The organism is Aeromonas sp. ZOR0002, from assembly GCF_963866995.1.
In the GTDB taxonomy this organism is placed as follows: domain Bacteria; phylum Pseudomonadota; class Gammaproteobacteria; order Enterobacterales; family Aeromonadaceae; genus Aeromonas; species Aeromonas caviae.
Map to the genome: position 1 here is coordinate 1 of NZ_CAWMFQ010000146.1, position 40,407 is coordinate 40,407.

54 protein-coding genes and 1 pseudogene are annotated in these 40,407 nt (G+C 62.1%); 28 read left to right on the forward strand and 27 right to left on the reverse strand.

Features of this window, described 5'->3' with window-relative positions; genetic code table 11:
* Positions 1-251: 251 nt before the first annotated feature.
* From AACR77_RS08685 to AACR77_RS08785, 21 genes are all read left to right on the forward strand, one after another.
* Positions 252-443, forward strand: a complete 192-nt coding sequence (locus AACR77_RS08685) for a PA3496 family putative envelope integrity protein (RefSeq protein WP_042880852.1) — start codon at positions 252-254, stop codon at positions 441-443.
* Between the two features lie 2 nt (positions 444-445).
* On the forward strand, positions 446-811 hold the full coding sequence (locus AACR77_RS08690) for a hypothetical protein (protein ID WP_042880854.1): 366 nt from the start codon (positions 446-448) through the stop codon (positions 809-811).
* Positions 808-1,650: a PD-(D/E)XK nuclease-like domain-containing protein gene (locus tag AACR77_RS08695; protein ID WP_052224793.1), complete on the forward strand. Its 843-nt coding sequence runs from the start codon at positions 808-810 to the stop codon at positions 1,648-1,650. The genes AACR77_RS08690 and AACR77_RS08695 overlap by 4 nt, the downstream gene beginning before the upstream one ends.
* Positions 1,647-2,615: a RecT family recombinase gene (locus AACR77_RS08700; RefSeq protein ID WP_423231407.1), complete on the forward strand. Its 969-nt coding sequence runs from the start codon at positions 1,647-1,649 to the stop codon at positions 2,613-2,615. Before AACR77_RS08695 ends, AACR77_RS08700 begins: the two co-directional genes overlap by 4 nt.
* Positions 2,616-2,684: 69 nt before the next feature.
* On the forward strand, positions 2,685-3,791 hold the full coding sequence (locus AACR77_RS08705) for a hypothetical protein (RefSeq protein WP_042880856.1): 1,107 nt from the start codon (positions 2,685-2,687) through the stop codon (positions 3,789-3,791).
* A 7-nt stretch (positions 3,792-3,798) separates the two neighbouring features.
* A complete protein-coding gene (locus tag AACR77_RS08710) occupies positions 3,799-3,975 on the forward strand; it encodes a hypothetical protein (RefSeq protein WP_154109894.1) in 177 nt (58 codons plus the stop codon).
* Positions 3,976-3,989: 14 nt separating this feature from the next.
* Positions 3,990-5,213, forward strand: coding sequence for a hypothetical protein (locus AACR77_RS08715; RefSeq protein ID WP_042880857.1), 1,224 nt, complete (start codon positions 3,990-3,992; stop codon positions 5,211-5,213).
* On the forward strand, positions 5,210-5,542 hold the full coding sequence (locus AACR77_RS08720) for a hypothetical protein (RefSeq protein WP_042880859.1): 333 nt from the start codon (positions 5,210-5,212) through the stop codon (positions 5,540-5,542). Before AACR77_RS08715 ends, AACR77_RS08720 begins: the two co-directional genes overlap by 4 nt.
* Complete coding sequence (locus AACR77_RS08725; protein WP_042880860.1) at positions 5,526-6,128, forward strand: DNA N-6-adenine-methyltransferase; 603 nt, start codon at positions 5,526-5,528, stop codon at positions 6,126-6,128. The genes AACR77_RS08720 and AACR77_RS08725 overlap by 17 nt, the downstream gene beginning before the upstream one ends.
* Before the next feature lie 58 nt (positions 6,129-6,186).
* The gene (locus tag AACR77_RS08730; protein ID WP_042880862.1) at positions 6,187-6,366 is read left to right on the forward strand and encodes a hypothetical protein; all 180 of its coding nucleotides are present in this window, start codon (positions 6,187-6,189) and stop codon (positions 6,364-6,366) included.
* A gap of 24 nt (positions 6,367-6,390) precedes the next feature.
* Positions 6,391-7,329: a recombination-associated protein RdgC gene (gene rdgC / locus AACR77_RS08735; RefSeq protein ID WP_042880863.1), complete on the forward strand. Its 939-nt coding sequence runs from the start codon at positions 6,391-6,393 to the stop codon at positions 7,327-7,329.
* Positions 7,326-7,670 (forward strand): hypothetical protein, encoded by a 345-nt coding sequence (locus AACR77_RS08740; protein ID WP_042880865.1) that lies wholly within the window; start codon positions 7,326-7,328, stop codon positions 7,668-7,670. Before rdgC ends, AACR77_RS08740 begins: the two co-directional genes overlap by 4 nt.
* The gene (locus AACR77_RS08745) at positions 7,667-8,323 is read left to right on the forward strand and encodes a hypothetical protein (RefSeq protein ID WP_052224794.1); all 657 of its coding nucleotides are present in this window, start codon (positions 7,667-7,669) and stop codon (positions 8,321-8,323) included. Before AACR77_RS08740 ends, AACR77_RS08745 begins: the two co-directional genes overlap by 4 nt.
* Positions 8,287-8,505 (forward strand): hypothetical protein, encoded by a 219-nt coding sequence (locus tag AACR77_RS08750; RefSeq protein ID WP_081999420.1) that lies wholly within the window; start codon positions 8,287-8,289, stop codon positions 8,503-8,505. Before AACR77_RS08745 ends, AACR77_RS08750 begins: the two co-directional genes overlap by 37 nt.
* Complete coding sequence (locus AACR77_RS08755) at positions 8,499-8,705, forward strand: hypothetical protein (protein WP_042880869.1); 207 nt, start codon at positions 8,499-8,501, stop codon at positions 8,703-8,705. Before AACR77_RS08750 ends, AACR77_RS08755 begins: the two co-directional genes overlap by 7 nt.
* Complete coding sequence (locus tag AACR77_RS08760; RefSeq protein WP_042880870.1) at positions 8,702-9,340, forward strand: hypothetical protein; 639 nt, start codon at positions 8,702-8,704, stop codon at positions 9,338-9,340. The genes AACR77_RS08755 and AACR77_RS08760 overlap by 4 nt, the downstream gene beginning before the upstream one ends.
* Complete coding sequence (locus tag AACR77_RS08765) at positions 9,337-9,954, forward strand: hypothetical protein (protein WP_042880872.1); 618 nt, start codon at positions 9,337-9,339, stop codon at positions 9,952-9,954. The genes AACR77_RS08760 and AACR77_RS08765 overlap by 4 nt, the downstream gene beginning before the upstream one ends.
* A gap of 100 nt (positions 9,955-10,054) precedes the next feature.
* Positions 10,055-10,972: a hypothetical protein gene (locus tag AACR77_RS08770; RefSeq protein ID WP_042880874.1), complete on the forward strand. Its 918-nt coding sequence runs from the start codon at positions 10,055-10,057 to the stop codon at positions 10,970-10,972.
* 56 nt (positions 10,973-11,028) lie between these two features.
* Entirely contained in the window at positions 11,029-11,463 is a 435-nt protein-coding gene (locus AACR77_RS08775) for a hypothetical protein (protein ID WP_042880876.1), read from the forward strand.
* Positions 11,456-11,653: a hypothetical protein gene (locus tag AACR77_RS08780; RefSeq protein ID WP_017411491.1), complete on the forward strand. Its 198-nt coding sequence runs from the start codon at positions 11,456-11,458 to the stop codon at positions 11,651-11,653. Before AACR77_RS08775 ends, AACR77_RS08780 begins: the two co-directional genes overlap by 8 nt.
* A complete protein-coding gene (locus tag AACR77_RS08785; RefSeq protein WP_042880878.1) occupies positions 11,620-12,795 on the forward strand; it encodes a site-specific integrase in 1,176 nt (391 codons plus the stop codon). Before AACR77_RS08780 ends, AACR77_RS08785 begins: the two co-directional genes overlap by 34 nt.
* A gap of 348 nt (positions 12,796-13,143) precedes the next feature.
* Here the strand turns inward: AACR77_RS08785 and AACR77_RS23125 are convergent, their stop codons facing one another.
* Together AACR77_RS23125 and AACR77_RS23130 are read right to left on the reverse strand one after the other, a co-directional pair.
* A complete protein-coding gene (locus AACR77_RS23125) occupies positions 13,144-13,314 on the reverse strand; it encodes a hypothetical protein (protein WP_010673970.1) in 171 nt (56 codons plus the stop codon).
* A 6-nt stretch (positions 13,315-13,320) separates the two neighbouring features.
* A pseudogene (locus AACR77_RS23130) lies at positions 13,321-13,431 on the reverse strand (GntR family transcriptional regulator); the annotation flags it as partial.
* Positions 13,432-13,481: 50 nt separating this feature from the next.
* Here AACR77_RS23130 and eda point away from each other — a divergent pair.
* Positions 13,482-14,099 carry a bifunctional 4-hydroxy-2-oxoglutarate aldolase/2-dehydro-3-deoxy-phosphogluconate aldolase gene (gene eda, locus AACR77_RS08795; protein ID WP_042880880.1) on the forward strand — a complete coding sequence of 206 codons (618 nt, stop codon included), beginning with the start codon at positions 13,482-13,484 and terminating at the stop codon, positions 14,097-14,099.
* Between the two features lie 132 nt (positions 14,100-14,231).
* Here eda and AACR77_RS08800 read toward each other — a convergent pair whose 3' ends face one another.
* Positions 14,232-14,672 carry a GNAT family N-acetyltransferase gene (locus tag AACR77_RS08800; protein WP_042880882.1) on the reverse strand — a complete coding sequence of 147 codons (441 nt, stop codon included), beginning with the start codon at positions 14,670-14,672 and terminating at the stop codon, positions 14,232-14,234.
* A gap of 182 nt (positions 14,673-14,854) precedes the next feature.
* On the opposite strand from AACR77_RS08800, the gene AACR77_RS08805 reads away from it, so the two are divergent.
* Positions 14,855-15,355 (forward strand): SRPBCC family protein, encoded by a 501-nt coding sequence (locus AACR77_RS08805; RefSeq protein ID WP_010673967.1) that lies wholly within the window; start codon positions 14,855-14,857, stop codon positions 15,353-15,355.
* A gap of 72 nt (positions 15,356-15,427) precedes the next feature.
* Here AACR77_RS08805 and AACR77_RS08810 read toward each other — a convergent pair whose 3' ends face one another.
* Both AACR77_RS08810 and AACR77_RS08815 read right to left on the reverse strand, forming a co-directional pair.
* Positions 15,428-15,934 carry a GNAT family N-acetyltransferase gene (locus AACR77_RS08810; protein WP_010673966.1) on the reverse strand — a complete coding sequence of 169 codons (507 nt, stop codon included), beginning with the start codon at positions 15,932-15,934 and terminating at the stop codon, positions 15,428-15,430.
* A gap of 152 nt (positions 15,935-16,086) precedes the next feature.
* Positions 16,087-17,277: a GNAT family N-acetyltransferase gene (locus AACR77_RS08815; RefSeq protein WP_042880883.1), complete on the reverse strand. Its 1,191-nt coding sequence runs from the start codon at positions 17,275-17,277 to the stop codon at positions 16,087-16,089.
* A gap of 261 nt (positions 17,278-17,538) precedes the next feature.
* On the opposite strand from AACR77_RS08815, the gene AACR77_RS08820 reads away from it, so the two are divergent.
* The 3 genes from AACR77_RS08820 to AACR77_RS08830 are packed head-to-tail and all read left to right on the forward strand — an operon-like array spanning position 17,539 to position 19,984.
* Complete coding sequence (locus AACR77_RS08820) at positions 17,539-18,357, forward strand: DUF3100 domain-containing protein (protein ID WP_010673963.1); 819 nt, start codon at positions 17,539-17,541, stop codon at positions 18,355-18,357.
* Positions 18,354-18,803, forward strand: coding sequence for a hypothetical protein (locus tag AACR77_RS08825; protein ID WP_010673962.1), 450 nt, complete (start codon positions 18,354-18,356; stop codon positions 18,801-18,803). The genes AACR77_RS08820 and AACR77_RS08825 overlap by 4 nt, the downstream gene beginning before the upstream one ends.
* The gene (locus AACR77_RS08830; RefSeq protein WP_042880886.1) at positions 18,803-19,984 is read left to right on the forward strand and encodes a M20 metallopeptidase family protein; all 1,182 of its coding nucleotides are present in this window, start codon (positions 18,803-18,805) and stop codon (positions 19,982-19,984) included. Before AACR77_RS08825 ends, AACR77_RS08830 begins: the two co-directional genes overlap by 1 nt.
* 328 nt (positions 19,985-20,312) lie before the next feature.
* Here the strand turns inward: AACR77_RS08830 and AACR77_RS08835 are convergent, their stop codons facing one another.
* From AACR77_RS08835 to AACR77_RS08850, 4 genes are all read right to left on the reverse strand, one after another.
* Positions 20,313-21,272, reverse strand: a complete 960-nt coding sequence (locus AACR77_RS08835; RefSeq protein WP_010673960.1) for a LysR substrate-binding domain-containing protein — start codon at positions 21,270-21,272, stop codon at positions 20,313-20,315.
* Entirely contained in the window at positions 21,272-21,910 is a 639-nt protein-coding gene (gene pdxH, locus AACR77_RS08840) for a pyridoxamine 5'-phosphate oxidase (RefSeq protein ID WP_042880888.1), read from the reverse strand. Before pdxH ends, AACR77_RS08835 begins: the two co-directional genes overlap by 1 nt.
* A gap of 157 nt (positions 21,911-22,067) precedes the next feature.
* Positions 22,068-22,391: a hypothetical protein gene (locus AACR77_RS08845; RefSeq protein ID WP_039039894.1), complete on the reverse strand. Its 324-nt coding sequence runs from the start codon at positions 22,389-22,391 to the stop codon at positions 22,068-22,070.
* Positions 22,388-24,355, reverse strand: coding sequence for a reprolysin-like metallopeptidase (locus tag AACR77_RS08850; protein WP_042880891.1), 1,968 nt, complete (start codon positions 24,353-24,355; stop codon positions 22,388-22,390). Before AACR77_RS08850 ends, AACR77_RS08845 begins: the two co-directional genes overlap by 4 nt.
* Positions 24,356-24,566: 211 nt before the next feature.
* Between AACR77_RS08850 and AACR77_RS08855 the strand changes: the two genes are divergently transcribed.
* Positions 24,567-25,778, forward strand: coding sequence for an RsmB/NOP family class I SAM-dependent RNA methyltransferase (locus tag AACR77_RS08855; protein WP_010673956.1), 1,212 nt, complete (start codon positions 24,567-24,569; stop codon positions 25,776-25,778).
* Positions 25,779-25,850: 72 nt separating this feature from the next.
* Here the strand turns inward: AACR77_RS08855 and AACR77_RS08860 are convergent, their stop codons facing one another.
* On the reverse strand, positions 25,851-26,195 hold the full coding sequence (locus AACR77_RS08860; RefSeq protein WP_010673955.1) for a Grx4 family monothiol glutaredoxin: 345 nt from the start codon (positions 26,193-26,195) through the stop codon (positions 25,851-25,853).
* A gap of 287 nt (positions 26,196-26,482) precedes the next feature.
* On the opposite strand from AACR77_RS08860, the gene sodB reads away from it, so the two are divergent.
* Positions 26,483-27,067 carry a superoxide dismutase [Fe] gene (gene sodB / locus AACR77_RS08865; RefSeq protein WP_010673954.1) on the forward strand — a complete coding sequence of 195 codons (585 nt, stop codon included), beginning with the start codon at positions 26,483-26,485 and terminating at the stop codon, positions 27,065-27,067.
* A 110-nt stretch (positions 27,068-27,177) separates the two neighbouring features.
* On the opposite strand, the gene AACR77_RS08870 is transcribed toward sodB, so the two are convergent.
* From AACR77_RS08870 to cheB, 17 genes are all read right to left on the reverse strand, one after another.
* Positions 27,178-27,990 (reverse strand): MlaA family lipoprotein, encoded by an 813-nt coding sequence (locus AACR77_RS08870; protein ID WP_029314176.1) that lies wholly within the window; start codon positions 27,988-27,990, stop codon positions 27,178-27,180.
* Between the two features lie 78 nt (positions 27,991-28,068).
* Positions 28,069-29,331: a c-type cytochrome biogenesis protein CcmI gene (gene ccmI / locus AACR77_RS08875; RefSeq protein WP_042880892.1), complete on the reverse strand. Its 1,263-nt coding sequence runs from the start codon at positions 29,329-29,331 to the stop codon at positions 28,069-28,071.
* Positions 29,328-29,810 (reverse strand): cytochrome c-type biogenesis protein, encoded by a 483-nt coding sequence (locus tag AACR77_RS08880; RefSeq protein ID WP_010673951.1) that lies wholly within the window; start codon positions 29,808-29,810, stop codon positions 29,328-29,330. The genes ccmI and AACR77_RS08880 overlap by 4 nt, the downstream gene beginning before the upstream one ends.
* Positions 29,811-29,820: 10 nt before the next feature.
* A complete protein-coding gene (locus AACR77_RS08885; protein WP_010673950.1) occupies positions 29,821-30,351 on the reverse strand; it encodes a DsbE family thiol:disulfide interchange protein in 531 nt (176 codons plus the stop codon).
* Positions 30,348-32,303 carry a heme lyase CcmF/NrfE family subunit gene (locus AACR77_RS08890; RefSeq protein WP_042880895.1) on the reverse strand — a complete coding sequence of 652 codons (1,956 nt, stop codon included), beginning with the start codon at positions 32,301-32,303 and terminating at the stop codon, positions 30,348-30,350. Before AACR77_RS08890 ends, AACR77_RS08885 begins: the two co-directional genes overlap by 4 nt.
* 79 nt (positions 32,304-32,382) lie before the next feature.
* On the reverse strand, positions 32,383-32,874 hold the full coding sequence (gene ccmE, locus AACR77_RS08895) for a cytochrome c maturation protein CcmE (protein ID WP_010673948.1): 492 nt from the start codon (positions 32,872-32,874) through the stop codon (positions 32,383-32,385).
* Positions 32,871-33,077 carry a heme exporter protein CcmD gene (gene ccmD, locus AACR77_RS08900; RefSeq protein WP_039039901.1) on the reverse strand — a complete coding sequence of 69 codons (207 nt, stop codon included), beginning with the start codon at positions 33,075-33,077 and terminating at the stop codon, positions 32,871-32,873. The genes ccmE and ccmD overlap by 4 nt, the downstream gene beginning before the upstream one ends.
* Positions 33,078-33,079: 2 nt before the next feature.
* On the reverse strand, positions 33,080-33,820 hold the full coding sequence (locus AACR77_RS08905) for a heme ABC transporter permease (protein ID WP_010673946.1): 741 nt from the start codon (positions 33,818-33,820) through the stop codon (positions 33,080-33,082).
* 166 nt (positions 33,821-33,986) lie between these two features.
* Positions 33,987-34,655, reverse strand: coding sequence for a heme exporter protein CcmB (ccmB, locus tag AACR77_RS08910; RefSeq protein ID WP_042880897.1), 669 nt, complete (start codon positions 34,653-34,655; stop codon positions 33,987-33,989).
* Between the two features lie 3 nt (positions 34,656-34,658).
* Positions 34,659-35,294 (reverse strand): cytochrome c biogenesis heme-transporting ATPase CcmA, encoded by a 636-nt coding sequence (gene ccmA / locus AACR77_RS08915; protein ID WP_039039903.1) that lies wholly within the window; start codon positions 35,292-35,294, stop codon positions 34,659-34,661.
* Positions 35,295-35,513: 219 nt separating this feature from the next.
* On the reverse strand, positions 35,514-35,900 hold the full coding sequence (locus AACR77_RS08920; protein WP_010673943.1) for a DUF2802 domain-containing protein: 387 nt from the start codon (positions 35,898-35,900) through the stop codon (positions 35,514-35,516).
* A 71-nt stretch (positions 35,901-35,971) separates the two neighbouring features.
* The gene (locus AACR77_RS08925) at positions 35,972-36,460 is read right to left on the reverse strand and encodes a chemotaxis protein CheW (RefSeq protein ID WP_010673942.1); all 489 of its coding nucleotides are present in this window, start codon (positions 36,458-36,460) and stop codon (positions 35,972-35,974) included.
* 69 nt (positions 36,461-36,529) lie between these two features.
* The gene (locus AACR77_RS08930) at positions 36,530-37,396 is read right to left on the reverse strand and encodes a chemotaxis protein CheW (RefSeq protein ID WP_042880898.1); all 867 of its coding nucleotides are present in this window, start codon (positions 37,394-37,396) and stop codon (positions 36,530-36,532) included.
* The gene (locus tag AACR77_RS08935; protein WP_010673940.1) at positions 37,393-38,187 is read right to left on the reverse strand and encodes a ParA family protein; all 795 of its coding nucleotides are present in this window, start codon (positions 38,185-38,187) and stop codon (positions 37,393-37,395) included. The genes AACR77_RS08930 and AACR77_RS08935 overlap by 4 nt, the downstream gene beginning before the upstream one ends.
* Before the next feature lie 4 nt (positions 38,188-38,191).
* Positions 38,192-39,100 (reverse strand): OmpA family protein, encoded by a 909-nt coding sequence (locus AACR77_RS08940; protein WP_042880901.1) that lies wholly within the window; start codon positions 39,098-39,100, stop codon positions 38,192-38,194.
* 2 nt (positions 39,101-39,102) lie between these two features.
* On the reverse strand, positions 39,103-39,840 hold the full coding sequence (locus tag AACR77_RS08945; RefSeq protein ID WP_041212636.1) for a flagellar motor protein: 738 nt from the start codon (positions 39,838-39,840) through the stop codon (positions 39,103-39,105).
* 2 nt (positions 39,841-39,842) lie between these two features.
* On the reverse strand, positions 39,843-40,407 hold a 565-nt coding region (gene cheB, locus AACR77_RS08950; protein WP_042880903.1), incomplete at its 5' end, for a chemotaxis-specific protein-glutamate methyltransferase CheB.

Here is a 40,407-nt window from a genome sequence, read left to right on the forward strand (position 1 = left end):
GGGATAGCCTCACCCTCTGGCCGGTGGCCGAACGCGCCTGCGTCATCGACCCCACCGACCCGCGCGACATGCAGCGCATGCTCGACCTGATGAGCAATGACGACCTGGCCGACCTGATGAAGCTGACCCTGGCTTCCGTCACCCGGCGCACCAAATCGCTGATGCAGCCACGCTAACCAGCGCCAGTTTCAACCAACAACCCCAGCCCTCGTGCTGGGGTTTTTGTTTTTAACCACCACAGGACCCAGACCATGAAAAATCTGACCGAAGCCCAGCTGATGGGCTTTCGCGGCGCGATGGTGCCACCCACCCGCCGCAAGTACCACGTAGACGCAGCCCCATCCGCCGAACAGGCGCGTATGGCCCGCAACAAAGCCTCTGCCCGCCGCGCCATCGAGGAATATCACGAAGCGCGAGCCCTTCGGCGTGAAATGGAGCTCTAGCCATGACCAATGAAACCACCCTGCTCGCCCTGCTGGAGAGCCGCGAAGCCGAGGCAAACGCCAAAGCCGAGTGGATCGCCGAGTGGGTAGCCACCAACCGACCACTACTGATGGCAGGCATGCTGAGCACCGACCCAGCAACCCTGCTTTGTGAGCTCAACCCCGACCAGCATCGCCAGTACAACCAAGCCATCTGGCTGCTGATGAACGATGGCGACCACTCCCATCTGGTGCAGTTCGTCCAGCAGGTGGTAGATGCCGGCCTTTCCGACCTTGCCAATGAGGCATGGGGGTATCACCTAGCCGATCTGCACGACGCCATGAGCGACGAGCAGTTTGAGCAGTATCAGCACAGGAGCGCAGCATGAACGCCGCCGTCGATACCAGCCTGTCCCTGCCGCAAGGGCTGGTGCTGGGCCTCTCTAATGAGGAGTACCACTCCGGCCCAGGCATCAGCAAATCCCAGCTCGACGACATCGCCGAGAGCCCAGCCACCTACATCTGGCGCAAAAGCGCGCCGGTCGATGAGGAAAAGCTCAAGGCGCTGGATATGGGGACCGCCCTGCACTGCCTGCTGCTGGAGCCGGAAGAGTTCAGGGATCGCTTCATCATCGCGCCTGAGTTCAACCGCCGCACCAACGCTGGCAAGGATGAAGAAAAGGAGTTTTTGGCCAACTGCGCCGAGCTGGGCAAGACCATCATGACTGCAGAGGATGGGAGAAAGCTGCAGCTGATGCGCGAAAGCGTGTTCGCTCACCCTGACGCCAGATGGTTTCTGGAGCAAGACGGGATCTGCGAGGGTTCGCTCTACTGGACTGACCGCGAGACAGGGGAGCTCTGCCGTTGCCGGCCAGACAAGAAGCTCAACAACTACCCAATTATGGCGGACGTGAAGAAGGTAGACGACATGTCCCGCTTCGAGCGCCACGTCGAGGAGTTCCGCTACCACGTTCAGGACGCAATGTACTCTGACGGATTTCGCGAGATTTACGACGAGATCCCGGAATTCATCTTTATCGCGGTCAGCTCATCCATTGAGTGCGGCCGCTACCCAGTGCGGGTTCGCCCGCTGGAGCAGGAGTGGAAAGAGGCTGGTAAAGACCTCTACCGCCGCGACCTGAGCAAATTCCACGAGTGCCGCGTCAATAACGACTGGCACGACCTGATACCACTTACCCGCCCGGCATGGGCAAGGAGAGCAGCGTGAACAACACCCAGATTGCCGAATACGGTAACCAGCAAACCGCAGTGGCCCCGCAGGGCATGGGGCAAAACCTCACCCTCGACGTGGCCAGCATGAACTCCATGGTGAGCCTCGCCAACATCATGGCCACCGGCAAGGCAACCATCCCGCAGGAATACCGCAACAGCCCTGGCGACTGCTTGGCAGTAGTGATGCAGGCGGTACAGTGGGGGATGAACCCGTTTGCAGTAGCCCAAAAGACCCACTTCGTATCTGGAAAAATTGGCTACGAGGCGCAACTGGTCAACGCCGTGATTACCGCCCTCGCCCCCACCAAAGACCGCCTCCACTTCGAGTGGTTCGGGGATTGGAGCAAGGTGATCGGCAAGTTCGATATCAGAAAGGGGGATAAAGGTGAATATCGCGTCCCCAGCTGGACACTGAAAGATGAAGAGGGCCTTGGCATCAAGGTCTGGGCCACCATCAAGGGTGAGGATGAGCCGCGGATGCTGGAGCTGTTCTTGGCTCAAGCGCGCACCCGCAACTCCACGCTCTGGGCTGATGACCCGCGCCAGCAGTTGGCGTATCTGGCCACCAAGCGCTGGGCGCGCCTCTACTGCCCGGATGTCATCATGGGCGTCTACACGCCGGACGAGTTCGAAGGTGAGCGGGTCGAGCGTGATGTGACTCCGCCGTCGTCTGGCAGCCGTGCGCTCGACGCCATGCGCTCACAGCGGACGGTTATTGAGGCAGAACCGCATCAGCCAGAGCCCCAGCAGGTTGTTGATACCGCTGAGCCAGTTGACCACGCCAGCGCATACGCCGACCACTGCGCCGCCATCGAGGGCGCATCCTCCGGCGAGGAGTGGCAAAGAGCCTACACTGCCGCGTGGGAGTGGGCCAACGGCACCGGCGACCCGCAGATAGTCAAAGGCATCAAGCAGATCGCTGGAGAACGCAAGCGCCAACTTGACCAGGCGCAAGCGTAAACAACTTCAACCCATCCAGCCCGCCAGCCAGCGGGCTTTTTTATGGCCGAGCGCCACAAGGACCCCGACATGACCGAACAAGCCAAGACCGACACCGCCCAGACCCAGCTGGTTGTAATCGAACCGACCACCGCCGTTGCCCTGTTTACCGAGGGGCAAGGTGTGACTGAGCTGCTGGCAGATATCCGCCAGAAAGCATCCAGCCTGGTACCTGATGTGACCACCGTAAAAGGGCGTAAAGAGATCGCCAGCATCGCCTATGCCGTCGCCAAGACCAAAACCTATCTGGACGGGATCGGCAAAGAGCTGACCGACCAGTACAAAGAGATCCCCAAACGCATCGACGCCAACCGCAAAGTGCTGCGCGACACGCTGGACGCCCTGAAAGACGAGGTGCGCGCCCCGCTCACCCAGTACGAAGCGGCAGAAGAAGCCCGGGTTGCCGCCCTCAAGGAGCGCATGACCGCCTTCTCCGATGCCAAGCAGGCCACCGCAGAGCTGCCTAGTACCGAGCTGGAGCACTACCTGCAGCAGATTGATGCGATCGCCATCGACGACAGCTGGGAAGAGATGACCGCCCAAGCTGGTGTGGCCAAGGATGCCGCTGTGCTGCACCTGCGCACCGTCATCGAGAAGGCAAAAGAGCGTGAAGCACAAGCCGCCGAGCTGGAGCGCCTGCGCCAAGAGGCTGCCGCCCGCGAGCAGGAAGATCGTGAACGCCGCATCGCAGAGCAGGCTGCCGCCGCCGAGGCCCAGCGCCAAGAGCAGGCCCGCCTCGATGCCGAGCGCCGCGAGCGCGAAGCAAAAGAGCGCGAGCAGCAAGCCATCCGCGACGCCGAAGCAGCAGAGAAGGCCCTCCAGGAGGCAGAAGCCCGCCGCATTGCCGAAGCAGAGCAGGCAGAGCAGCGCCGTTTGCAGGCCGAAGAAGATGCCCGCCGCCAAGCCGAAGAGGCCGCAGCCCGCGCCGCAGAGCAAGAGCGTCAGCGCATCGCACAGGAGCAGGCTCGCCAGCAGGAGGAAGAACGGCGCCGCGCTGCTGATGTGGAGCACCGCCGCACCATCAACAACGCCATCCTGATGGATCTGATGGGGCTTGGCATCGAGGAGGATAAGGCCATCCACCTCATCAAGCAGATCGCCGGCAACAAGATCGAGCACCTATCCATCAACTACTGAGGTTTACATGAAATTTGCCCAAGCCTACCTCACCACCGTGGAGCGCGATAAGGCGATCGATGCGTACCGCAAGCGCGGCGCCACCGTAAAACCGGACGGCCAGCGCGCACTGATCGTGCTAGCCACTCGCTGGGTTGACAGCGAAAACCTGCATGCCCGCTACCAGAAACCGCGCCATCATTAACAGGACCCCGAACCATGACCACCGAACTGAACCCCAGCGAGGCGACCAGCCTTGCGCTAACCACCCTCACTACCCAGATCCGCAACATCCTGCTGATGCCTGACGGCCCGGCCAAGGCAGCCATCGGCAGCTTTGAAACCCTGCTCACCGCCAACCTGACCATGATCAGCGAGGCTGCCAACGCCCATATCGACGAGTTCAACGGGCTCATCGACCAGCTGGAAGCCCGGGATGGCGAGCTCAATGACCAGATCGCACTGGTCAGCCAGCTGCGCCAGCAGGTAGCCGAAGCCGAGCAGCGCACTGCAGACGCTCAAGAAGAGGCCAGCGCCAAAGCTGAACAGGCTGAAAATGCCGTCTACGCAGCAAACCGCAAGGCTGACGGAGCTCAGGCAGACCTCAACGCTGCCAACGTCCAGATCCGCGAGCTGGAACGCACCATCAAAGCCTATAAGGCGATGGATCCGGAAGGCTTGAAGCGCAAGGTGGCGGAGCAGCGCAAGAAGCTGGAAGAGCGCCTGAACGCCATCAACGCCAGCAAGAACGAAATCAGCGGGTACCGCCGCGACAACACCCGACTTTCCCGCAGCGTGACCGAGCTGACCGCCATCATCAACCAGCAGCAGGCCGATCTGGACGAGCGACAGCAGGTCATCAACGACATGGCCCAATTCAAGGAGATCAGCCTGTTGTGGGGCAAGCACCTGCGCAATCACTACCCTGACGGCAATGGCATCCGCTGGAATGTCTACCTGGTAGAGGGCGGCATCCAGTCTGACAAGAGCTACCTGCTGAACGATCTGGATTGGAAGCTCCACGCCATGCGCTCAGACGCCACCGGTTGCACCGTGATGCTGAGCGAGTGGATGAGTCCGATATTTCCGAGCGCCATCGCCAGAGACATCCCGATGGAGGCGATCCGCGACATCCACGCCTTCATGCTCGATGCACTGGCCATCACCCACCCTCACCTGCAACCCCGCGCCGAGTGGGCGCAGACAGTCCACATCAGTGAAATTGGCCTCAACGCCAAGGTGCAGGGGCTGCTGGAGGGCGCTGGCATCACCGACCTGTGGAAGCTGATGGTTAACCAGAGCGACAAGCTGCTGGCAATCAAGGGCATTGGCGCCAAGCTGGCCGATCAGATCATCAGCGCCGGTCAAGCCGCGGTTCGCCAGTGGGAGAAAGAGCAGGCCGAGGCCAGCCAGCAACAGGAACAGCACAAGGAGGCGGCATGAAACAGGAGATCCTGCTTTACCTGCTGGAGACTATCGCCAGCACTGAGGCTGATGACATTGATGGCGACGGCTTCGATATGGTGTGGGAAGACGACCTTGGCCGCGAGGGGTGGAGCACCGAATCCATCACCGAAACAGCTGAGCGCGCTGCGGTTGCCATCAAGAACCTTTCCAGCGCCTACGAGTTCCTTGCAACAGAGTTCGGCAAGGTGATGTATCAGGCCGGATTCAGTGAAAGCGCCGAGGCAGCCAAGCAAGATGCCATGAGTTGGCTAAACCAGCGCCCTGCAGTTGACGAGGAGGAGGTCGCCGATGGCAATACTGATTGATAGCGGCACACCGGCCAGCGATAAGAACTTCTGGGCCACCACCTGGGAGTGTTTCGCCGATGCGCAGGCGCTCTATGGTCGCAACTTCGAGTGCGATGTTGCCGCCGAGCCGCTTACCGCCAAGTGCGGCCGCTACTTCACCAGTCATCTGCTGCTGGATAAGCTGCTGGACTACCGCACCAGTGACGATGTTCGCGCCCAGATGCGCGAGGCTGAGCTGGCTGGCACTGTCTGCGTGGGTATTGACAGTCTCAACCTTGACTGGCCGGAGCACTGGTGGTGCAACCCGCCGTTCGACCTAAAACCCGAGTTCATCACGCAGGCCCGCCAGCAGCAAGTCAATGGCAGGCCAGGGATGATGCTGCTCCCATACGAGCCGCTAACCATCTGGTGGCGCAGCTTGCTGGCAGAGGATGTGATCATCTACGAGCCGGATGGCCGCTACCAGTTCTACGAGCGCGACGGCGTGACCAAAAAGAACGGGGCCAACTTCGGTTGTGCCCTGATTGCCTTCCCCACCATGAAGGTTGGCGCATCACCACGCATCCCCTTTGTACGCGGCATCGGCGCCAGAAAGGCAGCCTGATACCCACCAGTTACTAACTGCCTCCATCACAGATTCTGTTGATAAGTCGAGGAACCCCATGAAAGACACAGATAACCCCTACTGCGGCGCGGTAGTCATCGGGTTGGGCGTCGTCATGCCCCACCCCAAGCTGCGCGGCAAGTTTGTACTGCCTGGCGGAACCATCTGCAACCGGTCACAAGCCGAAGCAGCCGCCAAGAAACTCCACGACCTGCAGGCCAAGAAAGCCCGCAAATAACCGACCAACAACAGGACCCAGACCATGAACCATTCCGTTATCAAATCTGCCAGCGTCTACAGCGCCAAACTCCCAGCCATCGCAGCCATGCGCGAGCACCTGGCCGAGCTCTCCTTCACCCTGCTCACTGAAAATCAGCTCAGCTGCGCCGGGTTCGAGCGCAATCAGGTAACCGGTGAGCTTGTCACCGACCTGCCTGGCGTTGGCTTCTCATTCGTCGTGCGCCAAGACAACAAGCTCATCCCGACCAAGATCGTCAACCGCAAGCTCAAAGAGCGTGTTGATGCGCTGGTCACCTCCGGTCTGCGTGAGAAGGTTACCCGCAAAGAAAAGCTGGCCATGAAGGAGCAGCTGATTGTTGAGATGGCAGCCACAGCCGAATATGAAACCACGCTCACCCATGCCCTGTATGACCAGATCAACGAGCTGCTGTACCTCAACACCACCACCAAGCGCCCGCTCAAGGTGGTCATGCACCTGCTGGTGAAGTGCATGGGCTCCCTCAAGACCCAGACCATCCACATCGACGACATCAAGATGGGGATAAGCAACCGCCTGAAAGACTACCTGACCGATAGCGCAGAGCGTCCGGAAGCGCTCGGCCCCTTCTCCCCGCTCCAGTTCGTCAAGCTCAAGTCTGCCGACACCGAGCAAGAGATGGTGACTTTCAAGGGCATGGATCTCAACGGGGAACGCGCATCCGATGTGGTTTCCCTGCTGGAAGCTGGCTATCAGGTTGAGGAGCTCGAGCTGTGGCACGAACCCATCAGCTTCAAGCTGAACAGCGATTTCAGCCTGCGCGCCATCGCCATGCCGGATTACGACTCGGACGATGACGCCGATGACTACGCCCACCACTGGCGCCAGTGCAACGCATCCAACCTCATCCTGCTGTCGAAGGCCATCACCGACCTCTGCACCATGATGGACTACCAAGCCCCGGCAGAGGAGAAGGCGGCATGACCGACATCTCCATTACCGACACCAAAGAGGTCTGGGTGGTTTACACCAACTCCGACCTCACCGAGGGGCGTGGGCATCAGTACCCGATCCACGTCTGCGGATCACCCGCAGCAGCCGCACGCATGGCGATACGCAAGGGCGTCCAGGGGAGTGACGCTCACGTCAGCAAGGAGATCGCCGTGAAGGTGCGAGGCAGTTGGCTGGCGCCGGTGAGCATCATCGAGCCCAACGACGCAGATCGCCGCGCTGACGCGCTCAACGCCGAGCGCCTGCGAGTGATGGATAAGGCCCGGGCTGCCGGCCTGACGGACGACGAAATCAGTATGCTGGGGGATGCATGAGCGAACACACCAAGGGCCTTCTGGCCACCTTCGAAGTCGGCGACACCGGCAATCTGGCGCTAGGGGGTGAGGATAAAACCTCACTTCTCACCATCGTGGACGAGGACGGCATCGACTTCGCAGCTCTCTATCACGCCGCTGACGCCAAGCGTCTGGCCGCCTGCTGGAACCTGCTGGATGGCTACGACACCAGGGAGTTTGAGGGCGTGAGCCTGGCCGAGTTTGTGGCCAAGCAGGCTTATCTCAACGAGATGACCACCAATGACGGGCTAAACATCTCCATGTCAGGCATGGCGCTGCAGATGGTGGCGGCGTCGTTTGCCGGTCAGTTCAAGGCCAATGGCGCCACCAACTACCTGGAGCTGAGCGGCAACCACCCTGAAACCGGCCCCTTTACCATCACCATGCAGCGTACCCATGGTCTCACCCCGGCGCAGAAGCTTGCCGCCATGACCAAGCAGCGGGATGTGCTGCTTGAGGCGCTGAATGGCGTACAGGGCGTGATGAACAACAGCCAAGGGGTAGCAGGCTGGCACAAGAATGGCGATATCGCCAGCTGGGACGAGCTGCTGCCGGAAGTGGCCGACGCCCTCGAATTTGTGGAAGGAGAGCAATCGTGCGATTCAGAGCCCCGATCATCCAGCCCGGCCTGACCCGGGAAGAAGCCGCCGACGCCAGGGAGCGATACCTCCGCATCAACCCCGGCGCCAAAGTCACCATCGACAGCCAGCCAGATAACCCCCAGCTCAAGACCCTGATAGCCCACCTCCCCGTCATGCCGTTCGGCAAGGTCTGCGAGCCCGGCTTTATGGTTTATAGGGGGTGGCGATGCTGACTGACCCCAACAAGCAGGCTGCTCTCGAGCGCGCCCTGCACCAGATAGCCCAACTACAGGCCAGCCAACCAGCTGGCCTTTCTATTTCCACCGAGTCCCGCTTTCGCTGCAAGAGCATCGAGCGCGAGCACGGCCGCGATGTGTACCGCGCCCAGTGCCCATACGTCGGGATCTCGATCAGCATGAAGGATGTGAAATGAACATTGACTTGGAAAAGCTGCTGGAACTGGCTGGCAAGGCCACTCCTGCAACATGGAGCACGGACGGGCACACCAGCGTTAACGGTGATCATGGTCTGCTGGCTGATACCTGTTTTGCGCACGATGCGGCATTCATCTGTGCCGCCAACCCCGCCACGGTCACCGAGTTGGTGAATATGGTCAAAGGCTCCACCCTGGCCTGCATCGCAGACGTTCAGGCCGAGCCTGAGTTCCCAGGCGACGCGCCGCCCGAGCTGATGAAGTACATCCGCCAGTGCATTGAGGAGAAGGATGAGCAGCACCTACTCCACATGATGCGCATGGCAGTGGCCATCACCAAGAAAGGCATTCAGGAGCGCATCGCCGCCCGCACCGGGATCGCCATTGAAGGCATCTTTGGCCGGGTGGTGAGCGACCAGTGCAGCTGCGGTGAGCCAATCAGCGTAGAGCTGGACTGCCCGCGCCGCACCATCCGCACCGACAAGAAGCGCCCATTCTATCCAGATGAGGGGCTGCAGGAGGGGCTGGATCCGCAGAATTACAGCGAGCACGGCACCAGCGTGTTCCGCTGCCGCAAGTGCGGCGAGCCGGTTGATGAGACTGTTCCGGCAGCAAAGTATGGGGTGATCGCATGAAACCACGCATCGAGAAAAAGCTGAGCAAGAAGCTCCACGCCATCCTGGGAAACCTGATCGGCGAAGTCTGGATTGATAAGGAGCTGGAGCTGCACCAGCCGCACTGGCGCAGTCGGTATGGTCGTGATGACCGCCCGCCGCTCACCGGCAAGCAGAAACGCCAGAACCGGCAGATGCAGGTTTGCGTGAACCACATGCCCAGCATCGGCGGCGGGCTGGACTACTGGGGTGAAGGTGAGGACTGGCACTCAGTCCTGTATGTGGCAAAGGATGTGCTCTTGTGGCACTTCGGAGAGGCTGATGAGGTGGTACCGGGTCAGGATCCTGACACCATAAATCCCTGGCCCAAGCTTAAAGCCAACATGACCGGCCCCTGGGTTATCAAGCGCGCCAAGATCTACGCAATGCAGGAGCAGGCCAAGGCGGCTAAAGAGGCTCACAACAAAGCCCGGATAGCTCAGCTCAAGGATGGCGGGTATATCCAGTTTCAACGTGGCGAAGGTTGGGTTGGCCAGTGCGTCTGCTGCGAACGACTCACCCCAATCTACTGCAACGTTGCCGAGTTCGACCCGAATAGCCACTACTGCTGCGGCCAGCCGAGCTGCAGCCCATAGGAGCTGCAATGACCAAACAAAAGGCGGCCGGGATCGCAATCCTGGCCATTAACATTCTGGCCGTCATCGTGGCGGCCGACCTGTTTGTGAAGGGGTGAGTATGGAAGACGATTTGACGTGGCTGGCGCTGAATGTTCATGAGTGGCCGGCCGGAGATACATTCATCGGCAGAATACTGAAAGATGGCGAGTTCGCTGTTGCATCTGTCGCTGGAATACCTACTTCATTCGTAAACTGGTTCACTATCGACCAATGGATCGACCGTCGATCCAAGATGCAGAATAAGCCAAGCTGGAAGGATGCGCCGGAGTGGGCAAATTGGTTGTGTCAGCGTGACGACGGTATGTGGTTCTGGTGCGTAGAGGAGCCAAGATCAAGTGAGGATGGGTGGGAAACAAAGCACGAAGCGAGGGCTGCATATCCATCAGGAGATCAAATTCCTGAGTATGTCCTCGGCGACTGGCGCGACACGCTGGAACGGCGACCCGTTGACCTCTCCGAGCCAGCTGGCGGCGTGAAAGAGCGCAGTGCTGATGGCGCCGAAGAGCTCAACGCAATGGCCCGGCGCCTGCTGGTTGCACTCAAGAGTGATCCGCGCAGTTTCGATACCGGCGCCCTGGCCGAGATGGTTGAGCTGGCCGACGCCGAGATCGTCAAGCGCGACGCCGCGGTGTGCGGTGGCGAGGGTTATCTCAATAACCACTGGTTCGAGCGCGGGGAGCTGCCGCCTATTGGTGAGTTTGTCGATGTGGAGGGTGAAGATCTTGTCTATGGTAATGGGGAGCTGAGCTGCGAGGTCATTGCTCACGTTGAGGACACCGCAGTAATCAGAATGAGCTACGGCCTCGGGTGTTTTCAAAAGCACGTCCTTTCACCGTCGCGCACCGAGCGAGACAAAGCGATCGATGAAATGAAGCAGCACTGCCCGCATCACGGCAGCTGGGACGCGGTTGGCCGTATCTATGCAGAGGCACTCTACGACGCAGGCTATCGCAAGCAGATCTCGCCAGCCAAATAACGGCCCTTCCTTCAATCCAATTGGCGCCCCATCCTCAAGGACAGGAGGGCCACGCCATGCAACAGCTACAACTCATCGACCAGAGCAGCCAACTGCTGGACGATCTGGTTAATACCGTACTCTCCCCCACCCTTTCCCAATCGGCCAAGCTCGCCGAGATCGGCCGCATCCTGGCGCACTTCGACCTGCCTATCGAAGCGCCGCGGGTAACCGGCCAGCTCTGGAGCGCAACCGACCTGGGAAAGGAGCTGGGGGTGAGCGCCCAAGCCATCGGCAGGCTGGCCAACCAGCACAACCTTAAGCGCCCCGCGTTCGGGGAGTATCGTCTTGACCAGGCGAGCAGTAGCAGAAAACAGGTGGAGTGTTTTCTCTACAACCGAGCGGGGCGTGATGAAATCACCAGACTAACGAGGACCAATCACCATGGGAATAGCAGCAGATCCGGCCGTAAGCCATATTCCGGGCCAGCTCATCATAATGAGAATGCCTGACGCCATCCCACTCAGCACCTACCTGAGCACCATCGAGATCACCGACCGGGATACCATCAACAAGCGGATCCAGCGCGGCATCTGGCAACTGGGTGTTCATATCGTCAACGTGGATGGGGTGAAAGAACGCTGGGTTAACATCGCAGAGGTGACAAAGTGGGCAATGAAAAACAGCTCCCACGCGGCGTGAGCCTGCGCGGTGAGACCATCAATATCACCTTTACCTTCAAGGGGGTTCGCTGCCGTGAGCCCCTGTCAAACCTGCCAAACACCACGGCAAACGTGCGCTACGCCAGTCGCCTTCTCGGCGAGATTCAGGGCAAGATAGAACGCGGCCAGTTCGCCTACGCCGACTACTTCCCGAAATCCAAAAAGCTGCGCATGTTCGGCGGTGCGTCGATCGCCGCCAAGGTATCTGACTATCTTGATGAGTACCTGCACCGCTGCGAAAGCCGCGGGCTGAGCCCGTCAACCATGGTCGGGTACCGCAAATGCCACAAGGCGCTGGCCGATCTGCATGGGATCACTGTATCCGAGCTGACCCCGGCACAGGTGAAGAACTGGCTGGTGAGAAGCAGCACCACCGCCAAGACGGCCCGAAACCGGCTGTCGTTCCTGCGCAGCGCCATTGACGAGGCAGTAACAGATGGGCTGCTGCCATCAAACCCGGTGTCGCTGGTCACCGTGTCCAGATATTTGGACGTGGATTCAGCTCCTGAACAGGGAGCCAAGTCGGTGGACCCGTTCAACCCTGATGAAGTGGCCGCCATCATATCGACTGCTCACGGCATCAATGAGCAGTGGGCAAACCTGTTCGCGTTTGCGTTCGCCACCGGCATGCGCCCATCCGAGATCTGCGCCCTGCGCTGGGGGTCAATCGACTGGATTGGTAACACCATCCAGGTGTCGGCTGCCAAAGTGGTCGGGGTCATCAAGACCACCAAGACCCGGGCAGGCACTCGCACTATCGAGCTGACGAGTGATGCGCTGGCGGCGCTGGCCAGCCAGAAGCGCTTTACCTTTATGCGCGGTGAGTACGTGTTTGAAGATCCGAAGCTCAACGAGCCATGGTCTGGGGCCGAGTCCATCAGAAAGAAAGCCTGGCTCTACACCCTCCGGCGATCCGGTGTTCGCTATCGCCACCTTTACCAAACCCGCCACACCTTCGCCACGGCCAACATCAGCCGCGGCTGCAACCTGTTTTGGCTCGCCACACAGATGGGTCACAAGGGGCCGGAGATGCTATTTCGGCACTACGGATCCTACCTCGCCGAGTACGACGGCCAGACAGCAAAAGCGCCAATCCTGATCCAAAATCCAACCAGAAAATAAAAAATCCTTATAGTTCAATTGGTAAAGCTGCACAGTCCGGGGGTTCAAATCCCCCCAGCTCCACCAAACGTTTGGAAAGGGCCACTTCGCAAGAAGTGGCCCTTTTTGTATCCTTTTTCTCACCTTCAGAGGTTGTATCCGCCCCGCGAGTGCTGTGCATCTCCAGACCTGAGGCCAAAGGCTCTGCGGGGGGTGGCTGCATTTGACATGGGCCAGCTCCAGGTGGCGTCGCCAGCAAAAACCGGCGAGTGGAGCAGCAATTTGCCCGGGAGCTGTGGGCCACGCCATCAGCCCAGCGCCTCCATGGGGTTGAAACAACCTCGAGGGTTCGCCCCCGAGAATCTTCCACTAGCCGTTGGCAGTGGAAGGCTGGGTCAGATGAACGACGGGATTTTCGGAGAAGAGGTAGCGGTCATCCTCCATTTCGTCATCGAAGATGGTGGCCTGGAAGAGCATCTGCTTGGTGTTCTCCAGGTGCTGCCACATGGCCAGCTTGGCCGCCTGCGGATCCTTGCGCATCAGGGCCTTGAGGATCTGGTCGTGATCGTCGCACCAGCTGGAGATGGCCTTGTCGTCGATATGCTCGTGGAGCTTGCGCCAGTAGGGGTTGCGCTCGCAATGCAGCCAGGGAGCCAGGGCTTCGGGGTGGGCGAGATCGTCGTCAAGCGCGGCTCTGAGGTTGCCTGGTGGTCACGGCAACGCAGCGGATCGAAATCGCCGCCCTGCGGTTGTCCGCCAAACAGGTGATCGACACCACGGCGGCGGGCAACTCCTTCAGCGCCGGTTATCTCGCCGCACGCCTGCAAGGGGCCGACGTCACCCCCGCCGCCGCAGAGGCCATCCGCCAGATGCGCGCGGCCTACCCGGATCTGCTGATCGGGGCCGGCACCGTGCTCAACCGCGAGCAGGTGGATGCGGCCGTTGCGGCGGGTGCCGACTTCATCGTCAGCCCCGGCTTCAACCCGACCACGGTGCAGTACTGCCTGGACAAGGACGTCACCATCATCCCCGGGGTCAACAACCCCAGCCTGGTGGAGCAAGCCATGGAGATGGGGCTGCGCCACCTCAAGTTCTTCCCGGCCGAGCAGTCTGGCGGCACCGCCATGCTCAAGGCCCTGGGCGCCGTCTATCCGGTGCGCTTCATGCCCACCGGCGGCGTGACGCCGGCCAATCTGAAGGAGTATCTGGGGCTGAATGCCGTGATCGCCTGCGGCGGCACCTGGATGGTGCCGGCCAAGCTCATCGACGAGGGCAGGTGGGAAGAGCTGGCCGCCCTGGTAAGAGAGGCCGTGGCGGCCCTGTGATCATCGGTTGAGCGAGGGAAGGTCTGCCCTCCCCCGGATGTGTTGAAGAGCCACTTCCCGCGAAGTGGTTTTTTATGCCCTGCCAGGGCTGGAGATCAATGTGCGGTGCGGTTGCCGCAGTCTGCCAGCGGCTTATTCCCCTGCGGCATCGGGCGTCAACACCAGCCTGCGCCAGGGCCCCGTGATGTCGCAATGACCCGTCTCTTCGGTGTTCTCCCAGCCCAGGCGATGATAGAAAGCCATCGCCGTGGTGTTGCGCATGGCCACCTTGAGGGAGGCCGGGGAGGGGTATCCGGCCAAGCCGGCGGCAAGCAAGGCCCGCCCCATGCCCTGCCCGTGCCAGTCCGCCACCACGTAGAGATGATGCACGAAGCTCTCGGCCCCCCAGATGGAGACGAATCCGCACGGGCTGCCCCCTTTCTCCGCCACCCAGATCTCCTCGCCCCGGGTCTGCTCGGCAAAATCCTCGAGCCGGAACAGGGCGGGATCAACCCAATGGAAGGCCTGGCGCCTTCCCTTGAGGAAGAGCTGCGCCAGCATGGGCTCGTCAGCTTCCGTCATCATTCTGATCATGACACCATCCTTGCGTTGCGTGCTTGTCGCTTCCCACTCTCGATGGATCCCGCCGTGCTGTCAAATCGGCAATGTGGACCCTCTTGAATACGTAACCGTGTGACACAGGGCTGCCTATTTTATCGCCTCAGGGGCTATACTGCCGAGGTCCCGTCCATGACTGGTTTGAGGTTCACTGATTTATGGATAACAAGCAAATTGAAGGCAGTATTCTGGTACCCGCCCACATTGACGATGTCTGGCGGGCCTGGACCACGGAGAGCGGGCTGCGCAGTTTTCTGGCGCCGGAGTGCCTCATGGTCCCGGAACCCAACGGACCGTTCGAGATCTATTTCAGACCCGATGCTCCCCTCGGCGAGCGTGGCAGCGAAGGGTGCCGGGTGATGGCGGTCATGCCCCATGATCTGCTCAGCTTCAGCTGGAATTTCCCTCCCCAGTTTCCCCACATTCGTCAGCAGAAGACCCAGGTCAGCCTGCGCTTCGTGCCGGAGGGCCAGGGCACCCGGCTCCACTTCTTGCAGACCGGCTGGGCGCAGGATCCGGACTGGGACCAGGGTTATGCCTACTTCCGGGAGGAGTGGCTGGAACTGAGTCTGCCAAGGCTTCAGTACCGTTTCACCCACGGCCCCATCGACTGGAACAACCCGCCGGGCAAGCAGCAACTGAAATCCCTGGCCCAGTGACGTCCATTCAAGCGATGGACATGGCACGAAAAAGGACCCGCTCAGGGTCCTTTTTCGTGGATAGGCAGGCGGTCACTCCACCGGCTCTTCATCGAACAGGGGGTGATAGAGCACCTCGCCCCTTACCCCGTCGAGCCCGCCGGGTTGCAACTCCATCGCCATGAAACACTCCGTCGGCACCTCGTAGATGCAGTGCAGGCCGAAGTCGCTGGCAGGCCGAAAGCCGAAACGGGCGTAGTAGGCAGGATCCCCGAGCACCACCACCGCCTTCCAGTCCATCTCCAGTGCCGTGTCCAGCCCTTCCCGCACCAGATCCGAGCCAATGCCCTGCCCCTGCCAGTCGGGATGCACGGCCACGGGTGCCAGTCCCAGCCAGGGCCCTTCCTGTCCCTCAATGGTGATCGGGCTCAGCATCAGGTGCCCCATGAACTCGTACTCTTCCTCCTCGACCATGGTGACCACGGCGGCCCCACATTCTCGCAGGCGGTTGACCAGTTCGGCCTCGTCGGGACGACCAAAGGCGGCACTCACCAGCTCATAGACTGGCAGCATGTCGCCGGGACGCTCGGTTCTCAACATACAGCGTTACTCCTCGTACAGCAGGGCGGCCATTATTCCACATAAGTGGTGCGCCTCTTCACTGCCTTTGTCTGAAAATGGGAGGGCGGACTCAGGAAAACACCTGACAGACCCCGCACCAGGCTTCGCGATGAGCGAGCTTGCGCAAGCCATCAGCGTCCGTCGTCAGGCTGTCGCAATCGCCGCAGATAGGCGAGGCCCAGATCCCCGCACTCCTTGAGGAGGGCGCCACCCCCATGGGCCTGCACCCCGGGCGCCTCTGGCGCCAGCATGGCCTGGGGATAGCGCCGCACCGTCAGCCCGCTGAGTGTCTGCTCGCCCTCTGTCGCCTCCCCCGCCATGAAGAGCGCCACCCCCTCACCGTGCAGTATGGCCACGACCACCTCCTCGTCATCCAGCCAGGGGGCCAGCGCCTCTTTGCGTGCATCCGTCAGGCGCGCCGGGCGATCCAGCCGCCAGTGATCGAGCTCGAGGGCGCCATCGGCCGGATCTGGCCGACGCCCGTCATGGTGCATGCCAGTCTTTTCCATCACCCGGCCTGAGGCGAGGTTGCCCGGCATGTGGCGGGCGGTGAGGGCAGGCAGGTGCCACTGTTCGAAGGCAAACGCCCTGACCAGGCTCGCGGCCCGGGTGGCCAGCCCCCTGTTCTGCCAGGGCACGCCGACCCACCATGCCAGCTCCCCGTGCCAGTGCAGGGAGAGGGTGCCGACCAGGGGAGCGGGCTCGTCTTCACGCCCCTGAGGCAGAGTCAGGGCCCAGGTGCATCCCAGCCCGAGAGCAGCCTTGCGCCCGCTCAGGGCAAGCCAGTCCCGCGCCGCCTCCGGCGAATAGGGGTGGGGGATGTTGAGGGTATAGCGGGCGAGCGCCGCATCCGAACAATAACGCAGGATGGCGCTCTCATCGCCGGGCAGCAGGGGGCGCAGCACCAGCGCGTCCTGCCCGCCAGGCTCGCACAGCACCGGGGTCATCAGGCGGCGGGCAAGCAGGCGTTGCAGGGCAACCCCGAGGTCGTCATCGGCACCGAGGCGATGATCCGCCCCCGCGGGCCCCAGGGTGAGCAGGCCGCTCTCTCTGGCCAGGGTCAGCAGGGAGCCGGAGGCAGCGATCAGGATCTGCCGGTCCGGCTGTGTCGCCATCAGCGGGGAGGCGGCCTCCCCCAGCCAGGCGGCAAGCAGGTCGCGGGCAAGGAGAATGCCATCTGGCGGGCTGGCCGACCAGGGTGCCATCTCCCTCGCCTCCCCTTTGCCAAGCAGCAGCCACCAGCGGTTTCCCTGGTGCTGCCAGGCCTGCAACGCCGCTTGCCAGGAGGGGCGCCAGAGCGCACCCTCGATCAACAGATCCATTCCTTCCCCCACATCCGTCCCCCGGATCAGGCACCGGGTGCCCGGGCGGCACCACACTCCTGTCTGAGGCAGCATAAGCAGCTGCCAATGAGTTGTTAAACCATATGTTTACCATGGTTAAACGGCATACCCCATGAAAAAATGCCATATGGCTGACTTGATGGCGGTCACATTCCTTTCCCTCCTCGCTTCCTATCATGCCCCCATCATGGCGTGACCAAAGACGCCCATGAAGGACAACGGATAACAAGAGAACACACTATGCAGCCAACCAGCCCACTCAAAACGGTAGTAGTCAGTACCCTGGCGACCGCCCTGCTGATCTTCGTGGCCCAATCCCTCATCGGGAAGCAGGAGATCAGACTCGGCATCGCCATCATCCCCATCCTGCCCATGCTCTTTGCCGTCATCATCGGCATGATAGTCTCCGCCAAGCCCGTCAAGGATCGCATTCCCGGCTGGAAGAGGCTCTTCACCGAGCGAGAAGAGGGCTTCTGCGGCAAGATGGTGGGTTTCAGCCTGCTGATCCTCGGGACCCAGTATGCGGGGATGATCATCCCCAACCTCAAGATGATCCTGAGCGTCGGCGTACCGCTCTTCCTGCAAGAGATAGGCAACCTCCTGCCCATCCTCATCGCCATTCCGCTGGCGGTGAAGTTCGGCTTTGGCCGCCGCGCCATCGGGGCCTGCTCCTCCATCAGCCGTGAACCCTCGGTCGCGGTGATCCAGGGCAAGTTCGGCACCGGCTCCCAGGAGTACATCGGCGTGCTCGCCATCTACCTGTGCGGCTCCGTCATCGGCACCCTCTGGTTCAGCGTGCTCGGCAGCATCGCCCCCCTCACGGGGCTGCATCCCCTGGCCCTGGCCGCCGGTTCCGGCGTGGGATCCGGCTCCATGCTGAGCGCCGCCTCCGGTGCCCTCATCAACGGCCTGGACGAGGCGATGGCCCAGCAGGTGCTCAGCATCGCCGCCGCCTCAAACCTGCTCTCGTCGGCCCTGGGGGCGCTCTCCCTCACCTATCTGGGTCTGCCGCTCGCTGAAAAAATCTATGCCTTGACCGCCAAAGGAGAGAAAGCATGAAAAGCATCGTGATGGATATGCGCTTCGTCTTCCTGGCGATCCTGCTGGCCATGTTCACCCAGACCCTGACCTCGGGCCTGCCGCTGTGGCAGATGGGGGACAGCTTCATCGCCATGTCCCTGGTGGTGTTCGCCTCCCTGGTGACCAAGCGCTACCTGCCCTCCTCCCTGCCGGCCTTTGCCTATGCCACCATCATCGGCATTCTCATCTGCCTGCCCGAGACCCCGGTGCGCGGCCTCTTCATCGATGCCGTGGCCAAGATCTCCTTCCTCTCCTGCTGCGTGCCGCTCCTGGCCTTCGCCGGCCTCTCGGTGGGCGGTCAGCTGGAGGAGCTCAAGAAGATGTCGTGGAAGGTGATCCTCATCTTCATGATCGTCTCCACCTGCTGCTTCTTTGGCGCCTCCCTGGTTGCCCAGCTCGGTTTCTCCATTCAAGGGATCATCTGATGAACCACTACCATATCGAACCTGACCTGTTGGCCCTGCGCGACTTCAGCTACGAAGTGCGCCACCACCTGCACCGCATCCCGGAATACTCCGGGGCCGAGTTCAAGACCTCTGCCTACTGCCGTGGGTTGATGGAAGAGTTCGGCTACAGGATCACCCTGTATCCCGGCTTCACCGGTTTTCACGGGGATCTGGCGGTCGACCCCACCCTGCCCACCATTGCCTTTCGTGCCGACATGGATGGCCTGGAGATGCACGACATGAGCGAGGTGGCGTTCAAATCCACCCATGAGGGGATGGCCCACAACTGCGGCCACGACTCCCACATGGCGATCGCTCTGACCGCCGCCAGGTTTCTGGCCGCCAACCGCGAGCGCCTGCGCTACAACGTCCGCTTCATCTTCCAGATGGCGGAAGAGGACATGCGCGTCCCCGGTGCCGAAAAGATGGTGGAGCTTGGCTGCATGAAGGGGGTGGACGAGGTCTATGCCCTGCACAACGACGGCGCCATGGAGACGGGCACCATCAAGTTCAACCAGGGGGTCATGTCCTCCTGGGGGTCTGCCTGGACGCTTGATGTGCACGGCATCTCCGCCCACGGCTCCACCCCCCACAAGGGGCTGGATGCCATCCGGGAGGCGGTACGGATCATCGAGGACATGGACTACATCGTCGCCAAGCGCACCAGTCCGTTCAGCCCGGCGGTCTTTGGTTGCGGCATGATCAACGGCGGCACCATTCCCAACGCCATCGCCGATCATGTGCAGGCCCGTGGCACCATCCGCGCCATGGATGCCGAAACCGACCAGATCCTGAAAAACAGCTTCAGGGACATCATCGCCCAGAGCGAGCTGCGCGGCTTCAAGACCACCATGGTCCATGCCGGCTACCCGGCAGTGGAGAACCACCCCCAGGCCTGCGAGCGCCTGCAACAAGCCGCCTCGGAGGTGTTGTCCAGCGACGGGATCAACGCAAAGGGCCAGCCCATGACCGGCAGCGAGGACTTCAGCTACATGATCAACGCCACGCCAAGCCGCATGGGGGCCATGTTCTTCCTCGGCAGCGGCAATCAGGCCAAGGGGATCTGCAACTACCTGCACGCGAACCCCTATTACCTGGACGACGACTGCCTGCTGGTGGGAGCCCAGATCTTCGTCAATCTGGCGACCAGGGTCGACTGACGGGCCAGGGGGATCTGCCACTACCCGCACCACGTCAATCCCCTACTACCCGGACGACGACTGCCTGCTGGTGGGTGCCCAGATTTTCGTCAATCTGGCGACCCGTACCCCCTAAGCAGCAAGGGGGCTGCCGCACCCCGAGGCCCTGCTGGATGATGGCGATCTGCTGCTCGGCACCCGGAGCGCCGTCAATCTGGTGACCACGACAGCCGGGAGAGAGGGATCACCGGGAAAAGGCAGCACAGGACACCACTTATCACAAAAAAGAGAGGCCACTGGCCTCTCTTTTTTGCATCTATGCAGCACATCTGACTTCCCCTGACGGCCTTCAGAGCCAGGGCAGGGTCGCAGACGGAGCGGGCGTTCCCTGGTTGAGCAGCGCCAGCTGCACCGTCTCCCGGCTCACATGGGGGGCATAGAGGTGGATGAAGTCGTACATGTAGTCCCGCAGGTGGGCGTGCCTGCGCAGGCACACATGGGCCACGCTCGAGGCAATCAGATGATCGATGTTGAGGCAGACCAGGCTCTCCCTGTCCCCTTCGTCGAACGCCGAGGTGGCGATCACCCCGACTCCCATCCCCAGGCGCACATAGTGCTTGATGATGTCGCTGTCGGTGGCTGTCAGCACGATGCGGGGGCTGAGACCATGGCGACCGAACGCCTTGTCCATCTTGGAGCGGCCGGTGAAACCGAACACATAGGTGATTAGGGGATACCGGGCCAGATCCGCCATGGCCAGCGGCTGGCAGTCCAGCAGCGGATGGCCGTGGGGCACCACCACGCTGCGCCCCCAGCGATAGCAGGGCACGGTCGCCAGCTCGTCGAACAGGTGCATGGACTCGGTGGCGATGGCCATCTCCACATCCCCGTTTTGCGCCATCTGCGCCAGTTGGGCAGGGGCTCCCTGATGCAGCTGGATGCTCACCTCGGGGTAGCGGCGGGAGAATTCGGTAATGACCGCCGGCAGCTTGTAGCGGGCCATGGTGTGGGTGGTGGCGATGCGCAGCACCCCGCTGGTGGCCAGCTGATCCCCGAGGGAAAGCTGACCAATCTGCTCCACCTGGGCCACCACTCCCCTGGCCAGCTCCATCACCTGCTCCCCCATGGGGGTCAGGCCCGCCAGGTTCTTGCCCTTGCGGGTAAACAGCGCCAGCCCCAGCTCCTCTTCCAGCATCTTCATCTGCTTGCTGAGGGTCGGCTGGGAGGTATAGAGCTTCTCCGCCGTCGCCGAGATGTTGAAGTTGTTCTTCACTATCTCGGTGAAGTTCTTGAGCCGGGCGATGTTCATCAGGGTGCCAGGCGCTCGATGTGCCAGCCGTCCCCCTCGCGGGTGTAATAGAAGCGATCGTGCAGACGATGCTCCCCACCCTGCCAGAACTCGACGGTGTCGATGCGCACCCGGAAACCACCCCAGAAGCTCGGCAGCGGCACCTCGCCATTGGCAAACTTCTGTTTGAGTTCGAGGAACTTGGCCTCGAGCACGCCACGGGCCGAGATGCGGGTCGACTGTTTGGAGACCCAGGCGGCGATCTGGCTGTCCTTGGGTCGGCTGTGGAAATACTTCATCACCTCGAAGGTGCTCATCTTCTCCACCCGGCCGGTCACGTGCACCTGTCTGTCCAGGGTGTGCCAGGGGAAGAGCAGGCTGATGCGGGGGTTGCCCTCCAGCTGATGCGCCTTGCGGCTGCCCATGTTGGTGTAGAACACCATGCCTTCGGCATCGTAGTGCTTGAGCAGCACGGTGCGCTGCCAGGGCTGACCATCAGCATCCACGGTGCCCACCACCATGGCGGTAGGATCGGTCAGTTTGGCCTCGCACGCCTGGGCCAGCCACTTCTCGAACAGGGCGAGGGGGTCGGCCGGCAGATCGGCCCGGTGCAGTCCACCCCTGGTGTATTCGCGACGCAGATCAGCCACATCCATCATCTTGATTTTCCTTCTCTCTTTCTCTGCCGCCCGTGCGGCGATGGGTGCAGGCATTGTGCGACGAGCGCGCCATGGGTACAAGCCTCGGGGCGGCCAAATGGCGGAGCAAAAAGAGAGGGAGGCTCATGCCTCCCTCTTTATGCCGATGGCCGTCAGCCTACTGCTTGCCGTCAACCGGCGGGCAATGGGCCAGCATGCGCCGGTTGTAGTCCGCCGCATAGGCGCTCAGCCTGGCGTGGGCCTCCTTCTGATCCGGCTTGATGACATCCCCGAATCCATCGAGATAGCGCACGCCGCAGCGGGCCTTGGCCGCCGCCTGCTGATCCGCCGCGATCCCGGGCGCTACCTCGCCGCGCCCGGCCCGCACGATCAGCCGGTAATCCTGCCTGGCAAGGCTGGCGCTGACCGCCTGATCCAGGGTGTCTGCATCGGCCTGACAACCGCCGAGCAGGGTGAGCAGCAGCACCCCGGCCAGTCTCATGCCCGCCTCCGCTGCCAGCCCAGCAACGCCAGGGCCAGGGTCCAGAAGCCGAGGGCCCCGCCGCCACCGCTTCCCCCCTCTTCACCGCGCTGGGTGACCGAGAGCTTGAGGGGACTGATGGCGAAGAAGATGTTGTCGCTGCACGCCACCTTCAAGCGGGCAGTGCCATCCTGGCCCGCCGGGATGGTGACGCTCGCCGAGCCCGAGTTGGGTTTGCCGCTGGCAAGGGGAGTCCAGTTTGCCCCCTCGTCCCGGGTCATGAAGAGATCCACCTTGCTGCAGTTGATGGGGGCGGCATTGGTGCCGGCCACTTCCCAACTGATGGTCTGCGTCTTGCCCGCCCCCAGGGGGGTCACCACCGGGCTGGTCAGGGCAAAGGCCTTGCCGGTGTTGACCACCTGGATCTTCATGTCATCGCTGGCGACACCGCCCTTGCCGTCCCGCGCCGTGAGGCGGAAGTTCAGGTCCCGGTTGGTGGCAGGCCAGGCCTCCCCTATCGCCAGGGTGTTGGTGAGCAGGGAGGTGAGACTCGGCAGGGTGCGCTCCGGCACGCTGGTCGGCGCCACGAAACGGAACAGAGGGCGGCTGCCGTCGTCCACCATGGTGGCCGGGCTGCTCGACTCCGTCCCCAGATCGATCTGCTCCCAGGTGTAATTCAGCGGATCGCTGTCAAGATCGGCCCCCGCCCCCTTGAGCACGAAGGGGGTGTTGGCGGGGATGATGTAGTCATTGCCTGCCGCCACCTGGGGCGCATTGTTGACCAGCGCCAACGGGGTGCCGCAATTTGGCTCCGTGGCCATGTGGGCCCGCATCTGCTCGATGGACTTGCTGTGGAAATAGGGCTCGCTGTGGGGCTGCAGATCTTCGTCTCCGCAGATCCCCGCATAGGCCATGATGGAGCTGCCGCTGCCCGGCTCCCAGGCCTGGCTTGCCTCCCGGTTGCCGCCGCCACAACTGCCTGTGGTGCCGTTGAAGGTGTGGTCTGCCCCGAACTGGTGACCGATCTCGTGGGCCACGTAGTCGATGAAGAAGGCATCCCCCACCGGCTCGGAGGAGCCCGTCATCCCCGCCGATTTGTCAGGGGTGCAGAGTACGCCCAGTCCCGCCAGGCCGCCGCCACCGGTGTTGACCACATGGCCGATGTCGAAGGCCCCCAGCCCCTTGGTCAGGGCATCGGCCTGCACCTGCATGTTGGCATCGATATCGCCGTCATCATTGTTGAAGGGATCGTTCGCCACGTCGGTGAAGATGATGGTGTCGTTGCCGCTGGCCAGCTGGAATTCGGCCGCCACGTCACGCTGGTAGACCTCGTTGACCCGGTTGAGCAGGGTGGTGATGGCGCCAAGACCCGCCTCCACGGTGCCGCCGTGATACTGGGTGTACTCCCCCGCCGCCGAGATGGCGATGACATAGCGCTTGCGCTCGTTGCCATCCACCAGCACCTGGCGGGCCAGCTTTTTGGCCTCGCCTCCGATCACCTTGTCCGCCTCTTCTTCCAGCCGGCTGTGGGCATCCTGCTGGTAATAGACGGCATAGCCTTCCCCATTGCGAAGGGGATCGACGAACACCATCTTCCCTTCATGGCTGAACATGGCGTGGAATCCCTGGGGACCGAGATCGAAGCGCCCGGTCTCGCCCGGCGCCGCTTCGTTGTACCCCTTGAAGGCCAGGATATCGGGATATTTGGCGGCCAGATCCGCTGGCAGCAGATCATAAGGTTGCAGACTGAAGGTCACCTCCTTGCCATCCGGCAGAGGCAGGGTCAGGCGGCGCTCGCCCCCCTTCAGGGCAGCCAGGTAATCGGTGGAGACGGTGACGATGCGATACTGGCTGGCCCTCACCTCGTACCCATCGGCGGCGGTGGCCCGCGCCGTGACCGTATGCCACTCGCCGGCCATCAGGTTGCCGGACGTCATCAGACCCGCCACCAGCACCGCCAGCGGAGAATATTTCATCAACTGCATCTTTTTAATTCCTTTTTAAACGGATTCACCTGAACTGCCACGGCATCATTTGCCCGCTGGTCCGATTAGTCCAGCAACATCCTCTGTACATTCCCCGAATGGGGAAGGTTGCACCAATGCAGACTAGCCCCTATCATGGCGCGGATTTGTCCGTTCCAGAACCCCTCTTCGACGGGGCCGGTTCACTCTTTCTTTGGCCAAGGTTAATCTCATGCTCAAGTCCCCACTGTTGCCCCGTTTCGGGGATCTGGTCGTTGCCATCGTTGACGATGTGCTGGGTCAGGGTCTTACCCTCGACCGCGCCTATGCACGTCACTTCTCCGGCATCGAACTCAAACCGCAAGAACAGGCAAGGATTGCCCTGGTCACCGGCGATCTGCTGCGCCGCCTCAGCCTCTACTGCTTCCTCACCGGCATCCAGGTCCGTCAGGCGGAGAAGAATGTCTGGCCGCTGCTGCACAGCTGGCACGCCTTCCACAAGATAGATCAGCCCAACCACCCGACCCTGGATCGCTTCAACGAGGAGGCGTTCCGCCGCCGCCTGACCGAAGCCAAGAAGAACCCGGTGCTGATGGACGGCTGCCCTGCCTGGCTGGAAAAACTCGGCAGCGAGCAACTGGGCGACGCCTGGCCGGCCGAGCGTGCCGCCCTGGCCTGGATGCCCAAGCGTTACCTGCGGGTCAACACCCTCAAGTGCACCCGGGACGAGCTGCAAGCCATGCTGGCCAAAGAGCATGTCACCACAGTGCCCGTCGACGGAGTGGAGACCGCCCTGCAAGTGACCTCGGACGCCGCCCTGTTCCGTACCCAGGCCTTTGCCGATGGCTGCTTCGAGCAGCAGGATGCCGGCTCCCAGCTGGTGGCCGCGGCCCTCGACGTCAAGCCCGGCATGCGGGTCATCGACGCCTGTGCCGGTGCCGGCGGCAAGACCCTGCACCTGGCCGCCATGATGCAGGGCAAGGGCCGTCTGCTGGCCATGGACGTGGAAGAGTGGAAACTGGAGAACCTCAAGCAGCGCGCCCGCCGCGCCGGTGCCCACAACGTGGAGACCCGGGTCATCACCAGCAGCAAGACCGTCAAGCGCCTGAAAGAAAGCGCCGATCGCGTGCTGCTGGACGTCCCCTGCTCCGGCCTTGGCGTGCTCAAGCGCAACCCGGATGCCAAGTGGCGCGACACCGCCGAGCGCCTGCCGGTGCTGGTCGCCCTGCAAGAGGAGATCCTGCAGCGCTACAGCCAGATGGTGAAGGTGGGCGGCCTGCTGGTCTACGCCACCTGCTCCATCCTGCCCGAGGAGAACCGCCAGCAGGTGGACAAGTTCCTCGCCGCCAACGAGCACTTCCGCCTGATCGGCGATCACAACGTCAGCCCGGCAGAGACCGGCTTCGACGGCTTCTACATGGCGCGCCTCGAACGCATCGCCTGATGTCTGTCGTGGGCACAAAGAAAAGGGGAGCCAGTGGCTCCCCTTTTTGCATTGCATGGTATGGATGCGGCCTTACTCGGCAGCAGCATCATCCTGCTTGTGCTTGGCGGCAGTTTCCTTGATCAGGGTCTGCAACTCGCCGGCCTGGAACATCTCGATCATGATGTCGCAACCACCGACCAGCTCACCCTCGACCCACAGTTGCGGGAAGGTGGGCCAGTTGGCGAATTTCGGCAGCTCGGCGCGGATGTCCGGGTTCTGCAGGATGTCGACATAGGCGAAAGGCTCGCCGCAGGACATCAGGGCCTGGGAGGCCTGGGCAGAGAAACCGCAGCTGGGCAGCTTGGGGGATCCCTTCATGTAGAGGATGATGGGATTCTCAGCCAACTGCTGTTTGATCTTTTCAATAGTTTCCATAAATGCCTCACTGGAGCGATTTCGGCGGCCATTCTACTGCAATCCGGGCAGACCACAAACTGGCAAACCGTTGCGAATGAAAGAAGTCATGCATCAATACGCCGCAGCTTGATCCGGATCATGGCAAGAATCAAGGGTTGTTCGCCCATCTTTGATACTGCTACAATCGACGGGCTTTGGGCCGTCTGGCCCCCTCATTTCAAGAACAATTCTTTTCAAGATAGAAAAGAGTACGCAATGTCTTGCAACCGTCGCCTTCGCACGGACCAGCCAATGGAGAGTAGAAAATGGCTTTCGAACTTCCCGCTCTGCCCTATGCAATCAATGCTCTGGAACCGCACATCTCCCAGGAAACCCTGGAATACCACCATGGCAAGCACCACAACACCTACGTGGTCAACCTGAACAACCTAGTGCCGGGTACCGAGTTTGAAGGCAAGTCTCTGGAAGAGATCATCAAGACCTCCACTGGTGGCGTCTTCAACAACGCTGCCCAGATCTGGAACCACACCTTCTACTGGCACTGCCTCTCCCCGAACGGCGGTGGCGAGCCCACTGGCGCTCTGGCCGATGCCATCACCAAGGCCTTCGGCTCCTTCGCCGAGTTCAAGGATGCGTTCACCAAGTCTGCCATCGGCAACTTCGGCTCCAGCTGGACCTGGCTGGTGAAAAAGGCTGACGGCTCCCTGGCCATCGTCAACACCTCCAACGCCGGTTGCCCGCTGACCGAAGCCGGTACCACCCCGCTGCTGACCGTCGACCTGTGGGAACACGCCTACTACATCGATTTCCGCAACCTGCGTCCGAAGTACATGGAAACCTTCTGGGCCCTGGTCAACTGGGAATTCGTGGCCAAGAACCTGGCTGCCTGATAAGCCTTTCTTGCCAAAACGCCCCGCACTTGCGGGGCGTTTTTTTATGGTCGAACACCTGCCATCGACAACAAAGGCGCCCGCAGGCGCCTTGTGGAAGATGACCGTGCTTACTGGTCTATCTCGTCCATGTAATCGTCGAGGTTGCCATCATCCGCCGCCTCTGGCTTCTGCTCCTGGAGCTCGGGTTTACGGCCCGTCACCTTGCCATCGTTGTACTGCAAGTAGAAGTCCTTGGTCAGGGCGTAAGGATCCAGCGCGTTGTCGATGATGCGCTCCTGATCGATCAGCTTGGAGCGGGTACCGAGGCCATCCAGCGCCCAGTGCACCACCTTCAGCGGGAAGGTCAGCAGGGCATAGGGGAAGTAGATGGTATCGATGGTATCCCCAACCAGTTGCCGGGTGGTGGTGGGACCGTAGACCGGCACCATCAGATAGGCGCCATCCCCGATGTCGGCCTTGCCGAGCACGGTGTCCATCTCCAGCGTGTTGCGAGCCAGGCCCGCATGCTTGGCCACGTCGAACAGACCGAGCAGGCCCACAGTGGTGTTGAGGGTGAAGCGGCCCAGGTTGGTACCGGCCCCTTTCAGATCACCCACCAGCAGGTGGTTTACCATGCTGCTCGGCTCGTCGAAGTTGTCCACGAAATTCTCGATGCTGTCCCTCACTCCTTGCGGGACATAGCGGGCATAGCCGTGTACCACGGGGCGCGCCACATAGGGCTCCAGCACGTCATAGTTGACGGCCCACATGGCACGGTTGGGCCCCTGGAAGGGGTCGCGAGGATCGCTGGCCGTGCTGGATGCCCCGGGGCGGCTCGGGGTCTCGCCGAGATCCAGGCTCTCCGGGCCCGGCTTGGGAGGGCCGCCCGCACAGCCCGCGAGCAGCAATGCCACCGCCAATGCTCCTGAACGCAGATACATATGAAAGTCCTAAGATTTTTTTGGGTATTGATATGAATTATACAGGGGGCCCACCCCATGGGGTGGGCCAAAAGCGTATTAGAGGGCGTGATCGATGCGGATGTCAATCGGCGCTGTGGGGATGGTGCTGGTCGGCACGGTGACCGAAACCCCTTCAAAGGCGCCTTCCTTGTTCATGACGTTGCCGCCCCGGGAGAGGCGCGCCTTGAACTGCAGCTCGGCATGGGCCGCCAGCTTGCTCCCCTCCATCATGGCATCCCCGTCCCCCAGGGAGAGGGTGAGCGGGAGATGCGGGCCTGCAATGCGCTTGACCGCGATGGGCATGGGCGGACCGTTGGGGATCACCGCAAAGACGAACAGATGGGCATCTTCCGGCATCTTGATGCCCGGCGCCAGGGTGATGTGCAGGGGGAACTCCCCCTCTTTCACCGCCAGCACCCCGGCTTGTGCCTGGCCTTCGGCAGACGGGGTAGTCACGGCGATGCCACGCTGGCCAAGCTGCTGCCTGGCGTACTCCATGGAGCGCTCCACCATGGTGTAGCGGGCCGAGCCCGGCTCCAGCAGCGGCAACATCCCCTGCCAGCGGTCGAGGGCGGTCTGGAAATCCTCTTTTTGCAGGGCCATGAAGGCGTGGACGGAGCGAGCCTCGATGTTGGCCGGGTCCTCGGTAATGACCGCCTGCAACAGTTGATCCGCACGGGCTTCCTCCCCCGTCATCATCAGGGCCTGGGCATAGGGCACCGCTACCATGGCCTTCTGGGGCGCGAGGGCGTAGGCACGCTCCAGCGCCTCGCGGGCCATCTCGGGATCATTGCCATCCAGGGTCAGGCGCCCCAGCAGCAGCCAGCCACGGTAGTCGTTCGGTTCTTCTTTCAGCCGGGTTCGCAGGGCCAGGGTGAAGTCCAGCAGATCCTGCTCGGTCACCCGGGCATCACGCTCCACCAGGATGCGATTGCTGAGCTCCCCCAACCGGCTGCTGGCATCCTGCCAGCGGCTCACCTCCTGCCAGGCGCCGAGCTTGGCGTAGAGGCCGATGCTCACCACCGCCAGCACCAGCACACCGGGGATCCAGATCAGGCTCTTGCCGCCACGGGCGGTCTGCTCCACGTCGGGAATGTCGTCCAGGAGGCTGCGCTGCAGCTCCACCAGGGATTCCGGCTCCTCCGCCAGTATCCCCTGCTCCCGCTCTTCCCCTATCTCCAGCAGGCGCTGGCGATAGAGCTGCTTGTTGAGGGCCGAGCGACTGATGCTCTGCCTGCCCTCGCCACGCCACAGCGGCACGATCAGCGCCAGGCTCGCCAGCACCAGCAGGGCCGCACCCAATATCCAGAATGGGGTCATGGTTTATCTTCCTCTTTGAGCAGGGCGGACAGCCTGGCCTGCTCTTCTGCACTCAGGGTGCCTTCAGGCTGTTGCAAGGGAGCAGGGGCATGGCGGCGGCTTCGCACCACCACGGTGACGACGCCAATCACGATGACCAGCAAGGGGCCAAGCCAGAGGATCAGGGTCGAGGCCATCAGGGGGGGATCATAGAGAATGAAGTTGCCGTAGCGGGCCACCATGTAGTCCACCACTTCCTGCTTCTCCTTGCCCTCGCGCACCATCTGGTAGGTCTTGTCCCGCAGATCCTTGGCAAGCCCGGCGTTGGAATCCGCGATGTCCTGGTTCTGGCACTTGGGGCAGCGCAGCTCCTTAGTCAGCTCGCGAAAGGTCTGCTCCTGGGCGTCGCTCTCGAAGGTGTAGACATCGATGGCGGCGCGGGCCTGTCCGGCACAGACGAGACCGGCCAGCAGCAACAGGGATGCAATCAGTGTTTTCATCGGGGAGGCCTCACTTCATGGCATCGAAGATGGGTTTGAGGGTACTGGCCCAGACGTCTGGGTTGATGTCCCCCACGTGGCGATAGCGGATGATGCCCTGGCTGTCGATGAAGAAGGTCTCGGGCGCGCCATAGACACCGAGATCCAGCCCCAGCATGCCGTCCGGATCATAGAGGTTGATCTGGTAGGGGTTGCCAAGCTCCGCCAGCCACTTGATGGCCTTGTCACGCTCGTCCTTGTAGTTCATGCCGACGATGTAGATCCCCTGCCCCGCCAGCTCCTTGAGGTAGGTGTGTTCTCCGTAACAGGTCGGGCACCAGGTGGCCCAGACGTTGAGCAGCATGGGGCGCCCCTTGAGGATGCTCCTGTCGTGCTGCTTGCCGAGATCGTAGATGTCCTGCAGGGTGAACACGGGCACCTCCTTGTCCACCATCACGGATTCGAGCTTGGTGGGATCGGAGTAGAGCCCCTTGAACAGAAACACGGCCCCCATCAGGAAGATGATGAAGGGCAGCAGATAGAGCCAGGTCTTCTTGCTCATGCCTTGGCCTCCTCGTCACGACGTCCGAAGCGGTAGCGCTTGTCCAGCATGGCCAGCACGCCGCCGAGGGCCATGAAGACGCCGCCGAACCAGATCCAGCGCACGAAGGGCTTGTAGTAGATCCGCACCGCCCAGGCGCCGTTGTCGAGCTGCTCGCCGAGCGCCGCATAGAGATCCCGGGTAACCCCCGCATCGATAGCCGCCTCGGTCATCGGCATGCGGCTCACGGTGTACATCCGCTTCTCAGGTTTGAGCAGGGCAGCCTGCTTGCCATCCCGGTGCACTTCCAGCACACCCTTGAAACCGTCGTAGTTGGGGCCGTTCTTCTCCTTGATGCCGGTGAAGACGAACTCGTAGTCGGCGAACTGGACGCGATCGCCGGCCTGCATCCGCAGGTCCTTCTCGATGCTGTAGTTCTGGGTGCAGGCGATGCCGATGATGCTGACCGCGAGCCCCACGTGCCCCAGGATCATGGCCCAGTGGCTGTTGCCAAGCTTGCGCACGCCGGTGGCAAAACCGTGTTTGTGGGTGGCCCGCGCCCAGGTCTCCTGCACGCTGGTGACGATGATCCAGACGCCAAGGCCGATACCGAGCGCAGCCCAGGGTTTGAACGCCTCGGCAAAGAGTTTGGGCAACAGCAGAGCCGCGGCCAGGCTCAGCACCAGGGCGAGCATCACCTTGCCCTTGAGCTCACCGAGATCCTGGCGGCGCCAGCGGAACAGGGGGCCCACCCCCAGCAGCAGGGCGAAGGGGATGATGAGCCAGCTGTAGATGTGGTTGAAGAAGGGGGTGCCGATGGAGATGCTGCCAAGCCCCAGCTCCTTGTGCACCAGGGGCAGCAGGGTGCCGAGCAGCACGGTGAGCAGGCCCGCCACCAGCAGGATGTTGTTGCCAAGGAGCAGGGTCTCGCGGCTCCACAGCTCATGCTTGCCATGGCTCTTCACCTGGGAGCCCTTGAAGGCGAACAGCAATAGGGAGCTGCCTATCACCGCCAGCAGGAAGCCCAGGATGAACAGACCCCGGGTCGGGTCCGAGGCAAACGCATGGACCGACACCAGCACGCCGGAACGCACCAGGAAGGTGCCGAGCAGGCTCAGTGAGAAGGCCGAGAGCGCCAGCAGCACGGTCCAGGCCTTGAAGGTGGCGCGCTTCTCGCTCACCGCGAGGGAGTGGAGCAGGGCCGTGCCCGCCAGCCAGGGCATGAAGGAGGCGTTTTCCACCGGGTCCCAGAACCACCAGCCGCCCCAGCCAAGCTCGTAATAGGCCCACCAGGAGCCGAGCACGATGCCCAGCGTCAGGAAGACCCAGGCCGCCATGGTCCAGGGACGGGACCAGCGCGCCCAGGTGGCGTCCAGACGCCCCGTCATCAGGGAGGCGATGGCGAAGGCGAAGGCCACCGAGAAGCCCACGTAGCCCATGTAGAGCATGGGGGGGTGGAAGATGAGACCGGGATCCTGCAGCAGCGGATTGAGATCCCGCCCGTCCACCGGGAAATACGGCAGGGTGCGGGTGAAAGGATCCGAGGTAAACAGCACGAAGGCGGTGAAGCCCACCGAGATAAGGCCGAGCACCCCGAGTACCCGCGCCACTGCATCGAGCGGCAGGCGGCGGCTGAAGAGGGCCACCGCCGCCGTCCAGCCCCCCAGGGTCAGCACCCAGAGCAGCAGCGAGCCCTCATGGGCTCCCCACACCGCCGAGATGCGGTATTGCAGGGGCAGCAGGCTGTTGGAGTTGGTGGCCACGTACTGCACGGTGAAGTCGTTGTCGATAAAGGCCCAGGTGAGGCAGAGAAACGACAGCAGCAGCAGCAGAAACTGGCTGTAGGCGAGCGGGCGGGCCGCCGACATCATGCCAAGACGACCGAGATGGGCCCCGATCAGCGGGTAACTGCCCAGCAGCAGGGCGGTGGCGAAGGCCAGGATCAGTGAGAACTGCCCTAATTCCGGGATCATTGACTATTCCCTCTCGATTGCACGGAGAAACCTGCCGATTTGGCGGTATAAAGAAGTGAATTCTTGGCGCATACCGGCATCATTGCTTGGCTCCCTGCAACTGCGCCTCTGTGTATTCGGGCTTGAAGTGCATGCCGTTGGTGGCGTCGGCCACTTCCGGCGGCATGTAGTTCTCGTCGTGCTTGGCCAGCACCTCGAAGGCGGCGACCGTGGTGGCATCCTTGAGGGTGCCCTGAGCGACAATGCCCTGCCCCTCGCGGAACAGGTCCGGCAGAATGCCGTCAAACTCCACCGTCACCAAATGGCCGCCGTTGTCCACCAGCTTGAAGGCTACCTTGAGGCTCTGGGGATCCCGCACCACAGACCCCGGCACTACCAGGCCACCGATGCGCAGGCGCTGCCCCTCCTCGGGCTTGATCTTCTCCGGCCCCTTCCCTTCCACCAGCTCGCTCGGGGTGTAGAAGAGGTCGATGTTCTGGCTCAGGGCATAGAGCACCAGGCCAGTCACGCTGGCAAGGCCCAGGCTGATGGCCAGGATGATGGTGAGGCGTTTCTTGCGGCGCGGGTTCATAGGGTGTTCTCCATCTGCTGGGCTGCCTTGCGGCGTGCCTCCCGAGCCTGCTTGTTGCGCAGTTCGCCAAGCAGGCTGCGGGTCTTCAACCGGGTGGAAATGACGATGCCGACCAGGCAGAGCAGGGTCAGACCGAAGGAGAGCCAGACGTAGAAGGCATAGCCTCCCATGGCCATGAAATCACTGAACGAGGCAAAGTGCATGCTTACTTCTCCTGCCTGGCGATGTCGGCGACCCAGGGGCGGTGCCACTCCCGCATCAGCAGCTCATTGCGAAAACGCATCAGGGTCAGGGCACCGAGAAACGCGGCGAACGCCAGGATCATGATGAGCAGCGGCCACAGCATCTCGGGGGAGATGGAGGGCTTGTCAAACTTGGTGATGGTGGCCCCCTGGTGCAGGGTATTCCACCACTCCACCGAGTAGTGGATGATGGGCAGGTTGATCACCCCGACCAGCGCCAGGATGCCGGCGGCGCGGCCCGCCACCACCTTGTCGCTGAAGGCGTTGTAGAGGGCGATGACACCCAGATAGAGGAACAGCAGGATGAGCTCGGAGGTGAGCCGGGCATCCCACACCCACCAGGTGCCCCACATGGGTTTGCCCCAGGCGGCGCCGGTAAAGAGGGCAATGAAGGTGAAGACGGCCCCCACCGGGGCGATGGCCGCCACCGTCATGTCTGCCATGCGCAGTTGCCACACCAGGCCAATGAAGGCGGCCACCGCCATGGTGGAGTAGGCGCCCATGGAGAGGATGGCGGAGGGCACATGGATATAGATGATCCTGAAAGAGTCGCCCTGCTGGTAATCGGCGGGAGCGAAAGCCAGCCCCCAGACGGTGCCGATGATGAAGGCGAGCAGGCTTGTCACGGCAAACCAGGGCAGCAGGGTGCCGGCCAGCCCATAGGCGCGCTCGGGTTTGGCATAAGGGTGCAACCATTTCCACATAGCTCACGAAACCTTTCAGTTATTAATTTTTAAGTGGCGAGGGCTACCATACCCATGGGGGAAAAACATCATATCCCCCGAAAGCAATAAGCAGCCATCCCCTTGATCTATCTCAACTATCTCGCCCCTAACAAGGCTTCAAACGAAAATCTTTTCACCAAATCAATCAGTTGACACTCACCCGAAGCGCCGCCGAGATAGCCAGGGGCGTCAGGGTCAATGCCCCCACCAGCATGGCCCCCAGGATGGCGAGCTGACCGGCATAGGGCAGTCCCATGCTCGCCGCGTCGATGGCGGAGGTGGCGAAGATAAGCACCGGAATATAGAGCGGCAGCAACAACAGGCTGAGCAGCACGCCCCCCTTGCGCAGCCCTGCGGTCAGCGCTACTCCGACCGCCCCGAGCAGGCTCAGCACCGGCGTACCGAGCGCCAGGGTGGCCACCACGGCCACATAGGTCTTCAGCTCCAGGGAGAGCAGGATGGCGAGCAAAGGGGAGATCAGCAACAGTGGCAGACCGGTCAGCAACCAGTGAGCGATCACTTTGGCCAGGGCCAGCAACCCCAGGGGATGGGGCATCAGCATCATCTGCTCCAGGGCGCCGTCACTGAAGTCGTCACGAAACAGCCGCTCCAGGGAGAGCATGGCCGCCAGCAGGGCCGCCACCCAGATGATGCCGGGAGCGATGCGGGCCAGCAACTGGGGCTCGGGCCCGATCCCCAATGGAAACAGGGTGATGACGATGAGGAAGAACCAGAGCGGGTTGAAGATGTCGGCGCGCTGGCGCAGGGCCATCAGCAACTCGCGGTGAATAAGGTGTATGACGGCGCGCAGCATGGGCTACTCCTGCAACAGCGAGGTCAGGGAGAGGGTCTTGAGCCGTCCCTGCATCAGGGTCAGATCCTGGTGGGTCGTAAGGACCACCATGCCCCCCCTGTCCGCGTGGGCGAGGAACAACTGCTCCAGCACCCTGACCCCCTGCTTGTCGATGGCGGTGAAGGGCTCGTCCAGGATCCAGAGCGCCGGTCGCTCGCTCAGCCACAACCTGGCCAGCGCCACCCGTCGCTGCTGCCCGGCGGAGAGCTGTCCCGCGGGATAGTCTTCGAAACCGGCGAGGCCGACCTGGGCCAGCACCCGCCAGAGATCCACGCCGTCCCCGGCAGGGCCATGAAGCTTCTGGTAGAAGGAGAGATTCTCAAGGGGGGTCAGGGTCGCCTTGACGCCGGGCTGATGGCCCAGGTAAAGCAGGCTGGCGTGGTATTCATCCCGGCAATGGCGGATATTCTCCCCATTCCAGCACACCTCACCAGCAAAGGGCTGGGAGAGGCCGGTGAGCAGGCGCAACAGGCTGGTCTTGCCCACCCCGTTGGGACCCTCAATCTGCATCAAATCCCCGGCACGCACCGCGAAGGAGAGATGTTCAAACAGGGTGCGATCTTCACGCACGCAGCTCAGATTGTTCGCTTGAAGCAGCATGGGGATGTAATCGTTGAAAATGAGGCGGCCTGCATCTTAACACAGGATCCGGAGGCGTCTTTTCAAAGATGCCAATAATCAACAGGATTTGTGGGGAAGATCGCGCCCCCACCAAAGAGATTGATGCCAAAGGATTATCCACCGTCCCGGCATCGAGAAAGAGGTGGCCACGGGCCGAACAGAAAGCGGGGAGGCACCGGCCTCCCCGCGACACATCCGTCAGCTGCGTCCCTTTCGCAGGGAAATAAGCAGCTCCGCTTCCGCCTGGGGCAACTCACACTCGCTCATCACCTCGTCCAGATCGGCACCAAGCTCCACCATCTTGGCGGCGCGGCTGTAGAGGCGGCGCTCCGGATCCTGCAACGTCAGCTCCTGCTGGCTGTCGTGGATCTTCTGCATGGCCCCTTCTGCGGCTTGCAGACGCTGGCCCATGCCGATGGCGCCCGTGTGCAACTCCATCATCTGCTTGCGCAGACTCTCGAGCTGCCCCTGCAGCGCTTCCACCCTGGCCTCGGACTCTCGCTGGCGACGACGGTGCCCCAGGATCCCGTAAAGGGCCAGCACCAGTGCGAGCAAGGACAACCCCAAGGCTGCAAATTCAATCATCAAACCATCACCTTACCGTCACAGGGAGGCGGACAGGTGCCATCGCCCCCGTCCGCACGTTCCCGTCCCTGTTACAGGGAACCAATGTCTTCCCACTCTTCATCGGAGAGCAGCTTGTTGAGATCCACCAGGATCAGCAGTTGGCCGTCACGGTTGCTGACGCCCTGGATGAACTTGGCGCTCTCCTCGGTGCCCACCGCCGGGGCGGCATCGATCTCGGAGGAGCGCAGATAGACCACCTCGGCCACGCTGTCCACCATGATGCCGATCACCTGCTTCTCCGCCTCGATGATGACGATACGGGAGTTCTCGCTCACATCCCCGGCCGGCAGGCCGAAGCGGGAGCGGGTATCGATGACGGTCACCACGTTGCCACGCAGGTTGATGATACCCAGCACGTAGTCAGGTGCACCCGGGACCGGAGCGATCTCGGTGTAGCGCAACACTTCCTGAACCTGCATCACGTTGATGCCATAGGTCTCGTTTTCCAACTGGAAGGTCACCCACTGCAGCACTTCGTCTTCGGCCAGATTCTGTGCAATATTGCGCTTCTCTGTCATCTTCTTGATCCTTGTATGAACCCGTCAACGGGTAAAATTAGCAATAAAACCATGGCGATGCCGATGTTGTCAGCGGCCTTCGATGTTCACGCCCCGGCCAAGCAGCAGCAAGAGCTCCCTGACGTGCAGCAGGGCACACATCTTCTCCTTGACCATGCCAGCCAACCAGGGGCGCTTGCCCTCCTGATGGCGCCACTTCACCTGGTCTCGGTGCAGCAGTTCTGTGCCCTTCAACTGGTGACAGGCCAATCCCCAGGGTGATTCTCCCAGCATAATCAGATATTTGTAATCGTCCATCTCCAGATGCTGGCCCGGCATGACCCACTGGGCCGTGTCCACCACGTTCATCTTCTGCTCGCGGGAGGTCATGATCCCCTTGTACCAGCCCGGCTGGCCGAAGAGAGAGGTCACCTCCCCCAGTTGATGGATACCCCCCAACTCGGTCAGAGGCACCGCAAACGTCACCCCGGCCACATCGAAGAAGAGCGCCTGAAACTCGTTGCCGGTATTCAGGTTTTCCCAGGTCGACGGTGCGGGCGCCGCCTCGAGGGCGGGCGCGGGTTCTGCCACCGCGAGGGCGACGGGCTCGACCTCCTCCACAACGGCTTCCACCACCGGCTCTGCCAGGGCGACCAGAGGCTCACTGTCAACCACCTCCGCCTCGAGCTGGAATGGCTCGACATGCACCTCTTCGTGGCTCAGGGCATCCATCTCGAACTGGACCTGTCCCACCTGGGCAAGCAGCTCGCTCAGCTGGGCCAGCCGGGTATCGGCTTCAAGATAGGGGGTGGCAGCCACCTCCGGCACGGCGACGGTCTGACGTTGCAACGCAGGGGCCGGTGCTTCGTCTTCGGGATCTTCCCGCAGCAGGGCATCGTCCAGCAGCAGGGAGTGGAAATAGTCGTCCATGGCCCGAACCTGGGTGGTCTCTCTCACGGCATCACCTCCTGGGTCCGTTGACGCTCCAGCGCGTCGAGATGGTTGAGCAGGGTCTCATAGGCATAGGTGCCCCGGCTGCCCGGTGCATAGATGGAGGGAGGAATGTGCACCAGACTGGCATCCCTGAATTTGGTGTCGATGGGAATGACCGCATTCCACACCGCCTCCCCATACTGCTCCTTGATGGACTGCAATGTCATCAGGGAGGCGCGAGTACGCTTGTCAAACATGGTCGGAATGATGGTGTAGCGGAACTTCTCCCGCTTGGAGCGCTGCATGATCTCGAAGGTCTTCATCATCCGCTCCAGCCCCTTGAGGGCCAGGAATTCGGTCTGCACCGGCACCAGGATGCGATCGCAGGCCGCCAGCGCGTTCACCATCATGACCCCCAGCACCGGCGGACAGTCGATGAGCACGTAGTCGAACTGATCCTGCACCCGCAGCAGAGCGCGCTTGAGCACCAGCCCCATCCCTTCCCGGTTGCCCATCACCCGATCCAGCGTGGCCAGGGTAATCGAGGCGGGCAGCAGGCTGATGTTCTCGAATCGGGTCTTGAGGGTCATCCGGTTGACCAGCTCGGCGCTGGGTTTGGCCGCCTGGAACAACTCGTACAGGGTGCCTTCCAGCCTGTCCGAGTCGAAATCGAGATAGGAGGTCAGGGAGGCGTGGGGGTCGGTGTCGATCAGCAGTACCCGCTGGCCACGCTGGGCCAGAATGCCCGCCAGGGAGACGACCGTGGTGGTTTTACCGACTCCACCTTTCTGATTGGCAACCGTCCAAACAATCACTGTATCAATCCTGCCTTGTTGTTATGCGTATGCCCCCACCGGGCAGCGCGATCACCCTGATCTTTTCACTGTCGACACTCTGCGGTGCGTCCTGCACCGGTGCCGCCGTCAGCTGTTTGACGGGGGCTGGCGGCACCCAGGCGAACCTGGATATGGCGACCACCACCTTGCGATTCTGTAATCGTCCCTGCTCGGTGCCATTGTCGACGAAGGGGGAAAACTCTCCGTACGCCTCGTAGGCTAGCCGACCGGGAGCCACCCCCTTGCCCACCAGGGCATTGAGCACTGCCTCGGCGCGGGCCGCTGACAATGTCCAGTTGGAGCGGAAAATTTCGTTGTTTATCGGTTGGTTATCCGTGTAGCCCCGCACCCTGACATAGTTATCGACCGGTTTGAGAATACCTGAAAGCGTATCGAGCACGGGTGCGGCATTGCTCCCCAGAAAAGCGCTGCCACTGTTGAACAGGAGACCTGAACTCAGCTCCACCGTCAGCCAGTTGTCATCCTGCGCAAGCTTCACCACCCCCGCATCGACCAGGGCGCCCATGGACTCCTGGATCTGCATGTCGATCTGAGCAAGAGCCGTGCCATCTTGCGAGACGGGCGTACCCGTGATGGGGGCACGCGAGGGGGACGCAGAGGCCTGGCTCTCCAGCAGGCTGGGGGCGGCCGAGACCGGGTTGTCCAGCAAGGAATTGCCCCGCCCTTCCAGCAGGCCATCGCTGCGCGGCGCCTGGTTGAAGGCCTGGGTCATGCCCTCGATGACGGCGCGGTACTCCTCCTTGTTGACGATGGCAACGGAGTAGAGCACCACGAAAAGGGCGAAGATGAGCGTCATGTAATCGGCATAGGAGACCAGCCAGCGATCGAGATGCTCTCGCCCTTGCAGGTGCAAACGATAGCGCTTGCGCATGGCTACTCCCCTTTCAGATAAGCCCGTAACCGCCTTTCAACCTGCGGGCCGTTCTCCCCGTGGGCGATGGCCAGAAGCCCCTCCAGGGTCATCTCCTGATAGAGGCCGTAATGGTAGTGGAAGGCGCGCAGCCGATTCGCAATCGGCAGATAGAGCAAGTTGGCAAAGCCCACCCCGTAGATGGTGGCGACGAAGGCCACGGCAATGCCCGCCCCCAGGGTGCCTGGCTCCTCCAGATGAAACATGGCCTGGATGAGACCAATCACGGCCCCGATGATGCCGATGGTGGGGCTGTACCCGCCCATGGACTCGAACACCCTGGCCGAGTGCTCGTTGCGCTCCTGCTCGATGTCGATATCCGCCTCCAGCAGGCTGCGGATATCCTCGATGGAGACGCCATCCACAATCATGGAAAGCCCCTGGCGGGTGAAGGGATCGGGCTCGGCCTCGGCCTGGTTTTCCAGCGCCAGCAAGCCTTGCTGGCGGGCGAACTGGGCCCACGCCTTCAGGCGCTCGGCCTGCTCCGCAAGATCCAGCTGCGGCGGAAACAGCATCCAGGTTGCCTGCCTCAGGGCACTGAGCAGGTACTTGCGGGGAGTCTGCAAGATCACCGCCCCCCAGGTTCCCCCGACGACGATGACAAAGGCCGGGCCATCCAGCAGGGTCAGCAGGCTCCCGCCATGCCACCACTGGGCGATGGCGACGGCCCCCAGCGCCAGCACCAGGCCGAGCATGCCCATGGTCAGCGACCCAACTCGACCAGAATGCGCTGGGCCACTCGATCCAGCGGCAGGGATTCGCTTGCTATGCCCGCCTTGGCAACAGCCTGGGGCATGCCATAGACCACGCAGGAGGCTTCATCCTGCGCCCAGATGGTCGCCCCCTGCTCCTTGAGCAGACGGGCACCGTCGCGGCCATCCGCCCCCATGCCGGTCAGTACGATGGCCAGCACCTTGTCGCCATAGGTCTTGGCGGCGGAGGCGAAGGTGATGTCCACACAGGGTTTGTAGTTGACCTTGTCATTGCCATCGATGATGCGAAGACGGGCACCGGGCCCGCGCCCTTCCAGCAGCATCTGCTTGCCACCGGGGGCAAGATAGGCCTGACCCGGCTTGAGCACGTCGCCATCCTGCGCCTCCTTGACTCCTATCTGGCACAGCCCGTTGAGGCGGGCGGCAAAGGCAGCGGTGAAGGTGGCCGGCATGTGCTGGATCAGCAGAATGGGATGAGGGAAATCTCCCGGCAGCTTGGTCAGCACGTTCTGCAGTGCCACTGGCCCGCCGGTGGAGGTACCGATGGCAACCAGC

Excerpts from the sequence above, each read along its gene's own strand:
- AACR77_RS08715 (WP_042880857.1), top strand. The coding sequence starts at position 3,990 with ATGACCACCGAACTGAACCCCAGCGAGGCGACCAGCCTTGCGCTAACC.
- AACR77_RS08705 (WP_042880856.1), top strand. The coding sequence starts at position 2,685 with ATGACCGAACAAGCCAAGACCGACACCGCCCAGACCCAGCTGGTTGTA.
- sodB (WP_010673954.1), top strand. The coding sequence starts at position 26,483 with ATGGCTTTCGAACTTCCCGCTCTGCCCTATGCAATCAATGCTCTGGAA.
- AACR77_RS08830 (WP_042880886.1), top strand. The coding sequence starts at position 18,803 with ATGAACCACTACCATATCGAACCTGACCTGTTGGCCCTGCGCGACTTC.
- ccmD (WP_039039901.1), bottom strand. The coding sequence starts at position 33,077 with ATGCACTTTGCCTCGTTCAGTGATTTCATGGCCATGGGAGGCTATGCC.
- AACR77_RS08745 (WP_052224794.1), top strand. The coding sequence starts at position 7,667 with ATGAGCGAACACACCAAGGGCCTTCTGGCCACCTTCGAAGTCGGCGAC.
- AACR77_RS08720 (WP_042880859.1), top strand. The coding sequence starts at position 5,210 with ATGAAACAGGAGATCCTGCTTTACCTGCTGGAGACTATCGCCAGCACT.
- AACR77_RS08775 (WP_042880876.1), top strand. The coding sequence starts at position 11,029 with ATGCAACAGCTACAACTCATCGACCAGAGCAGCCAACTGCTGGACGAT.
- ccmI (WP_042880892.1), bottom strand. The coding sequence starts at position 29,331 with ATGACCCCATTCTGGATATTGGGTGCGGCCCTGCTGGTGCTGGCGAGC.
- AACR77_RS08850 (WP_042880891.1), bottom strand. The coding sequence starts at position 24,355 with ATGCAGTTGATGAAATATTCTCCGCTGGCGGTGCTGGTGGCGGGTCTG.
- rdgC (WP_042880863.1), top strand. The coding sequence starts at position 6,391 with ATGAACCATTCCGTTATCAAATCTGCCAGCGTCTACAGCGCCAAACTC.
- AACR77_RS08870 (WP_029314176.1), bottom strand. The coding sequence starts at position 27,990 with ATGTATCTGCGTTCAGGAGCATTGGCGGTGGCATTGCTGCTCGCGGGC.
- AACR77_RS08835 (WP_010673960.1), bottom strand. The coding sequence starts at position 21,272 with ATGAACATCGCCCGGCTCAAGAACTTCACCGAGATAGTGAAGAACAAC.
- AACR77_RS08730 (WP_042880862.1), top strand. The coding sequence starts at position 6,187 with ATGAAAGACACAGATAACCCCTACTGCGGCGCGGTAGTCATCGGGTTG.
- AACR77_RS08855 (WP_010673956.1), top strand. The coding sequence starts at position 24,567 with ATGCTCAAGTCCCCACTGTTGCCCCGTTTCGGGGATCTGGTCGTTGCC.
- AACR77_RS08765 (WP_042880872.1), top strand. The coding sequence starts at position 9,337 with ATGAAACCACGCATCGAGAAAAAGCTGAGCAAGAAGCTCCACGCCATC.
- AACR77_RS08760 (WP_042880870.1), top strand. The coding sequence starts at position 8,702 with ATGAACATTGACTTGGAAAAGCTGCTGGAACTGGCTGGCAAGGCCACT.
- AACR77_RS08780 (WP_017411491.1), top strand. The coding sequence starts at position 11,456 with ATGCCTGACGCCATCCCACTCAGCACCTACCTGAGCACCATCGAGATC.
- AACR77_RS08860 (WP_010673955.1), bottom strand. The coding sequence starts at position 26,195 with ATGGAAACTATTGAAAAGATCAAACAGCAGTTGGCTGAGAATCCCATC.
- AACR77_RS08825 (WP_010673962.1), top strand. The coding sequence starts at position 18,354 with ATGAAAAGCATCGTGATGGATATGCGCTTCGTCTTCCTGGCGATCCTG.
- AACR77_RS08685 (WP_042880852.1), top strand. The coding sequence starts at position 252 with ATGAAAAATCTGACCGAAGCCCAGCTGATGGGCTTTCGCGGCGCGATG.
- AACR77_RS08940 (WP_042880901.1), bottom strand. The coding sequence starts at position 39,100 with ATGCGCAAGCGCTATCGTTTGCACCTGCAAGGGCGAGAGCATCTCGAT.
- AACR77_RS08800 (WP_042880882.1), bottom strand. The coding sequence starts at position 14,672 with ATGATCAGAATGATGACGGAAGCTGACGAGCCCATGCTGGCGCAGCTC.
- AACR77_RS08810 (WP_010673966.1), bottom strand. The coding sequence starts at position 15,934 with ATGTTGAGAACCGAGCGTCCCGGCGACATGCTGCCAGTCTATGAGCTG.
- AACR77_RS08690 (WP_042880854.1), top strand. The coding sequence starts at position 446 with ATGACCAATGAAACCACCCTGCTCGCCCTGCTGGAGAGCCGCGAAGCC.
- AACR77_RS08755 (WP_042880869.1), top strand. The coding sequence starts at position 8,499 with ATGCTGACTGACCCCAACAAGCAGGCTGCTCTCGAGCGCGCCCTGCAC.
- ccmB (WP_042880897.1), bottom strand. The coding sequence starts at position 34,655 with ATGCTGCGCGCCGTCATACACCTTATTCACCGCGAGTTGCTGATGGCC.
- AACR77_RS08710 (WP_154109894.1), top strand. The coding sequence starts at position 3,799 with ATGAAATTTGCCCAAGCCTACCTCACCACCGTGGAGCGCGATAAGGCG.
- ccmA (WP_039039903.1), bottom strand. The coding sequence starts at position 35,294 with ATGCTGCTTCAAGCGAACAATCTGAGCTGCGTGCGTGAAGATCGCACC.
- AACR77_RS08820 (WP_010673963.1), top strand. The coding sequence starts at position 17,539 with ATGCAGCCAACCAGCCCACTCAAAACGGTAGTAGTCAGTACCCTGGCG.
- pdxH (WP_042880888.1), bottom strand. The coding sequence starts at position 21,910 with ATGATGGATGTGGCTGATCTGCGTCGCGAATACACCAGGGGTGGACTG.
- AACR77_RS08905 (WP_010673946.1), bottom strand. The coding sequence starts at position 33,820 with ATGTGGAAATGGTTGCACCCTTATGCCAAACCCGAGCGCGCCTATGGG.
- AACR77_RS08845 (WP_039039894.1), bottom strand. The coding sequence starts at position 22,391 with ATGAGACTGGCCGGGGTGCTGCTGCTCACCCTGCTCGGCGGTTGTCAG.
- AACR77_RS08880 (WP_010673951.1), bottom strand. The coding sequence starts at position 29,810 with ATGAAAACACTGATTGCATCCCTGTTGCTGCTGGCCGGTCTCGTCTGT.
- AACR77_RS08770 (WP_042880874.1), top strand. The coding sequence starts at position 10,055 with ATGGAAGACGATTTGACGTGGCTGGCGCTGAATGTTCATGAGTGGCCG.
- AACR77_RS08920 (WP_010673943.1), bottom strand. The coding sequence starts at position 35,900 with ATGATTGAATTTGCAGCCTTGGGGTTGTCCTTGCTCGCACTGGTGCTG.
- AACR77_RS08815 (WP_042880883.1), bottom strand. The coding sequence starts at position 17,277 with ATGGATCTGTTGATCGAGGGTGCGCTCTGGCGCCCCTCCTGGCAAGCG.
- AACR77_RS08725 (WP_042880860.1), top strand. The coding sequence starts at position 5,526 with ATGGCAATACTGATTGATAGCGGCACACCGGCCAGCGATAAGAACTTC.
- AACR77_RS08695 (WP_052224793.1), top strand. The coding sequence starts at position 808 with ATGAACGCCGCCGTCGATACCAGCCTGTCCCTGCCGCAAGGGCTGGTG.
- AACR77_RS08885 (WP_010673950.1), bottom strand. The coding sequence starts at position 30,351 with ATGAGCAAGAAGACCTGGCTCTATCTGCTGCCCTTCATCATCTTCCTG.
- AACR77_RS23125 (WP_010673970.1), bottom strand. The coding sequence starts at position 13,314 with ATGCGCAAGGATCCGCAGGCGGCCAAGCTGGCCATGTGGCAGCACCTG.
- AACR77_RS08805 (WP_010673967.1), top strand. The coding sequence starts at position 14,855 with ATGGATAACAAGCAAATTGAAGGCAGTATTCTGGTACCCGCCCACATT.
- AACR77_RS08945 (WP_041212636.1), bottom strand. The coding sequence starts at position 39,840 with ATGGGCATGCTCGGCCTGGTGCTGGCGCTGGGGGCCGTCGCCATCGCC.
- AACR77_RS08890 (WP_042880895.1), bottom strand. The coding sequence starts at position 32,303 with ATGATCCCGGAATTAGGGCAGTTCTCACTGATCCTGGCCTTCGCCACC.
- AACR77_RS08740 (WP_042880865.1), top strand. The coding sequence starts at position 7,326 with ATGACCGACATCTCCATTACCGACACCAAAGAGGTCTGGGTGGTTTAC.
- ccmE (WP_010673948.1), bottom strand. The coding sequence starts at position 32,874 with ATGAACCCGCGCCGCAAGAAACGCCTCACCATCATCCTGGCCATCAGC.
- AACR77_RS08925 (WP_010673942.1), bottom strand. The coding sequence starts at position 36,460 with ATGACAGAGAAGCGCAATATTGCACAGAATCTGGCCGAAGACGAAGTG.